The 48,187-nt window shown below is 49.4% G+C and carries 39 protein-coding genes (1 of these 39 only partly in view); 22 read left to right on the forward strand and 17 right to left on the reverse strand.

Annotated features, from left to right (window positions below):
* From rffA to ACUVQO_RS00895, 9 genes are all read left to right on the forward strand, one after another.
* Positions 1–14 carry the 3' end of a dTDP-4-amino-4,6-dideoxygalactose transaminase gene (rffA, locus tag ACUVQO_RS00855; RefSeq protein ID WP_445924004.1) on the forward strand. 1,144 nt of this gene lie to the left of the window's left edge, so only the last 14 of its 1,158 coding nucleotides appear in the window; its start codon lies off the left edge, out of view; the stop codon is at positions 12–14.
* A gap of 136 nt (positions 15–150) precedes the next feature.
* On the forward strand, positions 151–504 hold the full coding sequence (locus ACUVQO_RS00860; protein ID WP_445924005.1) for a hypothetical protein: 354 nt from the start codon (positions 151–153) through the stop codon (positions 502–504).
* Positions 501–1,475, forward strand: coding sequence for a glycosyltransferase family 4 protein (locus ACUVQO_RS00865; protein ID WP_445924006.1), 975 nt, complete (start codon positions 501–503; stop codon positions 1,473–1,475). The genes ACUVQO_RS00860 and ACUVQO_RS00865 overlap by 4 nt, the downstream gene beginning before the upstream one ends.
* A 265-nt stretch (positions 1,476–1,740) precedes the next feature.
* Positions 1,741–3,537, forward strand: coding sequence for a translational GTPase TypA (gene typA, locus ACUVQO_RS00870; protein ID WP_445924007.1), 1,797 nt, complete (start codon positions 1,741–1,743; stop codon positions 3,535–3,537).
* Between the two features lie 50 nt (positions 3,538–3,587).
* Entirely contained in the window at positions 3,588–5,171 is a 1,584-nt protein-coding gene (gene metG / locus ACUVQO_RS00875; protein ID WP_445924008.1) for a methionine--tRNA ligase, read from the forward strand.
* 96 nt (positions 5,172–5,267) lie between these two features.
* A complete protein-coding gene (locus tag ACUVQO_RS00880; protein WP_445924009.1) occupies positions 5,268–5,882 on the forward strand; it encodes a LabA-like NYN domain-containing protein in 615 nt (204 codons plus the stop codon).
* A 179-nt stretch (positions 5,883–6,061) separates the two neighbouring features.
* Positions 6,062–7,165 carry an LPS export ABC transporter periplasmic protein LptC gene (gene lptC, locus ACUVQO_RS00885; RefSeq protein ID WP_445924010.1) on the forward strand — a complete coding sequence of 368 codons (1,104 nt, stop codon included), beginning with the start codon at positions 6,062–6,064 and terminating at the stop codon, positions 7,163–7,165.
* 307 nt (positions 7,166–7,472) lie between these two features.
* Positions 7,473–9,704, forward strand: coding sequence for an O-linked N-acetylglucosamine transferase, SPINDLY family protein (locus tag ACUVQO_RS00890; protein WP_445924011.1), 2,232 nt, complete (start codon positions 7,473–7,475; stop codon positions 9,702–9,704).
* A 112-nt stretch (positions 9,705–9,816) separates the two neighbouring features.
* Complete coding sequence (locus ACUVQO_RS00895; protein ID WP_445924012.1) at positions 9,817–11,628, forward strand: hypothetical protein; 1,812 nt, start codon at positions 9,817–9,819, stop codon at positions 11,626–11,628.
* On the opposite strand, the gene ACUVQO_RS00900 is transcribed toward ACUVQO_RS00895, so the two are convergent.
* The 4 genes from ACUVQO_RS00900 to ACUVQO_RS00915 form a co-directional block, all read right to left on the reverse strand.
* Positions 11,541–13,103 (reverse strand): FkbM family methyltransferase, encoded by a 1,563-nt coding sequence (locus tag ACUVQO_RS00900; protein ID WP_445924013.1) that lies wholly within the window; start codon positions 13,101–13,103, stop codon positions 11,541–11,543. The genes ACUVQO_RS00895 and ACUVQO_RS00900 overlap by 88 nt on opposite strands.
* A 195-nt stretch (positions 13,104–13,298) precedes the next feature.
* Positions 13,299–16,007, reverse strand: a complete 2,709-nt coding sequence (locus ACUVQO_RS00905; RefSeq protein WP_445924014.1) for a DUF3656 domain-containing U32 family peptidase — start codon at positions 16,005–16,007, stop codon at positions 13,299–13,301.
* A gap of 72 nt (positions 16,008–16,079) precedes the next feature.
* On the reverse strand, positions 16,080–16,874 hold the full coding sequence (locus tag ACUVQO_RS00910; RefSeq protein WP_445924015.1) for a YdcF family protein: 795 nt from the start codon (positions 16,872–16,874) through the stop codon (positions 16,080–16,082).
* Positions 16,875–17,165: 291 nt separating this feature from the next.
* Positions 17,166–17,780 carry a LexA family protein gene (locus tag ACUVQO_RS00915; RefSeq protein ID WP_445924016.1) on the reverse strand — a complete coding sequence of 205 codons (615 nt, stop codon included), beginning with the start codon at positions 17,778–17,780 and terminating at the stop codon, positions 17,166–17,168.
* A gap of 656 nt (positions 17,781–18,436) precedes the next feature.
* Between ACUVQO_RS00915 and ACUVQO_RS00920 the strand changes: the two genes are divergently transcribed.
* Both ACUVQO_RS00920 and ACUVQO_RS00925 read left to right on the forward strand, forming a co-directional pair.
* On the forward strand, positions 18,437–19,480 hold the full coding sequence (locus tag ACUVQO_RS00920) for a hypothetical protein (RefSeq protein ID WP_445924017.1): 1,044 nt from the start codon (positions 18,437–18,439) through the stop codon (positions 19,478–19,480).
* Positions 19,481–19,807: 327 nt separating this feature from the next.
* Entirely contained in the window at positions 19,808–20,647 is an 840-nt protein-coding gene (locus ACUVQO_RS00925; RefSeq protein ID WP_445924018.1) for a tetratricopeptide repeat protein, read from the forward strand.
* Between the two features lie 45 nt (positions 20,648–20,692).
* Here ACUVQO_RS00925 and ACUVQO_RS00930 read toward each other — a convergent pair whose 3' ends face one another.
* The gene (locus ACUVQO_RS00930; RefSeq protein ID WP_445924019.1) at positions 20,693–21,124 is read right to left on the reverse strand and encodes a slr1601 family putative cell division protein; all 432 of its coding nucleotides are present in this window, start codon (positions 21,122–21,124) and stop codon (positions 20,693–20,695) included.
* A gap of 154 nt (positions 21,125–21,278) precedes the next feature.
* Positions 21,279–21,374: a photosystem I reaction center subunit XII gene (gene psaM, locus ACUVQO_RS00935; protein WP_445924020.1), complete on the reverse strand. Its 96-nt coding sequence runs from the start codon at positions 21,372–21,374 to the stop codon at positions 21,279–21,281.
* Positions 21,375–21,670: 296 nt separating this feature from the next.
* Here psaM and ACUVQO_RS00940 point away from each other — a divergent pair, with 296 nt between their 5' ends.
* Complete coding sequence (locus ACUVQO_RS00940; RefSeq protein ID WP_445924021.1) at positions 21,671–22,447, forward strand: TerC family protein; 777 nt, start codon at positions 21,671–21,673, stop codon at positions 22,445–22,447.
* Positions 22,448–22,630: 183 nt separating this feature from the next.
* On the opposite strand, the gene ndk is transcribed toward ACUVQO_RS00940, so the two are convergent.
* Positions 22,631–23,080: a nucleoside-diphosphate kinase gene (gene ndk / locus ACUVQO_RS00945; RefSeq protein WP_445924022.1), complete on the reverse strand. Its 450-nt coding sequence runs from the start codon at positions 23,078–23,080 to the stop codon at positions 22,631–22,633.
* Between the two features lie 103 nt (positions 23,081–23,183).
* On the opposite strand from ndk, the gene ACUVQO_RS00950 reads away from it, so the two are divergent.
* A complete protein-coding gene (locus ACUVQO_RS00950) occupies positions 23,184–23,543 on the forward strand; it encodes a hypothetical protein (protein WP_445924023.1) in 360 nt (119 codons plus the stop codon).
* 46 nt (positions 23,544–23,589) lie between these two features.
* Here the strand turns inward: ACUVQO_RS00950 and ACUVQO_RS00955 are convergent, their stop codons facing one another.
* A complete protein-coding gene (locus tag ACUVQO_RS00955) occupies positions 23,590–25,107 on the reverse strand; it encodes an AAA family ATPase (RefSeq protein WP_445924024.1) in 1,518 nt (505 codons plus the stop codon).
* Between the two features lie 323 nt (positions 25,108–25,430).
* On the opposite strand from ACUVQO_RS00955, the gene mgtE reads away from it, so the two are divergent.
* The 3 genes from mgtE (at position 25,431) to ACUVQO_RS00970 (ending at position 30,002) form a co-directional block, all read left to right on the forward strand.
* Positions 25,431–26,789, forward strand: coding sequence for a magnesium transporter (gene mgtE, locus ACUVQO_RS00960; RefSeq protein ID WP_445924025.1), 1,359 nt, complete (start codon positions 25,431–25,433; stop codon positions 26,787–26,789).
* An 89-nt stretch (positions 26,790–26,878) separates the two neighbouring features.
* Positions 26,879–28,612, forward strand: a complete 1,734-nt coding sequence (locus ACUVQO_RS00965; protein ID WP_445924026.1) for an ABC transporter permease — start codon at positions 26,879–26,881, stop codon at positions 28,610–28,612.
* 13 nt (positions 28,613–28,625) lie between these two features.
* Positions 28,626–30,002, forward strand: a complete 1,377-nt coding sequence (locus tag ACUVQO_RS00970; protein ID WP_445924027.1) for an ABC transporter ATP-binding protein — start codon at positions 28,626–28,628, stop codon at positions 30,000–30,002.
* A 223-nt stretch (positions 30,003–30,225) separates the two neighbouring features.
* Here ACUVQO_RS00970 and ACUVQO_RS00975 read toward each other — a convergent pair whose 3' ends face one another.
* The 4 genes from ACUVQO_RS00975 to ACUVQO_RS00990 form a co-directional block, all read right to left on the reverse strand.
* Positions 30,226–31,167, reverse strand: coding sequence for a nitrate ABC transporter ATP-binding protein (locus ACUVQO_RS00975; RefSeq protein WP_445924028.1), 942 nt, complete (start codon positions 31,165–31,167; stop codon positions 30,226–30,228).
* An 11-nt stretch (positions 31,168–31,178) separates the two neighbouring features.
* Positions 31,179–33,191, reverse strand: coding sequence for a nitrate ABC transporter ATP-binding protein (locus tag ACUVQO_RS00980; protein ID WP_445924029.1), 2,013 nt, complete (start codon positions 33,189–33,191; stop codon positions 31,179–31,181).
* Between the two features lie 38 nt (positions 33,192–33,229).
* Positions 33,230–34,045, reverse strand: a complete 816-nt coding sequence (ntrB, locus tag ACUVQO_RS00985) for a nitrate ABC transporter permease (protein WP_445924030.1) — start codon at positions 34,043–34,045, stop codon at positions 33,230–33,232.
* A 187-nt stretch (positions 34,046–34,232) separates the two neighbouring features.
* Complete coding sequence (locus ACUVQO_RS00990; RefSeq protein ID WP_445924031.1) at positions 34,233–35,597, reverse strand: CmpA/NrtA family ABC transporter substrate-binding protein; 1,365 nt, start codon at positions 35,595–35,597, stop codon at positions 34,233–34,235.
* Between the two features lie 695 nt (positions 35,598–36,292).
* Here ACUVQO_RS00990 and ACUVQO_RS00995 point away from each other — a divergent pair.
* On the forward strand, positions 36,293–37,384 hold the full coding sequence (locus tag ACUVQO_RS00995) for a leucine-rich repeat domain-containing protein (protein WP_445924032.1): 1,092 nt from the start codon (positions 36,293–36,295) through the stop codon (positions 37,382–37,384).
* A 33-nt stretch (positions 37,385–37,417) separates the two neighbouring features.
* Here the strand turns inward: ACUVQO_RS00995 and glyS are convergent, their stop codons facing one another.
* Both glyS and ACUVQO_RS01005 read right to left on the reverse strand, forming a co-directional pair.
* Positions 37,418–39,568 carry a glycine--tRNA ligase subunit beta gene (gene glyS / locus ACUVQO_RS01000; RefSeq protein ID WP_445924033.1) on the reverse strand — a complete coding sequence of 717 codons (2,151 nt, stop codon included), beginning with the start codon at positions 39,566–39,568 and terminating at the stop codon, positions 37,418–37,420.
* Positions 39,569–39,726: 158 nt separating this feature from the next.
* Entirely contained in the window at positions 39,727–40,743 is a 1,017-nt protein-coding gene (locus ACUVQO_RS01005) for a sulfate/molybdate ABC transporter ATP-binding protein (protein WP_445924034.1), read from the reverse strand.
* 294 nt (positions 40,744–41,037) lie between these two features.
* Between ACUVQO_RS01005 and rpmF the strand changes: the two genes are divergently transcribed.
* From rpmF to ACUVQO_RS01025, 4 genes are all read left to right on the forward strand, one after another.
* Positions 41,038–41,214, forward strand: a complete 177-nt coding sequence (gene rpmF, locus ACUVQO_RS01010) for a 50S ribosomal protein L32 (protein WP_445924035.1) — start codon at positions 41,038–41,040, stop codon at positions 41,212–41,214.
* 91 nt (positions 41,215–41,305) lie between these two features.
* On the forward strand, positions 41,306–41,797 hold the full coding sequence (locus tag ACUVQO_RS01015; protein ID WP_445924036.1) for a Mini-ribonuclease 3: 492 nt from the start codon (positions 41,306–41,308) through the stop codon (positions 41,795–41,797).
* Positions 41,798–41,832: 35 nt separating this feature from the next.
* Positions 41,833–42,996, forward strand: coding sequence for a 23S rRNA (guanosine(2251)-2'-O)-methyltransferase RlmB (rlmB, locus tag ACUVQO_RS01020; RefSeq protein WP_445924037.1), 1,164 nt, complete (start codon positions 41,833–41,835; stop codon positions 42,994–42,996).
* A 94-nt stretch (positions 42,997–43,090) separates the two neighbouring features.
* Positions 43,091–43,354, forward strand: a complete 264-nt coding sequence (locus ACUVQO_RS01025; protein ID WP_445924038.1) for a DUF1816 domain-containing protein — start codon at positions 43,091–43,093, stop codon at positions 43,352–43,354.
* 41 nt (positions 43,355–43,395) lie between these two features.
* On the opposite strand, the gene ACUVQO_RS01030 is transcribed toward ACUVQO_RS01025, so the two are convergent.
* Positions 43,396–45,264, reverse strand: coding sequence for an FAD-dependent oxidoreductase (locus ACUVQO_RS01030; RefSeq protein WP_445924039.1), 1,869 nt, complete (start codon positions 45,262–45,264; stop codon positions 43,396–43,398).
* Between the two features lie 70 nt (positions 45,265–45,334).
* Between ACUVQO_RS01030 and ACUVQO_RS01035 the strand changes: the two genes are divergently transcribed.
* Positions 45,335–45,739: a Nif11-like leader peptide family natural product precursor gene (locus ACUVQO_RS01035; protein WP_445924040.1), complete on the forward strand. Its 405-nt coding sequence runs from the start codon at positions 45,335–45,337 to the stop codon at positions 45,737–45,739.
* A gap of 49 nt (positions 45,740–45,788) precedes the next feature.
* On the opposite strand, the gene ACUVQO_RS01040 is transcribed toward ACUVQO_RS01035, so the two are convergent.
* Together ACUVQO_RS01040 and ACUVQO_RS01045 are read right to left on the reverse strand one after the other, a co-directional pair.
* On the reverse strand, positions 45,789–47,183 hold the full coding sequence (locus ACUVQO_RS01040; RefSeq protein WP_445924041.1) for a cyclic 2,3-diphosphoglycerate synthase: 1,395 nt from the start codon (positions 47,181–47,183) through the stop codon (positions 45,789–45,791).
* Positions 47,184–47,256: 73 nt separating this feature from the next.
* The coding region (locus ACUVQO_RS01045; protein WP_445924042.1) for an ABC transporter permease at positions 47,257–48,187 on the reverse strand (931 nt) is incomplete at its 5' end.

Raw genomic sequence — 48,187 nt, forward strand, 5'->3', positions numbered from 1 at the left:
TAGCAACGTTATAGCTTAAGTTCCGGCTACGATAGATTACATGGAATCCAGGCTTCCTTAGGTTCTGGACTTACTGAGTTCAAGGGCTACCGGTTGAGCAATTTTCAATAATGCTCCAGAAGTACCAAATAGCATGATTTAGAGAACACCATGACTTCCGTAAGGCCAACTCTCGATCGCACTCAGGAATGGGCCACTGCTAAGCCTTCTGTGCAATCCTTCTACTCCATACCTACGCCCAAGACGACCATTGGCTATTTAATTCCTGAGTTTCCAGCGCAAACGCACATTTTTCTATGGAGAGAATACCAGGCTCTTGCTGATCTGGGGATTAACTCAAAGTTGCTTTCAACCAGGAAACCTCCTAAAAATGTGATGTCTCATAGCTGGTCAGAAGAAGCGCAAAATATTACATCCTATCTGTTTCCCTTGAGTTTGCGCGATCTGCTGGATGCATCCCTGGAAATTGGAGGGCTGGGCCAGCGAAGTGGTTACAGTCCTTGAAGATTGTCCTGGAAGCGCCAGGAATGTCTTTCCAGCAAAAGCTGTACCTACTGACGCTAATTCCCTTTGCAGGCAAATTGGTGCGATTAGCAAAAATCCAGGGCTGGTCTCACGTCCACGTTCCTTGCTGTGGCAACGTCGCGAATGTTGCTATGTTTGCCTCAGTGCTGGGAGATATGACCTACAGTCTGTCCCGACTGGGGCCAACGTTAGAAACTTGTGGACCGAACCAGGAACAAAAGTGGAAGTATGCAGCCTTTGGTCTGTTTCAATCTGAACAGCTTTATCAGGAGGCTCAAGCCAAACTTGCTGAGTTCTTACCCGAAGCCATTGACGTGGTCTCCGTTGGCGTAAATCTGGATACCATCAAACGCCAGCATCCCTACGTGCCCTGGAATGGTCAAGAGACTTGCAGGATTTATACCTGTGGCAGACTTAACCCAGTCAAGGGGCATATCTATGTAATTGAAGCCATTAAAATTCTGCGGCAACAGGGCATTGATGCTCGACTGCAAATTGCTGGCGAAGATGAGGAAGGTGGGCGTGGCTATCGCAAAGTCATTGAACGCTGTATTCAGGAGAATGCTCTTACAGAATACGTAGAACTGCTAGGGGCTGTTTCCGAAGAGCGCAATCGGCAGGCTTACGAGGAAGCGCACGTTTACGCCATGGGTAGTTTGAACGAAACGGCGGGGGCAGTGGCAACGATGGAAGCCATGGCTATGGAAATGCCTGTAGTGATGACCGATTTGGGAGCCACCTGCGAACTGATTGAGCATGAAGTAGACGGCATTCTGGTTCCACCTGAAAATTCACAAGAGCTTGCGATCGCCATCACCCGCATTCTTCAAGACCAGGAATTAGCGCTGAGACTAGGGAAAGTGGCTCGGAAAAAAATTGCGGCTAAATTTAGTCATCGCCGTAGCGCAGAGAAGATTCATGATTTTCTGAACAAAATAGTTAGCCGTTGATGGGCTTCAGCCGTTCAGTAAAATCATGCAATTTGGTGAGATACCCGAAAGAGTGCCTTGGATGAGGTGAGAGATGTGGAGAGAGGATCAACCTACTCTCCACTTTTTTTTAGCTTGACTTGTCTAACCAAAGGCTCTCTGTTTGGGAACGGCTACGTTAGAATTATTAAGGCTTCTTTACTAGAATTTGCATTGGGTCAGCCAACGAAAATTCCGAGCAAGCCACTGTTGTCATCACTGTCCTACCCTTTCTGGAACGCTTCTTATGACCCTGCCAATTCGCAATGTTGCGATTATTGCCCACGTTGACCACGGTAAAACCACCCTTGTAGATGCCCTGTTGAAGCAGGCGGGCACCTTCCGTGAGGGAGAAGACGTTCCAGACTGTGTGATGGATTCCAACGATCTGGAACGGGAACGAGGGATTACCATTCTGGCCAAAAATACCGCCGTCCGTTACAAAGATACCCTGATTAATATTGTGGATACTCCCGGTCACGCCGATTTTGGCGGCGAAGTGGAACGGGTGTTAGGTATGGTGGATGGATGCCTGCTCATCGTCGATGCGAACGAAGGCCCGATGCCGCAAACCCGCTTCGTTTTGAAGAAAGCGCTGGAAAAGGGTCTGCGTCCGATCGTTCTGGTCAACAAGATTGACCGACCTCAGGCGGATCCCCACGGCGCGATCGATAAAGTGCTGGATCTGTTCCTAGAACTGGGCGCGGATGACGACCAGTGTGAATTCCCTTATCTCTTTGCTTCTGGGCTGGCGGGATTTGCGATCGACCATCTGGAAGATGAACCCGTCGATATGCAACCCCTGTTTGAAGCCTTCCTGCGGCACGTTCCTCCGCCAGTTGGCGATCCCACTGCTCCCCTGCAGCTCCAGGTAACAACTCTGGATTACTCAGAATATTTGGGCCGGATTGTGATTGGACGCATTCACAATGGGGTGATTCGGATGGGACAGCAGGCGGCTTTGGTGACTGAATCGGGAGCGATCGTCAAAGCCAAAATCAGCAAACTCATGGGATTTGAGGGACTGAAGCGGATTGATATTGAAGAAGCCTCTGCAGGCCATATTGTGGCGGTGGCTGGATTTGCCGATGCCAATATTGGGGATACCATTACCTGCCCCAATGAACCTCGGGCCTTACCGCTGATTAAGGTTGATGAACCCACCTTACAGATGACCTTCTCAGTCAACGACTCCCCCTTTGCCGGACAGGAAGGCCAATTTGTCACATCCCGACAGGTGCGCGATCGCCTGATGCGAGAACTGGAAACCAACGTCGCCTTACGAGTGGAAGAAACTGATTCTCCCGATAAGTTGCTGGTTTCAGGCCGGGGTGAACTGCATCTGGGAATTCTGATTGAAACCATGCGGCGGGAAGGCTATGAGTTTCAGGTTTCCCAGCCCCAGGTGATTTATCGGGAAGTCAACGGACAACCCTGTGAGCCTTACGAAACCCTGGTGCTGGATGTTCCAGAAGATGCCGCAGGGGGCTGTATTGAGCGATTGGGCCAGCGCAAAGCGGAAATGCAAGATATGCAGGTCGGCGGCAATGGTCGTACCCAACTGGAGTTCATTGTGCCAGCGCGGGGCTTGATTGGCTTCCGGGGTGAGTTTATGCGGCTGACCCGGGGCGACGGCATCATGAATCACAGCTTTTTGGATTACCGTCCGATCGTCGGTGATATTGAAGCCCGCCGCAACGGTGTGCTGATTTCCTTTGAGGAAGGTACGGCCACCTTCTACGCCATGAAGAATGCCGAAGATCGAGGTATCTTCTTCATCACTCCTGGCACCAAGGTCTATAAAGGCATGATTGTTGGTGAACACAACCGGCCTCAAGACCTGGAAATTAACGTCTGTAAGACCAAGCAGTTAACCAACCACCGGGCTTCCAGTGGGGAGGAACTGGTACAATTGCAAGCACCGATGGAAATGAGCCTGGAACGGGCGCTGGAGTACATCGGCCCGGATGAACTGCTGGAAATTACCCCGCAATCCATTCGGTTACGCAAGAATGCCAAGGCTAAAAAGCTGGCTAAACGCTAAAGCCTTTCTACCCTGCTTTGGTCAAAGAGGGGTTTATTTCCAATTAATCCATGAATTCTCAATCGATCGATAACAATCAATTTGCCATTACCACCCCCCTCTTCTATGTGAATGCTCTTCCGCATGTTGGGAGCGCTTATCCCACGATCGCGGCAGATGTTCTGGCTCGCTTTCAGCGGTTACGGGGTAAATCCGTTTTGTTTGTTACGGGTACAGACGAGCATGGACAGAAAATTCAGCGGGCTGCAGAAGCGGCAGGCTGCCCTCCCCAGGAGCATTGCGATCGCGTTGTTGCAGAATTCAAATCCCTCTGGCAACTTCTAGATATCCAGTGCGATCGCTTTATCCGTACTACGGATCCTCGGCACGAGGCGATCGTCAAAGAGTTTTTTCAGCGGGTCTGGGATCAAGGCGATATCTACCTAGGACAGCAAACCGGCTGGTATTGTGTGGCCTGCGAAGAATTTAAAGAAGAACGAGACCTGCTAGAGCAACATCGCTGCCCCATTCACCCCAATACCGAGGCTGAATGGCGGGATGAGCGAAATTATTTCTTCCGCCTATCTAACTACCAGAGCAAGTTAGAGCAACTCTATGCCGATCGGCCTGAGTTTATCCAGCCAGAAACCCGCCGCAATGAAGTTATTAGTTTTGTCAATCAAGGGTTGCAAGACTTTTCCATTTCGCGGGTGAATGTGGATTGGGGCATTCCCGTTCCCTCCGATCCCAGCCATACCCTGTATGTCTGGTTTGATGCCCTGTTGGGGTATGTTACGGCTTTACTGGAACCGGGCGAAGCCCCCACGCTGAAAAATGCACTGGCTCGCTGGTGGCCAATCAACTTGCACCTAATTGGCAAGGATATTTTGCGATTTCATGCCGTTTACTGGCCGGCGATGCTGATGTCTGCTGGCTTGCCCCTGCCCGGTCAGGTCTTCGGTCATGGTCATTTAACAAAAGATGGGCAAAAGATGGGCAAATCCACTGGAAATACGCTAGATCCCTTTGAGTTAGTGAAACAGCATGGCTCAGATGCGGTGCGATATTATTTCTTGAAGGAAATTGAGTTTGGCCGGGATGGCGACTTTAACCAAACCCGCTTTGTCAATACTCTAAATGCGGATCTGGCGAATGACCTGGGTAACTTGCTGAACCGGACGTTGAAAATGGTACACAAGTATTGTGATGGCCAAATGCCTGCTCCACCGAAGGCTTGGTTTGACAATCCTCTAGTAACCCTGGGACATGATCTGGGCGATCGCGTGACTCAATCTTATGAGCGTCTGGCTTTTAGCGAAGCCTGTGAAGCTATCCTGACTCTCGTTCGCTCAGGAAACAAATACATTGACGAGCAGGCTCCCTGGTCATTGTATAAACAGGGCCAACAAGAGGCTGTTGGTCATATTCTCTACACCGTTTTGGAGGCAGTCAGGTTAGCGGCTTATTTACTGGCTCCCATCATTCCAACAGTGAGTACCTCGATTTATCGTCAATTGGGCTTTTCGATCGACTTTAATCAGCAACCTGAAATTCATCAGCTTGCTCCCTTTAATGCCCATGCCCGCTGGGGATTCCTTCCTGAAGGGCAAACTCTAGGAGATCCTCAGCCTGTCTTTCAGCGCCTTGAACTTTAAGAAACTGTTTGCGCTCAAACATTCTGAGTTATTTGAGTTCTCAATACCACTAGCTATAAACAAATCGTACATTTAATAAACTGAGGTCATCTCGCTATGTTAAACAGCAATCACAATTATGAAACGAATGAATCGGTTTTTACACCGCAACAAGTACTGGAAAATCGGGGCCGGGTTGCTATTTTTATTGATGGCTCTAATCTTTTCTATGCAGCTTTACAACTGGGAATTGAAATTGATTACACAAAGCTCCTTTGTCGCCTAACAGCAGGATCCCGCCTGCTGCGATCGTTTTTCTATACCGGAGTCGATCGCACGAATGAGAAACAACAAGGATTTCTGCTGTGGATGCGTCACAACGGATATCGGGTAATCTCTAAGGATCTGGTGCAACTGCCCGATGGCTCTAAAAAAGCTAATCTGGATGTGGAGATCGCGGTGGATATGATGTCCCTCGTCGGATCCTACGACACAGCAGTATTGGTTAGCGGGGATGGTGACCTGGCCTATGCCGTGAATGCCGTAAGCTATCGGGGAGTTAGGGTTGAGGTGGTGAGCCTGCGATCGATGACCAGTGACAGCCTAATCAATGTTGCAGACCGCTACATTGACCTGGATAGCATTAAGGAAGATATCCAGAAAATTTCTCGGAGTTACACCTATCGGCCTCTGTCCAGCATTGGCTTGATCGATGATACACAAGAAGACTGAATTCTACCGATAAAAGTCCTTTCTTCTGCTTCTGATATGCCACTCTGACCCATGAACTTTCGGCTAGGTTTTGTGGTCTAATATCCAAATTCCAGTCAGTTAAACCGTTAGTGATTCATTTGAGCCGTTCGTTGCGATCTAAATCATGGCCTTGGGTCAACCTGCTGACACTGGGACTATTGCTCACAACTTTAGCCATAGTCACAGGAGGCTGTGGCGGCCTTAACCGCGCTCAAAAGAAGCTGGCGGAGGATACTCAAAGTCTTGAGAAAGAAAATTTTGATACAGATCTGACCTTTAACGCCGTCACTCTGGAAGAGTTTGATAAACAAGGCCGCTTGTGGTGGAAGGTGAAAGCCGAGCAAGCCAGCTATAGTCGAGATAAAAAAAGGGCAAAGATTCAGAAGCCTAATGGCGAATTTTACCAGGATGGCAAAGCGATTCTTAAGGTATCTGCCGACGGTGGAGAGATATTTCAGGATGGTCAGCGGATTTTCTTGAGAGGGAATATCAAGGCTGTGGATACCCGTGATGGGCTAACCATGCAGGGAAATGAACTGGAATGGCAGCCCAGGGAAGAGGTAGTGCTGATTCGCAACACTGTATCCGGTACTCGCAAGAATGTGAAAGCATCGGCTCAGGCAGGCAAGTATTTGACCCGAAAACGGCGGCTAGAACTGGAAGGCCAGGTGGTGGCAGAGGCCCAAGATCCAGCAGCTAAGTTTGTGGCTGAGCGACTCGTATGGTTGGTGGAAAAACAAAAACTGTTAAGCGATCGCCCGCTGCAAGTAGAGCGGTATGAAAACAAAGTCGTTAGCGATCGAGCCACAGCCACCAGGGGGGAGATGGATATCAAAACTCAAGTAGTGACGCTGCAACAGACCGCTCAAGTCTCTATTACCAATCCTCCGCTGCAGGTTTCTGGGAATCAAGTTCTCTGGCGAATCAAGGAAAAAATTATTTCCTCTACTCAACCGATTACGATCGTCAATTCCAGAGAAGGCTTCACGCTGGTAGGAAATCAGGGCGATCTGAACTTGAATACTAAAATTCTGAATCTGGTGGGTAACGTTAACGGTTCTGGTGGCCCCCGGCAATCCTTTGTGAAAGCCGATCGCCTGGTCTGGAATCTCGATACTCAAGCATTTGAAGCCGATGGCAACGTCACCTATCGTCAGGCTACCCCCCCTCTCAATGTCAGTGGGCCAAAAGCTACAGGTGGCATCAAAGACCAACAGGTGATCGTTAGCGGGGGGCGAGTAGTAACGGTGTTCATTCCTTAATTCCGCATGAACACAGCAACTATAGGCGGTTAAAACCGCGACTACCCTCACCCAGTCTGCCGACGCAGACTTAAAAAATCAAGATTTTCAGTAACCTGCATCGGCAGTTTTTCTCCGGATAGCCGCGCATTTAGTCGCTAGGGTGACTGATTTGAATAGGCGCACCAAGCTTTGCCCATCCTAAGTAGAGGACTTGATGAAAACCCGGAGATCTCGGTCAGACTGTAAATTTTCAACTCAAATGGTGCAAACTATAGCGGTGCGTTCCATTAACGCTCATCTCCCTACCTGTAAGTGTGGTTAGCCTATGAGTTCTGAATCCCCGGTTAGCACGATTGTTAATTGGCATGAGCAAGCACTGGACTGCTGGCAACAGGGCCAGTACGGGAAAGCTGCGGAGTTATACGGTCAGGCTATTGACGCAGAACCAGAGGTTAAAGCTCACTACTGGCATCTGGGATTGATGCTGCTATTGCAGGGAGCAGAAGCAGAAGCTCAAACAACCTGGCTAATGGCCCTGGCAGAGGGAGAATCGGAGGCGATCGACCAGTGGGCGGCAGAACTGATGCAAGTGTTGGAAACAGAAGCCGATCGCCAGCAAGCTCTCAGTAACCAGCAATTGGCCTGGGTGATTCGTCAGCATTTACGGGAAATTTTTCCCGAAAACCTGACAAATCTGCTCTATCTCATCCAGCTTTCTGCGGCCTTAGAGCAATTAACCGGAGATGAAATCCGAGCATGGAATGTGATTCCAGTTTTAGAAGCCTTTCAGGGGGTTGTACCCGTCACGCTCTTATCAAAAACGCTGGAAGTTGTTCTGAATCGTCTACCGCCGGACAGAATCACCGTTGAGTTTGCAGCCGCCTGTTTCCAGCACCTCTCCGCTACCGATGCGCTGTTACAACTTCTGATTGCGGCGGGAATGAAAATTGCTTATAGCCTATGCTATCCATTGTTGGCAGCTCATTTGTTTGAGGAGTACCGGAAACTGGATCCGGATAATCTAGAAGTGTTATGGAATCTGTCCGTTTTCTATCAGAAAGCTCAGGAATATGATCTGGCGATCGCAGCGGCCCAGTCCCACCTGGCGTTAGCGGAACAAACCATAGAAAAAACTTTCTCCAATATACTGTTGCTGCGGGCCTTGGTATCAGCAGGTGGACGATGGGAAGAATCAGTCGCGGCGATCGCAGATCATCGTCAATTACTGGCAACTTTATGTGCAGAACAGCCTGTCGATCTGCGTTCCGGTTACGCGGTGCGGCTGTTTAATTCACCGTTTTACTTGCCCTACTTCTCGGATGACCTGCGGCAAAATCGCACGATCCAGAATCAGGTGATGCAGTTTTGCCAGAGGAATGTGGAGCAATATGCCAGCCAGCGCATTGCCCGCTATCGCCAGTCTAGGGCAACTTCTGCAAAGGTCACAACCTCCGATCGACGGCTGAAGGTAGGTTATGTCTCTCACTGTATGCTGCAACATTCTGTCGGCTGGCTGGCTCGCTGGCTGTTGCAGCATCATGATCGCGATCAGGTGGAGCTGCATGGCTATTTCATCATTAATCGGCCAGGAGATTATCTGAACGACTGGTATCTCAGCCAGATGGAGCATACCTGTCGTATGGGAATCGACTGTCTAGATAATCCTCATGATCTGGCCGATCGCATCTACGCAGACGATCTGGATATTTTGATTGATCTGGATAGCCTGACTCTGGATGTGACCTGCGAAATTATGGCCCTGAAACCTGCTCCCGTACAGGCCACCTGGCTAGGCTGGGATGCCGCAGGGATTTCTACTATCGATTACTTCATTGCTGACCCTTATGTGCTTCCCGATTGGGCACAGGAGTATTACCCGGAGACCATCTGGCGATTGCCGAATACCTACATCGCCGTAGATGGGTTTGAAGTTGAGGTGCCAACACTGCGACGAGATGATCTGGGAGTTCCGGCTGATGCGATCGTGTATCTCAGTTCTCAAAGTGGCCGTAAACGACATCGCGATACCGTCAGACTGCAAATGCAAATCCTGAAGCAAGTTCCCAATAGTTACTTTTTTATCAAAGGGTTTGCCGATGAAAAATCAATTCAGGAGTTCTTTACTCATATAGCAGAGGAAGAAGGGGTAAATCCCGATCGTCTGCGTTTTCTTCCCAATACAGCTAGAGAAGCAGAACATCGGGCTAACTTAGCGATCGCGGATGTGGTGCTAGATACCTATCCCTATAATGGCGCTACGACAACCCTGGAAACATTGTGGATGGGCATTCCTTTGGTAACGCGGGTAGGTGAACAGTTCGCCGCCCGCAATAGCTATACGATGCTGATGAATGTCGGAGTAAAAGCAGGAATTGCCTGGACAGATGCGGAATATGTGGAATGGGGCGTGCGGCTGGGAACAGATGCCACCCTCCGGCAACAGATTCACTGGCAACTGCTCCAATCTCGTCGAACGGCTCCTCTCTGGAATGCTAAGCAGTTTACCCGTGAGATGGAACAGGCTTACAAAGAAATGTGTCAACGTTCTAAAAAGTAGGTTGTGCAAATAAAAATAGGACTGTCCTTTGTCCTCTGTCATTCGTCTTTTGTGAACAGCATAGGTTTACGCTTTGCCAACCTATTTTGCCAATAATTAGGTCTACCGGCTAATGTTGAAGTCTAGAGTAATTCCATTCTTTCAAGCTCATCCCAGTTGGGTTGTATTGCTGGGAATTCTAGCGTTCTGGTTTTTCATGTTTGTTACCAGTGGAACCTTATTTTCCGGGTTTCACTTTATGGATGATCATGACATTGTCGCGATTCATTACCATCTGACAACTAAGCAAATGACTGTTCCGCAAGTGATCCAGCAATGGTTGGTTGAGGATCATGCAACTGGGCGGTTTAGAACCTTCTACTTTATTCATCGCATTCTGCAGACAAAGCTGCTAGGAATTCACTTCTTTCTATGGTCAATTTACACAGGCTTACTGGCTGTTTTCACCACCTTTTTTCTATTTATTTTTGGTCGCCTGCTCAAATTTTCAATTCTAGAAGCTTTAATATTTGCATTTCTGATTACTTTTGGTGCTCAGTCAGCCGTTTGGTGGTATCTTGGCCCCGCTGAAACGATCGCAACCTTCATGCTATCGCTGGGTCTGCTGTTGATTGCTCTTGGTATTACCGCCCCAAAATACAACAGACTCTATGGAGCCGCAGGAATTCTTTGTGCCACCCTTATGTCTTTGTCCAAAGAAAATTTTATTCTGCTACTGCCTGCGATCGCATTTTTACAGATTTGGTTGGCTAAAACGGCTGTCGGTTCCTGGCGAAAAGCAGTCTTAAGACATAGCTTGTCTACCTCTGTCTTCCTACTGGTCTGTCTGGCAGAGTTATTATTTATCAAATACTTTGTTGGCACAACTCCAGAAATCGGGTATGCAGGCTTTGAGGGATTCAACTTGAAGGCAATTTGGAGGGCAACAGTCAGCCTCAGTACTCATGGCAACTGGTGGATTATTCTGATTGGTTTGTTCCTGATGGTCTTGAGTCAGATTACAGGTGTTAATCAATTACGAAATCCTGCTCTGGTCAAAAAAGCACTGTCTCAGGTTTTGAAAAAAGTCATCGCTCCGATCACTCTGTTCCTGCTGATTACCGTACCTCAAGTGGTACTATATGCAAAATCTGGCATCTCTCAGCGCTATCTCTTACCAGGCATTTTTGCTTACTCTTTTTTAATTGTTTGGATTTATCGAGATTTAAACCAAAATGCCAGAAATCTGAGTAAGTTTATTGTGCTGCTGATTGCGATCGGCCTCTCCCTGAGTCTCCATTCGACCTGGAATTCAGCTCATATTTTTGCTTTAGAAGGCAAGTCAACGAATCGACTGTTATCTACCATTGTTGCTAAAACTACCCCTGCAGATAAGATCTTGCTGGTAACAAACCCCATGATCTACTTTGAGTGGAATTATTCCATTAAAAAATATCTTAATTATGCCGCTGATCGCCCTAATATGTATGTGTCAACTTATGAAATCCAGGATGTTAATCAAATAGCGGCAAAACTCAAAAAGTTTTATAACTATCAGACCTTAGAGACTATTTCAGATAAAAAAGATATTGCTTGTATTGTTGTCTTTCCCCTTCTGAATAAGATCTTCTTAAATCGATCAGTCGAATGGTTCGATCGCCAGAACTATCAAGAACTTGTATTTGGCAACTTTAATCGCAACTTAAATCCCAATTCTCAAATCAACCTTTATTGCAAAAACCCAATTAAACCAAGTCCAGCTAGAGAACGATTGTTGTCTGATCAAAGAAACTCCGGTTCTGGACTTGGAGAAGGTTCGATATTAAATTCACGATCCCAAGCTCTGACGCAGGGTGATTACTCTGGAGGTAGGGCAATGATATTGAGAGATCCATGCAAATCCGTTGGGGAATTAAGGGGAATTAACTGTTTTACAAAAGGCTGATAGCGATAAAGCCGGTAGCCTCTAGCCATCAGGAAGTCGGCGACGGGAGTATTGTTTCCCTGGCTGCCAGCAATATTTTCATACAGAATGGTGGGAGAAAAGCGTTGCAACAGGCGATCGCTACCCTGCAACACTTGTAACTCATGACCTTCAGCATCGATTTTCAGGAAGTCAACCTGGTGCAGTTTCTCCTGTTCAATCAAAGTATCCAGGGAAAAACAGGGAACTTCCTCATACGTCCCAGATGCCAACTCGTCCTCAGTTGTGATGACCTGATTCAGTTCGCTGGCATCATGTAGGGCTAATCGGATTGTGCCATCGCGATCGCTGGCAGCACTCCGACACACCGTCACCCAGTTCAGATCGTTGACTCGACAGGTTTCCTGTAAGCATTGCACGCAGTTGGAAAACGGTTCCACAGCTATAACTCGACCAGTTTTTCCCACGCGCCGTGCGGCAGTAATGGTGTAAATACCGACATTGGCTCCTACATCAATCACTGTCATTCCGGGCTGGATCTGATCTCGCCAAAACTCCATCTCTTGCTCAAACCAGTCTCCGTGGGTCAGCAAAACACTGGTCACAATACTTTGAAAGCTAGGTTCAACCGCCAGCAACATATCCGTTTCCACAGTTGCGTAAGTAAAGGGACTAGCAGCATCCAGGTTTACCCACTGCCATGCAGGAATCTGTGGATGTTGATGGGCAACTGTTTGAGCATTTTTTAGCCAGAAAAGGGATGTCTCTGACTGCCGCAAATCCTTATAGGCCAGATAGAGGGATTGCAAAATTGAGGAACACGCTGGTTGCTGCTGATTGGCTTGATGCAGGTAGAGCAACCCTTCCCACTGTCCATTCAGCAAGCTGGAAATTCCCAGGGAATGTTGAATTGGTGCAGAGTGGGGAAACAGAGTAGCCGCTAGCTGCAGAAAGCGTAGTCCTGCTGAACTGTAGAATATCAATTGGGATTGCCTGAGAGTCTCTCCTAGCAGCAATAGGGCCTGACGATCGCCACTCTGAGTGTGCAAGATTTCATGTAATTGCCAGGAGACTTTCTGTCCTTGCCACGCTTTGGGTAGATAAATCAAACCAGCAGGCGTTGTATCGGATGAACTGTAGACGGGTTGCAGTAAGGCCACAAAAATGGGAAAGCCCACTTTCAACGCTTCCTCTCGTTCTCCCAGCAGGCTCTTAATCAGCAGCCAGTGAGCCATACAGAGAGGATGATCGCTGCCCTGTTCTAAGGTCGCGATCGCCATATTCAGATATAGTTCTCGCACAGTGGGATCATCACTGTTTTCAGCTTCAATCAGCGATACTACGGCGGAATTATTCCGATCTATGGCAGTTTGAGGCTCATCCCACTGAGTTTGTTCCAGAATTTGAGTAATTTGCGAATTTGTGTCTATCTCCGATTGCAGACCAAGGCTGCGAAGATAAGCCCAGTAGGTTGTGAGGTAGAATGAATCATCCATAGCAGCTGATGGCAGAAGTACTGAATCTTAGCAGTGTGCCCACAAAATCACCCATGCTTTCCCTATTAAGCCCTGTTCCATTAGAATGCAGGACAGCATATTGCACTAATTTCAAGGCATCCTCACTGGTGAAATTCATCTTGATTGATAGCTTTTCACCTTGATTGATAGCTTAAAGTGATCCCTCAACTCACACTACCGTTCGAGTGGCCCGCGTGTCACTCCAAGCTGGCTGTGCAGATGCAACTCTCGCCAAAGTTGGGTTCCAGTAATCTGTCCCTGCAGCAGTTGTTGATAGCGTTGAATGATTTGAATCACCTGCTCCGGAGTTTCACTGACAAATTCAAGTCGGAAGTTACGTTGTCCTAGCTCCAATAATCGCTGCACATACTCTGCACCCGTTTGGGCAACCCCATTGAATACGGTATTACGACAACCTGCATCCGCATGAAGAATATGCTGGGTACCGACACGATCGCGCAAAGTTACCTCATGCTTTTCACAGGGACGACCACAGTTGGTGTAATCCGTTCCCTCTGACAGAAAGGCACAAAACACACAATGTTCCATGTGAAACATCGGCATGTGTTGGTGAATTGTAACTTCAAACCACTGCTCAGGACACTGTTTCAGCAGATCTTCTAACTGTTGAATGTTCAGGTCATAGGAAGCGGTTAACCGTTCTAAACCAAGTTGCTTGAAGTAGTTTGCCGTCAGGGGATTGGCAACATTCAAGGAAAAATCGCCAATACATCGCTCCCCAGCAAAGAACTGCAAATGATCATAATTTCGGACTAAATACCCATCTGCTTGGCTATCCAGAACCTGTTGCAAGATCCACTGCTCATTCGGCTTGGTGATTCTGGGAGGGGCGACGAAGAGGAGCGGGGATTGGCGGTCGAGGATCGGGGATCGGGAATTAGGGATTGGGCATGGGGTGTGAGTTTCCTTATGATGGGTGCGAACGATTTGGACGGCAGTTTTGTAGGCGCGGGGGTCTTCAAATTCGCAGTAGAAGGTGGTGACGTTGGTTTGTAGGGCGGCTTGCAGTTGCTGCAGGTTGCGGACGAGGACGATCAATTGTGGGGGTTGCAGAGATTGGGTCTGGATCGTTGCAGATCTTTCTCTGGTAGGCAGCAAGTCGGTGTAGGTGGCGTGCGATCGTAACTGCCAGCGTTTCGGCTGAGAACGGAGCACTTCTAATTGACTCACCAGATCGCGGCGTAAACGGTTCAATTCACTGACCGGCAGCAGGACAGCATCAGAGACATGATTTGTCAGATGATCCAAGCGGAAAGGTGTGTTTCCCAGACGACTGAATTGTTCCGTTAGCCGCTCTGTCGTTAATGGTTGATTGTGTGCGGCGACCAGCGGCAGCTTGGATTCCACCTGAACCACATGACCCAGTTCATCCCGTGCGATCGCAATCAGGGGTTCTCCCACCGTTCCATGAATTGCAATCTGAATCGGACGCTGAAACTTGGGAGTCTTTCCGGTAAAGGTTTGCCGTAACTGCCGATCCAATTCCGGATCGTTGGTTTTCCAGATGCGATCGCCAACCTGAATGCGCCGCAGATTCAAACTTCCTCGCCCAAAGGTGAGGATCGCTGTGTTCCCCTGCCATTCAACGGAATAGACTCGCCCACCTTCTTCCTCGGCTTCAGGATGACCGCTATCGAAAACCACCCCATCACCGGGTTTAATCGGGAAATTTTGAATTTTGAATTTTGAATTTTGAATTGACAGTGTTTCCGGTTCGGGCAGGCGGATGGTAATTTCAGCACGTTTGATGCGAATTACTTCGCCCAGATAAAATCCTCGCTTTTTGCCAAACCGGGCATGAACCAGTTCCTGATTGTTAATGCCACGAAACCAACCACTATGCAGACCACGGGAGAAGGCCATTTCGAGTTGGTATTGACTCGTGGCAATTTTGGAGTTTGGAGTTTGGAGTTTGGATTCTGCTTTGGCCTTTGTCCTTTGGCCTTCGTCCTGTTCTGATGACCAATGATGCACGACCAGTGACAGATGCTTTTCTGCCTCCATCACCTGATCTACTGCCTGCCGATACACACGAGTCACGTTGGCAACGTATTCTGGGCTTTTCAGCCGACCCTCGATCTTTAAACTAGCCACTCTGGTTTTGATTAAGTCAGGCAAAACTTCCAGACCAGAGAGATCTTGAGGGCTGAGGAGATATTTGCGATCGCCCAGATTCACAGGTTTTCCATCCGCAAACAGGTCGTAGGGCATCCGGCAGGCTTGAGCGCATTCTCCCCGGTTGGCCGAGCGTCCCCCCAGAGCTTCACTGGTCAGGCATTGACCAGAATACGCCACACACAGCGCACCATGAACAAAGACCTCCAGAGGTAAAGAGATTTCCTGCAACTCAAGCTGTTGTTGAATTTTGGTAATTTCTTTGAGCGAGCATTCTCGCGCTAGAACGACCAGTTGACAGCCTAGAGACCTGGCAAACTGAACGCCAGCCACACTGGTGACTGTCATCTGGGTGGAAGCATGGATGGGAAAATCGGGCGAGAGATGGCGAATCAGACGACAAATTCCTACATCCTGGACAATCACGGCATCCACTCCAGCCGTAATCATGGTACGGAGATATTGCTCAGCTTCGACCAGTTCTTGAGGGAAGATCAGGGTGTTCAGGGTAATGTATCCTTTTACCCCCCGTCGATGCAAAAAGGCCATCAAGTCAGGTAGATCAGCTTCTGTAAAATTTTCTGCCCGCATTCGAGCGTTGAACCGCTCCAGGCCAAAATAGATGGCATCGGCTCCATTTTCGACAGCCGCTCTGGCACACTCCCAATTTCCCGCAGGAGCCAGTAGTTCTGGTCGGTGCAGGGAAGCAGAAACAGCCTCAGCAGCAAGGGGCGAATCAAGGGTCATAGCACAGGTGGGCTGGGAATCAGATGGCCAGTCTCCCACCTGCTATCTTATCGGTTCGCCTGAAGATTGGGATTACAGCCAGCCTCGTAACCAGTAAATGCAAATACCCACGTATTCCTTCAAAGCGCGGGTTGTGTTTCGCAAGCGTTCGGCATCTGGCAGCGAGTTCAAAGTAATGTCCTGGGCTGTGTTTTGCAATTCTCTAGTTTCCCGATCGCTGCTTAAAAAGTCCGTGGTAGCCGGAAATGCCTGAATCCCCAACTTCTGGAAAATTCGCAATGAGCGGGGCATATGCAGGGCCGACGTAACCAGCAGAATCGAGCGAATGCCCTGGTCGTCCATAATTTTTTTGCTGTTGACGGCATTTTCCCGCGTATTGCGAGAAGTCGATTCCTGGATGAGTACCGTTTCGGGAACCCCCATGGTTTTAATCAGTTCTGCCATGTCTGCCGATTCAGGAAGATCGTTGTTTCCTGCCCAGTTCACTCGCCCACCACTGAGAATGATCCGGGGTGCTTTTCCTTCTCGAAACAGTTTTGCCGCATAGAGTACTCGATCGCCCTCTTCTGCCACTTCTACCCAGGGACGAGGGGGCACTGCAGGTCGGGTTGCTCCTCCTAGCACCACGATCGCATCTGCTTTAGGAATATTTACTTGTGGTACATACTGATATTCCAGGGAGCGTACCAGCCAGTCACTAGCCCAGGCACTGCTACTTACCAGTAACAACACCAAAGCCAGAATAACGGGAACTGCAGCCAGCCGGGGTTTCCACCACAACAAAATAAAAGCTAATAGCAGCAGCAAACAACTCAATCCCAGGGGGTACAGAAAGATGGGGAGAAGTTTGGAGAGAAACAGAAACATGGAAATCCTTGATCGTTTTCGCCCCTATCTTGTCATAGCGATCGAGGATTGGCTTAAGTTGAGATCCAAACTGAGAACTTAAAACTGAGAACTAAGGAGATTTCTTGGGGAGCGTGTCACTTTTATCCTCGTGACTTTGCTCTGCGGAGTCACGCTAATCTAGAGGCTCTGCCTCTAGCCAGGAAGCAGAGCTTCCACAACTGCATTCCAAGGCAGAGCCTTGGAACAAGAGGTGTAAAGGGCATGTTTTTTCTTGGAAATCTCCTAAGAACTTGCCTCATGCCTTGTTTGTCAGGCTGTTAACCAATTCTTCCCATGCAGCGTACACAGCCAAGTAGCCTGAACTTTCACTTCTTGTTCTCGCAGATCAAAAGGCATTGAGGGATAGTCAGGATTGGAGGGCTTCAAGATTACTTTGTGACCATCGCGATAAAAGTGCTTGAGCGTCATGCCAATGCCTGCAACGTAAACAGCGGCAATTTCACCATCGGGAGGCATATATCCATCGGGGACGGTTCGCATAATCACAAACGCACCATCGGGAATATGGGCATTCTTCATACTGTCCCCTGATACCCTCAGAGCAAAATCACCCGGCCTCAGCCAGGGAGCTTCAAAGGGAAGATGCTCTACCGTATCGGTAAAGGGATCACTTAAATAGCCTGCGGCAATCTCACCTCGGATGGGAACTCCTCTATATCCCGATTTAACAATTTCAATATTGCGTCGTTTGCCAGGAATACGACGAATATACCCGTGCTTTTCCAGATAGTTGAGACTGTTTTGTACAGCCCCCCGAGACTTTCCAGTTGCCTCCATCATTTCATCGTAAGATGGAGAATTACTGCGAGCTTTTTTGTAATTCTCAATATATCGGTAGAGGTCATCGTGGGGTTGAGGAGGCATGGGAAATTGCAGAAATAACTCGACCTTTTTATTGTAGTTCAGTTGTTCTATTTGACACCTTTGCGATCGTGATTTATTCAAAAAATATTGATGATCAATCCATATCTGTAAAACTCTTTATCATGGAAAATTTGCCAGCCAAAAGCCAAACCTGTCCAAGCCCAGAACCGTAGTTTTTATGATCGAAAAACCACCGTTCTCTAGCTGAACCTGGTTTATATCTAGACTGGTTCATAAGAAAGACTGAATGGGGCAGTCCTCAGGTTAAATTTTACTTGATATACAAAAATGGGAAATAATTTTTTCAACCATGACCACTTGTTTAATTTGTTGCCCTTTCGTCTTCTTTTAGTCCCCAACATTAGTTCCCATTTAAGAACAACATTCAATCACCCTGGCGACTGAAGTCGCGGCTATCCGGAGAAAACCTGCCGACGCAGGTTACTGAAAATCTTGATTTTATTGAGTCTGCGTCGGCAGCCTGGATGAGTAATGAGCACACCCAATACAGCAATCACAACGCTACCATGTCGAGGGATGGGATAGCCTAAAGCGCGGAGAGCCTCATCAACAAATCCCAATGATTAGCATTCTTTTTCTGTTGCATGGACAATCGGCGTGCAATAATAATTCGGCTATTTGTCTGAAGGAAACTCATGGTTCAAGCTAATGCGTCCAATGTTGTCCCTGTGCGTCGGCTGGCTCCACATTCCGATGGGCTGGTAGAGCTTCACTTTCAACTGCCTGACCCAGAAGACGATCGCATTCCAGAAATCGAGTTTCAGCAGCAAATTGAGCAAGCATGGCAGGTTTGCGATCGCTTCGATCTACAAACGGACATCTGGCGAGGACGAATTCTGCGAACAGTGCGCGATCGCGAAAAACGCAGTGGGGATGGTCGGGGAACTGGATTTCTCAACTGGTTAACTGAGCGGGAGATCAGCAAAAGTCAAGCCTATTCTTTAATTGAATTAGCTAATAGTGCCGACACGCTGGTGGAAGGGGGATATCTGGAACCAGAAGATGTTAACCAGTTTAGCAAGCGGGCTTTTGTGGAAACGGCCCAGTCTGCCCCAGAGGTACAACAGTTGGTAAGCGATGCGGCTCGTAAAGGCGATCGCATCACCCGACGGGAAGTTCGACAACTCTCGGAAGAATGGATCGCCATGACTTCTGATTTACTCCCAGAACCCGTGCGCCAAAAAGCAGCGGATCATAGTTTACCAACTCGCTATCTGGCTCCTCTGGTGAAGGAAATGCAAAAACTCCCAGAATCCCACCAGACAACCTTGCGGGAAGCGATAGCGGAAAGTCCTGATGTGGATACAGTCAAACAGGTGACTGCAGAGGCCCGTTATCTGGCGAAATATCTGGAAGCAGCGTCTAGGGTGCAGGCATTATCCAATGGTTGTCTCAATCTGGAACTGGCTTTAGAAGAAGCTTTGCGAATTGGATGCCTCAGTTCAACAGCTGATCTGGTCAACCATGCGGCCCAACTGGAGCAGTTAACGATCAAACTATTCCTTACCTGGAAACGGTTAAATAGTTTATCTGAACGAGTTTATCTGGACAGTGGTGAAAGTACCCCGCATTTAAGAACTCTGTTGAGTTGTTTAGGAAATCTATCCAGTGATGTCATTGAAACCCCCCTGGATGACATGAGCGATCGCAGAGTACGCTTACAAATTTTTGATGAATAGCTCTGGTAGCAATTACTGGATATTTGACAGATTTTCAGGAATTCTTTCGGCAGGGTGTGTAGATCGATCTTGGTACAGGTTTAATCGGTCTATTTTGTAACCCCAAGGTGTGTTGAGTCACGCTTAACACACTGAAGCAGAAGATGTTCCTTAAAACTGCACCGCCAGCCAGTCTTAAATGCCCCCTGGGATGATCCATTGCACTAGTTTGGGAATCTAATAGTTAGACACGTCACTGAGTGACACAGGAAATAATCCTTTTCTAATCACGACTCCGTTTCTAATCACGACTCCGTACAGTTAACTCATACTCACTGTGAGAATGGCATGAATCTTCGTAAGTTTTCAGACCACTCGAACAATTCCAAACTCGTTCGTCGCAAGACGCTACCTTTTGCGACCCCGTGTTCCAATCAGGATCACCCGGTTCGGATTCCCCAGGGTGAAAAGTTGCCCGGTACTGGAAAACCTTCTCCAACTTCAGATAAAACTCTAGATCAGACTCCCATTTATTTGGGTTCATCTGATCGAGAGGCATTGCTGCGACAACAAGCGATTGACAAAGCTCACCAGGGGCATCTAGAAGAAGCCATCGACTTGTTTACATTCCTGATTCATTATAACCCCGATAGTGCCAGTAATTACAACAATCGCGGACTATTGCAGTTCCAACAAGGGCGCTCTGACCTAGCTCTGGAAGATTACAATACAGCGATTCAGCTCAACCCCAGATTGGGCAAAGTCTACAATAACCGGGGCAATTGCTGGGCCAGTTTGGGAGATTTAGAGGCCGCGATCGCTGACTACGAAACCGCCATTAACTTAGATCCAACCGATATTCGCGCTCGTTTGAATCAGGGGATTACCTTCCGAGAATTGGATCTGTACGATCGTGCCCTGGAGGCCTTTGATTTAGCACTTCAAGTCAGTCAGCTATTGAATTCAACTGATGTGGTGGGAGTCCCTGCTGCTCTGGAAGGCCATATTTATGCTGAGCGGGGTCGTCTCAACCATCTGACTGGAGATTGGAACTGTGCTGTAGCAGATTACCGCCGTGCTTTAGAACGGTTACTCTTAACTGGCTCGTCAAAAAACCCAGCTTATCGACTGCGCTTTCAAGTACAAAGCTGGCTGGATTCGCTACTTAACCCTTGTCATGCTGAATAGTGTAACTAAAAAGTTGCTTGCGCCACGCATCTCGTATCATTTTCCCTACTGACCAGGATCGGCAGCAGTTTCAGGGAGTTGTGTTGGTACAGGTTTACTGTCTGGTTCTTTCCAGATAATTTGTCTTCGCAAGGGATCAATGCGATCGGTTAGCTCTTGCATACTTTCCCTGGCCTGACTGGGATCAAAGTAGTAAGTGAATTTAGATTGAACCCGCTGCACCCGATCGCCTGTGGTCTTCACCGCTGCATGTAGCTCTTGTAGCTTCACCTCTTGAGCCGATCGATAGGGGAGTAGATGCGCCAGAGTTACCACTGCCGCCACCGATAGCACCACATTGACAGCCAGTTTGGCCGTTGTCTCATAGACGATCGCTTGATAAGGCTTGGAACGTTTATGAGCCTTGGCTCTGGGAGCCATGCGGCGGCCTCGACCGGGCTGGATGGAAGTCTGTTTAGATGGCTTAAGTGCGTACATAGGGGTGAAGAGTAGCTACTTTAAACGATGAAAGCCTGTTTTGCTGGCTTAGTCTATCCCTGGCGAAACCTGATACCTGGAGGGGAAAGGTTACCGCGCCATTGTAGAACCAAAGTAGCAAAACAGGCTAATCATTATACGAGCCTAAGAAATTTTATTTGTAAAGCTCTGATGCTAGACGAAAGGCGAGGATGCCGGGAATCAAAGCAACAACCAGTGCCCAGAATACTTGGGAATCTGATAAAGCCATAGTTTCAAGACTCCTTCTAAAGGTGGTGAATAGACATCTATCGTTCCTTAATGTCCGCTAAATTGGCCCTTTGGGGAATAACTTGTTACAAGATGCAACATGACAACAATATTTTGCGATTCGTAGAGAGAGGTCAGGAGACACCTGGGGAAATGTCATAATCATTATCTATACCCGTCGCTCAGATTAATAAACCTCGTCCAAGTCCAGAATCATGTTTCTCTACCGGGAAAACTCCAGTTTTCTAGCTGGACTTGGTTGAATCGCTGTTTAACCATTTAGCGTTGAAATACTAGATGCTGGATCAATTGCTGGAATATTCTCCTAATTTTGGGGTCGATACTCTGCTGCTGCTGCCCGTGCTGATTGCCCTGGAAGCTGTGTTATCAGCTGATAATGCGATCGCCCTGGCCGCCCTCTCCCAGGGATTACATGATTTAAACCTGCAGCAGCGGGCACTCAATATTGGGATTGTGCTGGCCTATGTGTTGCGGATGATCTTAATTTTGTCAGCTACCTGGGTTGTTCGGTTCTGGCAATTTGAACTGGCAGGCGCACTTTACCTGCTGTGGCTGGTGTTTCAATACTTTACCTCTGAGTCAGAAAAAAATGACGGGGAGCACCCCCATCACGCTCCCCGGTTTACTTCCGTGTGGCAGGCCATTCCCATGATTGCCGTCACTGATCTGGCCTTTTCTCTGGATAGTGTGACAACCGCGATCGCCGTCTCCCAGGAAACCTGGATTATTCTCCTGGGAGCAACTATTGGTATTATTACGCTGCGGTTTATGGCAGGGTTATTTGTTCGCTGGCTGGAGGAGTTTACCCACCTGGAAGACGCTGGCTTTATTACTGTCGCATTTGTGGGAATCCGGCTCTTGTTACGGGTGATTAATGATTCCCTTGTCCCCCCGGAATGGGTGATGGTTTCTGCGATCGCACTAATCTTCATCTGGGGCTTCTCGAAAAGAAATCAACCTGACGAATCATCCGTATCTATACCAACTGAAGCCACTCCCCCAACAACAGAAACTATCCTGGATGTAGAAGAAGTGGTAGAAACGAAGAAATAGGTCGATCGTCTAACTTTTAACCAGAGGTCGGGTTTTGCCCAGTTCCTTTGATACAACAGGAAACTAGCCCCAAGATTCTGACTTTTTAATGCAACACTTAAGACCAAGAAGTCGGAGTTTTTAGATGAACTCTCCTACAATACCGAGAGCATCGGGCAAAACTCCGACTTCTATGACTACAGATTATTCGTAGATCCAGGATGTGAGGCTGGGTTCCCAGCTCATCAGTTCGGCATCCTTAAACCACAGCTTAATTTCCTGTTCAGCCGTTTCAGGAGCATCCGAGCCATGAATAATGTTGCGGCCTACATCTACCCCAAAATCACCTCGCAGGGTACCGGGTTCTGCATTTAAAGGATTGGTGGCTCCGATAATCTTACGAGCAGAGGCAATTACCCCTTTGCCTTCCCATACCATTGCCACTACCGGGCCTGAGGTAATAAACTCCACCAACCCCGGAAAGAAAGGCTTTTCCTTATGCACTCTGTAGTGAGTTTCTGCCAGTTCTCGGCTCACGCTCATCAGCTTTAAGCCAACCAGGGTAAAACCTTTTGCTTCAAAACGGCGGATGATTTCACCGACTAGCTTGCGTTGTACTCCATCCGGCTTGATGGCCAAAAATGTGCGTTCCAAGGTTGACTCCTAATTTCTTCAACATCTCCACAGACCAGATTAGCTCATCGCGACCTCCCAAATTGTTTAGGATTGAGAAACTGAACGATCGCGGAGTGGGCCAATGGGTGAGTCAGAACCCCTTGAAAATCAACAAATCAAGCGGCTGCAACTGTTTCTGTATCTGGTGCCAGTGGTGGGCTTCTTTCCGGCACTGTGGACGTTGTATTACCAACGGGGCACCAGGCAGCAAGAAGACCTCAGTCGAGTTGTCGTCACCCTGACCCTGGGCTGGCTATTTTTCTACATTCTGCTAGGAGTTGGTGCAGAAACTGCTGATTCCCTTTCCCTGCCACTCCTATTGACCAGCAGTTTGATTACCTCCGGCTATTTTCTGACCAATCTCTGGCTGATGGTGCGTTTGTGGCAACGCAAATCTGTTCGCCTGCCCGTTATCAGTCGCATTGGCGATCGATTGCCGTGAAGGAGTGAGAGCGGTAAAGGGGGGAAGCAGTTTTCCACCCCCTTACCTACTCTAGGCCCCGCATCTTCAACGCCTGAATGAGGTGCTTCATTGTCACCTTTGGCCTGGGAGATCTGGCTCTGGCAATAATCGCGGCATCCCGGGCGATCGCTCGAATCTCACCTCCCGTCAGAACGATCTGCGCTAGCTTGTCCCACCGAACACTTTTTCCCAGCGGCACCAGGGGCGGAAAGGCTTGCTGCCAGAGTTTGAGGCGAGCGGATTCATCGGGAATGGGAAAGTCGAGGATTTGGGTGAATTGGTTTCTCCATTTGGGTTTCACCGCTGTTCGTTGGGTTATGATCAGCAGGGTTAAGCTGTACTGTTGCTGGCGGTTGTGTAAAAACTGTTGCAGCACCTCAGCAGGGAAGAGGGCAGAACGGCCAAACCAAATTTGAGCCGATTCGATGAGGAGCACTTTAGGAGCTTGAGCGGCAATTTCCTGAAGCACGCGATCGCCATCTACTGCCTTAATCAAGGCCAGATCAATCCAGGTCAGGGGAGTTTGCAGGATCTGAGCAATCGCATGGGCGGCCATTGTCTTGCCTGTACCCTTCGCGCCAGAAAATAACACTACGGAGCCAGGGGATAAAGCCGTCGGCTGAAAGCCCCAGTTGTTATCGACCTCGTTGCCGTACTGGATCCGATCGCATAAATGCCGCAGCGCTCGTAATAAAGAGTCGGGGAGTACCAGAGTTGACCAGCGATCGATCGTGTCGGGAACAACCAGGGATTGCAGGAGGGCAGCAGGTTGAACCTCGTTTGCCCGAACCAATGTTTGCTCGGGTCGCCAGCTTAATAGGTCTGTACTTTGCTGGAGGATCTGATCACTACCAGGATTCAGCACAGGCTGCAATAAAGATTCCAGTTGGTCGGCTTGCACCTGATTTGCCAGCAAATATTCCACGATCGGATTCGCCAGCTTGATAGGCAACGACAGGAACGGTTCACTGGACAAGGAGGGCAGGACGACTACCCCGTAACGAATTAAGGGAGATGTGGCCGATAGGGAAAGTCGGGCCGATCTCCATTCTGCATCATTGCGACAAAGCAGACGCAGAATCAGGTCAAAGGTGGGCAGCCCTCCTGCTTGCTCAGTATCTTGCAGGTAGTTGTAAATGCGTCCGTAGCGACGGCTGATTTCTGGAGCTAGGGCCATCAATACCAAATTTTTCTCAAAGGTTGTCAGTTGTAATCGCTGACACAGAGCAGGCAATCCCAACGTAATGCCTTTCTGAGCCGTAGCCTGGATCCGGCTTTCCATCTGCTGCTGGTAACTGAGCTTGGCGGTACTGCGACGGCGGGCCGTATCAGCAGGAGAATCTCCCGCCACATCGCCCTCTATGGAAATCAAGCCTTTCCACCAGTGACTGGTGGCTTGATCGGCGCGCGATCGGGCCACCCGCTCCACCTCTTTTACTTCTTTGCGCTGCCGCGCGACTGCCGTTCCCAGTAACCGGTCTAACCAATTCAATTCAGTTCGGAGATACGTCCAGTTGTCGGTAAAGGGTTCAAGGGGATCCATAGGGGTTGGGATTAGGGATCAGGGATTGGGAATTGGGATTAGCGGCAGAATTGGGATTTAGAGGACATAAGCGTGTAAGCTTCTCAACTGAGACACTGTCAGCCTATTGCAATTCTAATCCTGAAGACATGAATCATCTCTTTCGCGAGATCCTTGTAATTCCGGTTATCTGGGGGTTAGGATAATGTCAGCGCCGTTCGCCAAGAACGACGATGTTGAATTCTGAAATTTCCATGGACACCAGTCCATTCCCAGACAGTAGAATCCTCCCCTAACCTGGTGAGCTTCAATCTCTCAGCGCGGGGGAGATTGAGGAGAAAATCATGCTAACCCAGGAAGGACGCGCTTCTCTGTCGGAAATTTCCGACTGGAATCGGCTGAAGATTGAGCTAAATCAAATGCCTGCTGTCGATGTGGGCGACTTTATTGTAGATTTGCCGCCAGAACGGCGGGCGATCGCATTCCGATTACTGAAGAAAGATCAGGCGACGGATGTTTTTGAATACTTACCTCCCGACGTGCGGGAAGAGTTAATTGGTTCCTTGCACGATGCTCACATCAGCCATATTGTCGAGGCGATGCGACCAGACGATCGGGCCGAGTTGTTTGATGAACTGCCGGCTGGGGTAGTGCGACGATTAATTCAAGATCTAAGTCCTGCAGAACGGCAGGCTACGGCAACTATTCTGGGCTACGCCGAAGGCACCACGGGTCGCTTGATGACCACGGAGTATGTGCGGCTACGGCAGGGGCTGACGGTGGCGGAAGCGCTCAGCAAAATTCGCTTAAATGACCAAGATAAGGAAACCGTCTACTACGCCTATGTCACGGACAATAACCGCAAACTGGTGCAGGTCGTTTCCCTACGCCAACTGCTGTTTTCCCTGCCCGATGCTCTGATTGGGGATATTGCCAGCGATCGGGTGATCAAAGTCTATACAGAAACACCCCAGGAAGAAGCAGCCCAATTAATGAAGCGCTATGACCTGTTGGCCTTGCCTGTGGTCGATCGAGAAGAACGCCTGGTCGGCATCATCACCATTGATGACATGGTGGATGTCTTGGAGGAAGAAGCCACCGAAGACATTCAGAAAATGGCGGGGGTCACCAATGGTGATGAATCATCTCTCTCTCATCCCCTGCAAAAGATCCGCAATCGCCTACCCTGGTTGGTCGGGATCATGGCTCTGTATATCGGAGCTTCCAGTGCAATCGCCCCCTTTCAAAACACGATCGCGATGGTGCCCGTGCTGGCCGTGATTATGCCTCTGTTTTCAAATACGGGAGGAACAGTGGGCATCCAGGCGTTGACCGTCACTGTGCGATCGCTGGGGGTTGGGGAAGTATCTCCCCAGGACACGTTCAAGATCCTGGCTAAGGAACTGTTAGCAGGATTAGGCATTGCCCTGGCTCTGGGACTAACGATGGTCATCCTGGCCCTGATCTGGACAAAGCCGGAGGAACGTTGGGTGGCCGTGGTGGCTGGTCTGGTTATGGCTACAAACAGTCTGGTTGCCGTTACTCTGGGTGCTCTATTACCGATGGCGATGAAGCGGCTCAAACTGGATCCTGCCCTGGTGAGTGGTCCCCTGGTGACAACCGCCCTGGACACGATTGGATTTATTCTCTTTTTATCTTTAATTACCCTCAGCCTGAATATCTTGAAATTGCCTGTTTCCTGATTGCATTTACCAAACCTTAACCCTCAGCCCGTAGGGTGCAAACAGGGTTCTTAGGGACACTCCAGAAGACAACGGTAAAGCAAATCGTTATGCTGCAAAAAACCTTTCCTTCCCCAGAAGCACTAAAGCGGTTTCCCTTTGGCCTGGCAGACATTGCTGTGATTCTCAGCACTTTAGTACTGCTGGCCTTAATTGCCCGCGTTGGGGTTGGCGCTCTCGTTAGCTTCCAACCTCCCCATGACCTACCCAGTATTAGCCTAGATCCCGGAAATCTGCCCTACTACGCAGGGCGATCGACCCTGCGGATGTTCATCGCCCTATTTTTCTCCACCCTGTTTACGCTGATTTATGGTTATATTGCCGCCAATAGTCGCCGCGCTGAACAGGTACTGATTCCCCTGCTGGATATTCTGCAGTCTGTCCCTGTATTGGGGTTCCTATCGATTACCGTTACAGGCTTTATCGCATTGTTTCCAGGGAGTTTACTGGGCCTGGAAGCCGCCTCCATTTTCGCCATCTTTACCAGTCAAGTCTGGAACATGACCTTTTCCTTCTACCAATCCCTGCGCACGGTGCCGCGGGAACTGGATGAAGCCGTGACGCTGTATGGCCTGTCGCGATGGGAACGGTTTACCAAGCTGGAAGTGCCCTCAGCCATGATTGGGCTGGTCTGGAATGCCATGATGAGCTTTGGTGGCGGCTGGTTCTTTGTGGCTGCTAGTGAAACGATCAGTGTGTTGAACAGGAAGTACACGTTGCCAGGAATTGGTTCTTATGTAGCAGCAGCCGTGGAAGCAGAGAATTTGCCTGCTCTGGGATGGGCACTGCTGACAATGGCCATTGTGATCATCGTTGTAGACCAACTCTTCTGGCGACCGCTGATTGCCTGGACGGATAAATTCCGGTTGGAGCAAAGCGCCTCAGCCCTGGTCCCCGAATCCTGGGTCTATGATTTGCTGACAACCGCTCGGATACCCAGATTGCTGGGAAGTGCGCTTACCCCGCTTGGAGAAGCTACCAACCGGCTGCTGGCCTGGTTATCTCCTCAACAACGCACATTTGCAATCGAGCCAACACCTATCACTGGCCGCGATCGCCTGTACAATCTCTTTCTCCTGTTGGTCATTGGTGCCCTGGTAGTCACCGGGATAAATTTCATTCTGACCACTGTGGGTTTAGCAGAAGTGGGGAAGACCTTTATTCTGGGATTGCTGACGCTAGGTCGGGTGGTGATCCTACTGATCTTTGCCACGATTGTATGGACTCCCATTGGTGTGGCGATCGGCTTTAATCCCAAACTGGCTCGTCTGTTGCAACCCGTGGTTCAGTTTCTGGCTGCTTTTCCCGCTAATTTTATTTTTCCGTTTGCCACCCTGTTCTTCATTCGGTTCAGCATCCCGATCAATTGGGGCAGCATTTTACTCATGGCATTAGGTGCTCAGTGGTACACTCTGTTCAACTCGATTGCCGGAGCCATGAGTATTCCCACAGATTTACGAGAAATGGCCAGGGATGTAGGATTGCAGGGATGGCAACTATGGCGCAAGTTGATCATTCCAGGGATCTTCTCCGCCTGGGTAACGGGTGGAATTACAGCCAGCGGTGGAGCCTGGAATGCCAGCATTGTGTCAGAAATTGTCACCTGGGGAACCACCACTCTGACGGCCAGTGGTTTAGGCGCATACATCACAGAAGCAACCGAAGCAGGAGACTGGCCCCGCATCACCCTGGGGATTGGCATGATGAGCTTGTTTGTCGTCGGGCTGAATCGAGTATTCTGGCGACGACTCTATCACCTGGCCGAAACAAAGTACCATCTCTAGGGAGTAGATAAGCATGGCTATCACAACTACGATTGCACAGGAACTGATTACCGTTGAGCAGGTGAACAAAAGCTTTCCACTACCAGAAGGGAAAGGAGAGTTTAACGTCCTCACCGATATTAATTTAACCGTTAAAGCCGGAGAAGTACTGGCCTTGCTGGGACGCAGTGGCAGCGGCAAAAGTACTCTGCTGCGAATCATGGCCGGATTACTGCCTCCCAGTAGTGGGCAAGTGATCACGAATGGCAAACGCCTGAAAGGGGCTAACAAAGATGTGGCGATGGTGTTCCAAAGCTTTGCCCTGTTGCCCTGGCTGACAGTACAGGAAAATGTGGAATTGGGTCTGGAAGCCCAGGGTATGAACCGGGAAGAACGCCGCCGTCGGGCACTGAAAGCGATCGACCTGGTGGGACTGGACGGCTTTGAAAGTGCTTACCCCAAGGAATTATCCGGCGGTATGAAGCAGCGGGTAGGATTTGCCAGAGCGTTTGTGCTGGAACCTAAGGTGTTATTTATGGATGAACCCTTCAGTGCCCTGGACGTGCTAACTTCGGAGAATCTGCGGGGCGAAATTGATGACCTCTGGAATGCTGGCACGTTTCCGTCTCAAAGTATTCTGATTGTTACTCACAATATTGAGGAAGCGGTGTTTCTAGCCGATCGCGTGATTATTTTGGGGTCAAATCCTGGTCGTATTCGGGGAGAGGTGATGATTGATTTACCACGATCGCACAACCGCACCAGCGATCGTTTCAAAGCTTTGGTGGATTATATCTACACCATCATGACCAATCCCGACGCAGAAGTGACTGGAGTCATTTCCGTACCTCTAGCTGTCGTGGAACCGCTAGTCCCTGCTCCTGTCCCAGTATCTCCCTATGCTCAGGCCCTTCCCCATGCGCGAGTGGGAGGCATCAGTGGTCTGCTGGAGTTAATCGTAGATCAGACCAAAGGGCAGACCGATGTGTACAAGCTGGCCGAACGCTTGCAAATGGAAGTGGATGATTTGTTGCCGATCGTCGATGCCGCAACTCTCTTGGGCTTTGCAGAAGTTGTGAATGGCGACTTTAAACTGACGGATGTAGGACGCGACTTTGCCACCACCACCATCCTTCGCAGTAAGGACTTATTCCGGCAACAGATCCTGAAGCATGTGCCGATGCTGGTCAGTATGGTACAAACTCTTCATGAAAAACAAAACGGTTCCATGCGAGCTGATTTCTTTATCGATCTGTTGGACGAGTATTTCCCACACATAGAAGCCGAACACCAGTTTGCCACGGCTGTAGATTGGGGTCGGTATGCCGAGTTATTTGAATATGATGCGGGAGAGGAGCGATTGTATCTGCCTGAACCTGTTGCCCAGGAGGCCAGCGAATCTGTTATTTGATGGACTTGTTGGGGCGGGTTTTGCCGTTAAATGAACATCAAAACAGAAAGATTATCTGCTAAACCCGCCCTTACAGATGCCTGCAAGCAGCACCATTCAATTTGGTGTTGGTTCGCAATCAGACGACATGAAAAAGGCGAGATATCGCTATCCCGCCATGTCTACTGAGGCTATGATTCAGAGGCCGATGCCAGGGTATTGCTAACCCACACCATGAGTATTGTTAGCCCACATCATCATGGGCAAAGCGATTATACAGGAAGTCGAGGGCGTAGTTCCGCAGATCGTAGTACTCTGGATCTTCCATAATCCGAGCCCGATCGCGGGGACGGGGAAAGGGAATATTCATCACTTCTCCGATCTTGGCGTGGGGGCCATTCGTCATCATCACCAGGCGATCGGCCAGGAACAGGGCTTCATCAATATCGTGAGTAATCATCAATACGGTACAGCGCTTATCATTCCAGATTTTCAGTAACTCTTCCTGCAACTCTTCCTTGGTGATCGCATCCAGCGCCCCAAAGGGTTCATCCAAAATCAGCAAATTTGGGCGAATGGAGAGGGCACGAGCGATCGACACCCGTTGCTTCATCCCCCCGGAAATCTGAGTGATTTTCTTTTCCGCGGCTTCGCTTAACCCCACCATTGCCAGGTGTTCCCGCACAATTTCCCGTTTTTCATTTTCGGGTTTGTTGGGAAATACCGCATCAACGGCCAGGTAAACGTTTTCAGTCACAGTCATCCAGGGCAATAGCGCATAATTCTGAAATACCACCATGCGATCGGGGCCAGGTTTGGTAATTGGTTTACCTTGCAGGCGAACTTCACCCGTTGAAGGAGTGTTGAAACCGGAAACCATGTTGAGCAAGGTAGTTTTGCCGCAACCGGAGTGACCAATCAAACAAATAAACTCACCTTCATTAATGTTTAGATTAATGCCATCCAGTACGGTAAAAGGGCCTTTCGGGGTTTGATAGACCTTTGTGACGTTATCAATTACCAGGAACCCATTCGGGTCTACGCTGGTGGGGCCGGGTTCGCTCATTGGGCGAGACAACCGGACATCAGGTTGAACTGCTTGCGTCATGCCAATCGTTCCGTTGGTTAAAGTTGCTGCTGGGGTATCGTTGCGTCCCGTATTTAGGGGGAGATAGGAATCTGCCATGCCTTTGCACCTCAAGCCACTTGGGGAGTTGGGCGAGAATCAACGATGACTTCTGCCACGCTGAAATCGCGTTTAATCTCCAAAGCATTCAGATAAGTCACTGGATCGGTATCCGCTTTGAATACAGTGCCGTCAAACAGTTGAATCGGGCCACGACTAAAGGTGGAGATATCCAGGAAACCTAATTCCCGTGCCGCAATACTAAACACATTCACCCGGCACACCCGCTCAATGATTTCCATCCAGTTACGGGGCAAGGGAGTATCTCCCCAACGAGCCAGTTGCGTCATCGTCCACAGGGTTTCAGTCCGGCTGGGACGGTTAACGCCTTCGCCAAAGAACTGATGATGGGCATAACCGCTGAGCGGATGCTCTGGATCCCGGCGGTAATCCACCGGATCGGTGAGATGAATGTAGCTGGGATTGGTGCTGACATAATCGGGGCCAGCCACAATCTGACGAATTTCCTCCGTGTTGTTGGGGTCAGCGCAGTAATGGCAGGCTTCCATCAATGCCTTCACCAATGCAATGTGAGTATTGGGATAGGCATTGGCCCAGTCTTCCCGCACACCCAGCACTTTTCCGGGATGGCCAACCCAAATATCCAGGTCGGTAGCAACCGTGAATCCAATGTCCTCGATCGCTGCCCGCACGTTCCAGGGTTCTCCCACACAGAAGCCGTTGATCGTGCCCGCTTTCAGGTCGGCTACCATTTGCGCCGGGGGAATCGTTTTCAGTTGCACATCGCGATCGGGATCAATTCCCCCTGCCGCCAGCCAATACCGCAGCAGAATATTGTGCATGGAAGAGGGATGAACCATACCCAGCGTATGCCGTTGGTTGGGAGTTTCTCGCAAATACCGCTTGAAATCTGCTGCGGTGCGAATTCCCTGGTCATAAAACTTGCGGGCCAGGGTAATGGCGTTGCCGTTGCGAGTCATGGTGAGACTGGAGACAACGGGCAAAGGTTTGTCCTGATGGCCTCCAGTTGTTAACCAGACGGGCATCCCAGAGGGCATTTGGGCTGCATCCAGATACCCAGCCACCATCCCATCAACAATGCCGCGCCAACTGGTTTCCCGCACCAGAGTCACTTCATCCAGACCATGCTTCTGGAAGAAACCTTTCTCCTTCGCTATAGCCAGAGGCGCACAGGCGGTCAGGGGCACAAACCCGATATCCAGATTCACCTTCTCCAGACCATGCCGAGCGACAACGGCAACTTTGCGAGCTTTAATTTTCTTGACCTGCTTTTGCTGGTTCAGGAAGTAGATGATTTCACTTCGCAAGCTGTAGTAGCTAGGGTGTTTGACCACATCCATGCGTTTCCGGGGGCGGGGAATATCGACTTCCAAAATGCCACCGATGTTGGAACCAGGGCCGTTGGTCAGCATGACGATGCGATCGCTGAGTAATACCGCTTCATCCACATCGTGAGTTACCATTACAGCCGTGACCTGATTCTCTTCGCAGATTTGCATTAACTGCTCTTGCAAATTTCCGCGAGTCAGGGCATCCAAGGCCCCGAAGGGTTCATCCAGCAGTAACAGCTTAGGACGAATCGCCAGGGCACGAGCGATCGCGACCCGCTGCTTCTGTCCGCCAGATAGCATCCCCGGTGGTTTATCGGCGTGGGGTTGCAACCCAACCATTTCAATGTGATGTTGCACAATCTGACCACGCTCTGCTTTGGGCAATCCATCCATGACTTCATCAACCGCCAGGGCAATGTTTTCCCGCACACTCATCCAGGGCAGCAATGAGTAGTTCTGGAACACCACCATCTTGTCTGGGCCGGGACGCTTGATGTTTTGTCCATCCAGCAACACAACTCCATCCGTTGGCAAATCCAGACCGGCAATCATATTTAACAACGTGGATTTACCGCATCCTGAGTGGCCAATCAGGGAAATGAATTCTCCCTTCCTGATGTCTAAATTGATTCCCTTCAGGGCAACATACTCATTGCCATCTGTCAGGGGGAATACCTTATCGACCTGATCAATCGATACAAACGATGTCATAGTCCTTCATCCTTCTGTCTGTGCTGTACAGTTTTTGCCTATCGGGTTTCAGGGGGCAGGATCTTGTGCTGCAGATAAGCCATCAGGCGATCGAGCAACAGACCCACCGCACCGATGTAGACCACCGCCAGAATCACTTCACTCACGTAGTTGTTTTGATAAGCACTCCAGATGAAGAAGCCAATCCCCACCACACCAGACATGACGATTTCTGCGGCGATAATGGCTAACCAGGCGAGACCGATCGCAATCCGTAATCCGGTAAAGATATAAGGCAGCGCGGAAGGAATCAAAATCTTGAAGAAGTATTTCCGAGGAGAAATTTGCAGCACGCGGGCCACATTCTTATAGTCCTGGGGAATTTGTTGCACACCCACGGTCGTGTTAATCAGGATCGGCCACACTGCGGTAATGAAAATCACAAAGATGGCAGCGGTTTGCACGTTGGGCAACGCAATCAGGGTGATAGGTACCCACGCCAAAGGCGCAATCATCCGCAGAAACTGGAAGAGCGGATCCAACGCCTTATTCACTAATGGTTGGGTGCCGACTAAGATGCCCATGCCAATTCCCACGATCGCCGCTGCTGTGTAGCCCAGTGCGACTCGTTGCAAACTGGCCCAGGTTTGCCAGAACAGCCCCTTATCCAATCCACCCCGATCCATGAAAGGGTAGAGTAATAGTACGCGGGTATTTTCATCCGTGAATAGGGAACTAGGAGGAGGCAGTTTCGTTAAGCCCACCATTGAGGCAAACTGCCAGATCGCCAGAAATCCTAGAATGCCGATAATGGGGAGGATAATATCCTGGCCTCTCTTTTTCCAGAACGATCGCAGCGACTCCGAAAAATTCATCCCGTTGCTCCGGGTTCCTGCATTTGCAACCATTGAGATATCCTTTTAAAGTCAAGAAGTGCAAGAATTGTGATGTTCGGTATCGGGTTGCGTTCGCCCTCTGTCCCTAAGTCAGGGCCGTTCGCACTGTGCCGATGGGGGATGGGGACGCTGCAACGGCCTCATCCCATTTCAATTAGGGAAAAGATTAAGCCCTCTTAATCTTTAAGCTGGCGAGGTAAGCCTCTGGCTTCTCTGGATCAAACTTCACGCCATCAAAGAATTTTTCAACGCCCCGTGAGGTGGATTTGGGAATATCTGCAGCAGCAATTCCGGCTTCCTTGGCGGCTTCTCGCCACAGATCCTCGCGGTTTACCTTGTCCACTAACTTCTTCGCCGTGTCAATATCCTTAATCGCTCCATTGTGGAAGTCCCAACGGATGGTTTCGGTGAGGAACCACAGATCATGGCTCTTGTAGGGATAGGACACACTACCAATGCCATCTTTCCAATACAAAGGCCCCGCTTTGAAGTCATTAACGGCTGGCTTACCATCGCCCATAGTGTACTTTCCTTCATAGGGCGGGGTTAACACATTAACGGGAACATTGAAGTAGTTACGACCCGAAACAATGCTAACCAGCTCTTTCCGGTTTTCGGGTTGATCGCACCACTGCTGAGCTTCCATCACAGCCTTAAGAATTGCCTTCGTTGCTTTGGGGTTCTTGTCTACCCAGTCAGCCCGAATCGCCAGGTACTCCTCTGGATGGGATTGCCAGATTTGTTCCGTGAGAGCCGCCATAAACCCAATGTCATCAGCCACAATCCGGTAGGGCCAGGGGTCACCCGTACTGAACGCATCCATGGTGCCTGTTTTCATCCCTTGAACTGTTTCAGAGGGAGGAACCGCCAGAAGATCAATATCTTTATCTGGATCAACACCACTCGCTGCAAACCAATAGCGAATCCAGAAGTCCTGGTTCACATTAGGAAATGTATGGGCGGCCTTAAATTTCCGACCCTCTGTTTTTTCAAAGGTTTTGATGTACCCCGGATCGCTAATTTTTAGGCCCAATCCTTTACCAGCATTCTTACCAGATATAGCAATTCCATTACCGTTGGTAACTAACTGTGCCACAACATACATGGGCGTTTTACGACCATTGGTAATCAGCCCTTCAGTAATCAGGTGCGGCATTGGCATTTGCCATTGCCCTCCATCAATACCACCTGCAGCAGATCCATTCACAACATTGTCCCGTGCAGAGGCCCAGTTGGATTGCTTGGAAATTTCAACATCAGGCATACCGTATTTGGCAAAAAAACCCTTTTCTTTCGCAATGATCAGCGGGGCCGATTCTACGATTGGAATAAATCCTAATTTGATAGTAGTGACTTCGGGTGCATCGCCAGATCCTACGTTAACTGCAGGAGCTGCAGAGGGGCTTTGACTGGTCGTTGCTGTATCACTGGGAGGATTGCCCACACACCCTTTCAAGAAGATTGCACCAGCAGCGGATGCCCCAGCCGTGGCAATAAATCTGCGTCGAGTTAGCCTAGAAAATTCAGACATAAAATCTCCTGTACCCGTACAAGTGAATAAGGGAATTGCAAGACAAACATTAGGATTGAGTAGTTTCAATCCTTAAATCTAAGCCTTGTCCAAATCCATAAACGTAGTTTCTCTTGTAAGAAAACAACATTTGCTAGCTGACCTTGGTTTAAGCAATAAAAGCTGACTAATTTCTACCAAATAAAGGGTGACAAATAAGTCAATTTCTTAGGACTGGGGAAAACATTTAAGAGAATTCCTGCAACCGGATTGGTTGAGAACCGGAATTTCATTTTTGCTTAATAAGTAAGTTTACAGGGTTGTTCGAAAAAACAATTGGTTTATCCAGTTTTTTTGTTAGATGAATCTTCAATACAATCTATAAGTGAATATTAAGGTGTTTGGATGACTTCGAGGTTAGCCATCAAATTAACCCTATAATTTCGCAGTTGCCATTGATAAAGATTGCAGATAGCCATCAATCCAAACCAATTGCTTGAACTGAATTCAGCTTGCAAATTGATTAGTGTCTATATTAATCATTCAATTTTTATGGGATTGCGATCGCTCAACTTCATCCGCAAGAAGTCTAGAGATACATCAATCGTGTTCATAGACTTTGGCAATTTTCTCCTGATTCTTTGGATAAGATAGCGATGAAACCTGTAAAGACTTCAGGGGGCAGCATGGCTGAAGCAGCAAGATTAATCAGAACAATGAAGGGCCTGGTGTTAGGGGCGATCGCAGTCTTGACGATGCCACTTTGTTCACTTTCAGCCCTGGCTGCATCTCCTCCATCTGCTGAAAGCAAGACTTTTGCCGCCTGGTGTTCTGCTCAGACTTCCCTGGAGCCAGCCACAAAACACACTGTCAATGTACTCCTACGCATTTCTGGGACAGGCGATTGCCAGCAGGCAGAAAAAACTTTGGCTGAACAAACCGCCTTAATTCTGGCAGGGAGCCAGATTTCCGACCTGCGACCTTTGGCAGGCTTCAACAATTTGCAAGTGCTGGTGCTCAGCAACAATCAAATTTCTGATCTGAGTCCCTTAGCAAACCTGACCAATCTCACCTGGCTGGCTCTAGACACCAATATGATTTCTGATTTGCAGCCGCTGGCTCCCCTCGTCAATCTGCAAACGCTGATCCTGGACACCAACCGCATTTCTGATCTAAGTCCGCTGGCATCGTTGACAGGTTTAGTCAGTTTGCTGCTCTATAACAATCAGATTTTTGACCTCAGCCCCCTGACCGCCCTCAAAAACTTGCAAGCTCTTTCTCTGTATAACAACCAGATCGCTGATATCAGGCCCCTGGCGGGTTTAACGGAGTTAACGGTGCTCTCTCTCTATGACAATCAGATTAAGGATGTAACTCCACTGGCTGCATTAACACAGTTGAAAACCTTACTCTTGTTTGAAAATCAAATTTCTGACATTCAACCCCTGAGTTCTCTAACTCGGTTAGAATCACTAGCTCTGTTTGAAAACCAAATTTCTGATCTCTCACCGTTGCAAACTCTGACAAATCTCAACGAACTCACTATTGGGAATAACCCGATCGCTGATGTTCAGCCCCTCAGTTCTCTCATCAACTTAAAGAAACTGGCCTTGTTTAATACCAAGGTCACGGATGTCAGTCCCCTGGGAGCGATCGCAACGCTAACCCACCTGGATCTGTACAATACCCCAGTTACGGATACAAAGCCTCTGCAGTCCCTGAAGCAATTGGTCGAACTTGACCTACGCAAAACAGCCATTAAAGACTGCACCTGTCCGGTTTCAGGGGTGCAGACTTGCCGCCTGTAATCCGATTTTGGATTTTGGATGTTAGATTTTGGATTAGCTTTTGACGATCGCTCCAAAATCAGCTAACAGTCGAGCATGGTTTCGCAAAACCCCCAGCAAGTTCAAGCGATTTTGCTTAATGTCGGGATTCGGATCCATCACCCGTACACTGTCTGGCCCATCAAAGAAGTTGGCGACAGTGGGGGCAATCTCAGCCAGAGCATCGACGAGCTTTTGATAATCTTGCTCTCCCTGCATCTGCTTGTGTAACTGTCCTAATGCCTTAAAAAACGCCTTTTCTGAGGGTTTTTCAAAGTATTTAGGTTGGATAACCTGAGCCGGATCCAGTTGAGTAGTTGCTAAAGTTCCCTGAGCTGCCAATCGTGAGGCTCGATTCACGGTTTCATAAATGGTAGCGAGTGTACCGTTGTTGCGAATGGATTGAAGGAACAGGGCACGATCGCGCACATCCAGCAGATCGACCAGCGCTCGTTGAGCGTACTCCGGATCGTTGTCTCCCAGCACTGCGTTTACCAGGTCATAATCGATTTCTCGGTCTTCTTGCAATAAGGTACGAATGCGTTGCAGGAAGAAGTCTTGCAACTGTTGCCGTAAGTCTTCAACCGACAGTTTCATGACGGAGGCAAACGATCGCTCGAAGTTAGCAATTACCTGATCTAGTAATTGAGCCAGATTGAGAGGCAGATCTGCAGCCCAGGCAATATTGACGATCGCATTGGCAGCCCGACGCAGAGCAAAGGGATCAGAGGAACCACTGGGAATCATCCCCAGACCAAAAATACTGACCAGGGTATCTAGGCGATCGGCCATCCCCACCACCTGTCCGGTGAGAGAAGCAGGTAGGCGATCGTTGGCTCCCCTCGGCTGGTAATGCTCAAAAATGGCATTGGCAACCGCCTCCGGTTCGCCACCCGCCAGCGCGTATTTCTGGCCCATAACGCCTTGCAACTCTGGAAACTCACCCACCATTTGGGTTACCAGATCGGCTTTGCATAAGAAGGCAGCGCGTTGAATGTGAGCGCGATCGCTGCCTCTAATGTTCAATTGATCGGCAATCAAATCGGCGACCAGGCCAATCCGGTCTACCTTGGCTCTCACGGAACTCAAATCCGCCTGGAAGGTAACGGCCTCTAATCTCGGTAAATAGCTTTCTAACGGAGCAGCGCGATCGGCATCAAAAAAGAACTTACCATCGGATAAGCGTGCCCGGATGACGCGCTCATTTCCTTCGGCAATGATCTGGACCTTCGCCGGATCACCGTTGGAGATCGTAATAAAGTAGGGCAGTAACTCATCGGAATTCGCCTGTTTCAGCACCGGAAAATAGCGCTGATGGCTTTCCATTTCTGTGATGATCACTTCCGACGGCAATTCCAAAAATTCTGGGTCAAACTTGCCAATCACCGGAGAAGGCGATTCCACCAGATTTGTAACTTCTTGCAATAAAGCTGGATTGATCACTGCCACACCGCCTACTTCAGCGGCACTGGCTTCAATTTGTTGCTGAATCAGACTTTGTCGCTTGGCTCTATCTACCTGCACAAAGGCCGCATTCAGCACACTGACATACTCCTCCGCATGGGGAATAATCACTGGTTCCGGGTGCAGTACACGATGGCCCTGAGAAATACGATCGCTCTTACAGCCTTGAGAGCCGTTCACCAGTTCAATCGGCAAAACTTCGCTATCCAGCAGGGCAACCAGCCAGCGAATCGGACGGGGAAACCGCAAGTCACCATCAGCCCAGCGCATGAACCGTTTCCCTTCCAGGCCCGTAATCCATTCAGGAGCCAGGGTTTGAAGAATATCGGCAGTCGGTTGGCCAACGATCATCTTACGAATAAAAACAAAATCGCCTTTCTCCGTGGGGCGAATTTCCAGATCGGATACGGCCACTCCCTGCTTTTGAGCAAACCCTGCTGCGGCTTTCGTCGGTTTCCCATCTTTAAACGCAGCCTGGGCGGGTGGCCCCTTCACCTCTTCTTCCTGGTCGGGCTGACGCTCTGGCAACCCCCAGATCAGGGCAGCAAGCCGCCGGGGAGTGCCAAAAAATTCCACATCTTCTGGGGGCAGGAAATGGTCGGCAAGACTTTTGGGAATGCGCGATCGCCACTGCTCTAGCGCTTCATCCACAAAATCTGCTGGAAGTTCTTCGGTGCCAACTTCTAATAAAAATGTCGCCATTACTTACCCTTAAGGCCAGATTCGACTCAACTTACCTAGTGTACCTGCTCAGGATAAAGTGGCGAGTTTCTCTCATAGGAAAACAACCGTTCTCTAGCTGAACTTGGTTTACCACTAAGCTTGGCAGAAGTCGGAAATCCAAGCCGCGATCGCTGATCTCAAATTGAATAGTGCAGGGGAAAGGCTCTGGCATCTTTAGGTTTGACAAAGACTCGTTGATTGGGCTGCAAGCTCAGTTCATCAAACCGTTCCCGACTGAGATGAGCCGTGACAACCTGACCATCATCCAGGGTTAACTCGGCCTGAATTTCCCACCCTAAGTGGATAATCCGACTTACCCGTGCTGGAACCGTTGCTTCTGTCGATTTGGTTTCAATCAAAATATCCTGAGGCCGCAGGAAAACTTCGGGGTGGGGGGAATCGAACCCGTTGGCCTGGAAAATATTGGAGCTACTGGGCAACACGTTTACTGGCCCAATGAAGCTCATGACAAAGGCGCTGGCGGGATGATCGTAAATCTGGGCAGGCGTACCAATTTGTTCGATCTTGCCTTTGTTCATAATCACAATTTCATCGGCCACTTCCATCGCTTCTTCCTGATCGTGAGTTACAAATACAGTGGTGACATGTACCTCATCATGGAGACGGCGCAACCAAGCTCTCAACCCTTTACGAACCTGAGCATCCAATGCGCCAAAAGGTTCGTCCAACAATAAGACTTTTGGCTCTACGGCCAGTGCTCTGGCTAGGGCTACTCGTTGTCGTTGTCCGCCAGATAGCTGAGACGGGTAGCGATCGCCCAACCCCTGCAACTGCACTAACTCCAGTAATTCGTCTACCCGGGCCTTAATCTTTTTGGCAGGAGTTTTCCGTAGCTCCAGGGCAAAGGCAATATTTTTCCGTACCGTGAGATGCTTGAACAAAGCGTAGTGCTGGAACACAAAGCCAATATTCCGATCCTGCACACTCTGGTAAGTGGCATCTTCACCTGTCAACCAGATGCGCCCAGAATCTGGCGCTTCCAGACCAGAGATTAAGCGTAACAGGGTAGACTTGCCGGAACCTGAAGGCCCTAACAAAGCCACCAGTGACCCACTTTCAATTTTCAAATTAATATGGCTAACGGCCTGAAAACTACCAAACTGCTTCGATACATCCTCAACAACAATACCCACAGCGCCTAACCTCAATACAAGCAGAAGGTAACAGGAAGCAATAAATCCTACTTTTCTGATAGGTTTTTTGTAGTTTATACCATAATGACGAGTCGAATCCTTTAAAGTCAGGCTCTTCTGAAAACCTTTACAAGACTGAGAGTTCCCCCTGCCGAATCAAGAGCAATTCCCAAAAGGTGAGGTACCATTTTCTGACTCAACCGCTTTAACTCAATAAAATTGAACCAAGCAGCCCTACGTAAAGAGTTCATGCGCTACAATAGAAAGACTGTGAAAAATTGAACCTTTCAGGCTATGGCTGTTCCTAAGAAGAAAACCTCTAAATCGAAGCGAGATATGCGCCGGGCAACCTGGAAGCGGAAGGCGCAGGCTCAAGCTCAGAAAGCCCTGTCGATCGGCAAATCCATTCTGACCGGACGGGCGGAAGGCTTTATCTATCCTCAAGATGCAGAGGATGAAGACGAGGAATAATTTCTGTAAGCAGAGGGACTCGCTGAATTGGCGTTCTGGCTCACAAACAAGACCTGGCAGCGATGTCCCAAATTTCTTTATAGTCAGGTGAATGGCATTCCCCTATGATCAAGACCCTGCTGATTTAGATAATTTAGATGGGGATTCCAACAGCCTTCTAAAAGAGGGTTGCTTATCTAATTTTTTATTATGGAAATCGGTTTCACCTGAACAGCTTCAGCAGGTATCTCCAGCCGCATTGGCTTATTTAGGAGATGCCGTGTTTGAGCTTTATATCCGTTCATTTTATTTAACCCCACCGAAACGCATTCAAACTTACCATCATCAGGTTGTGGCTCAAGTCAGGGCAGAATCACAGGCCCAGCATCTGCGATCGCTGCTTCCCTACCTGACCCCTGCTGAGTTAGCTGTGACTAAGCGGGGACGGAATGCCGCTAACGGGAAGCCTAAACGTATTGATCTGGAGACCTATCAGCAAGCCACTAGCTTAGAAACATTGATCGGATATCTCTATCTTTCCGACCCCCAACGATTAGCTTATTTGTTGAGCCTGATAGAGAGCGAGCTTAACCCTTCACCTTGAATTCCACACCCTTCATTTCCATCTCGGTAATTCTTATGAAAGATCAAAAGCGGCCCTCCGATCCCCAGCGTCGATCGCGGTCTGAACGCCGTTCCGATGCATCCCGGCCACACACTTCTGCCTGGTCCGAAAAAAAACGTCCGGCATCAGGACGGTCAGGCAACAAATCTACTCGTCCCACGAGCCGCAGTAAACGGGACGACTTTGGCTACGAGGGGGAAGAACGGCCCTATCGCAGCAAAGACAGCAAACACCATCCGAGAAGAGATAAGAGACGAGATGATCGGCCTTACCGGGACAACGATCGTCGTCCACCAAGCTTTGATGCCAGCGATCGCGAGCGATCTGCAGCCCCTGAATCTACTGCCATCACTGCGCCAACTGTTGAAGAAACAGAACTGATTTACGGTCGTCATGCTGTGCTGGCAGCTCTGGAAAATCAGCAAAGCCTGAATCGGGTCTGGATTACTGCCCGATTGCGCTACGATGCCCGCTTCCATACCTTGCTGCAACAAGCGAAAGCCAACGGCACAGTCATTGATGAGGTTGATCCCCGTCGCTTAGATCAAATTACGGAAGGGGCAACTCATCAAGGGGTGGCAGCACAAATCGCACCCTATGAATATGTCGAGCTAACGGAGTTAATTCAGCAGGCCAAGGCCAAGGCTGAACAACCAGTGATTGTGGTAGCAGATAGCATTACCGATCCCCATAATCTGGGAGCGATTATCCGTACTGCAGAGGCGGTTGGTGCTCAGGGATTGATCATTCCGCAACGGCGGGCGGCTGGGATCACGGCTACAGTGGTCAAAGTGGCCGCAGGTGCATTAGCCACATTCCCGGTGGCCAGAGTGGTGAACTTAAATCGTGCCCTGGAAGCACTGAAGGCAGAAGGATTCTGGCTTTATGGGCTGGCGGCAGAGGCCGGACAGCCGATTCAGAGCGTGGAATTTACGGGCGCGATCGCCTTGGTAATTGGAGCCGAAGGAGAAGGATTGAGCCTGATGGTAGAGCGAGCCTGCGATGGTTTAGTGTCGATTCATCTTGCTGGTCGCACTCCCAGCCTGAATGCATCGGTAGCAGCAGGGATGGCACTTTATGAAGTGTATCGGCAACGGCAGTTTAAACCCCTCCAATTAGATAGATTTCAGTCAACCTGGTTGAAAAAAGGTGAGGTTGCAGAGTATAACAAATCATAAAGTAAGAAATTGCTGAAGTGGATTAAAGACACATCGCCCTCACCAAGCTGCAAATAAATTTTTTGAGAAAGTAATGCAGGAACTTTTCACTCGTTTGATAAACCTTGTTGGGCTTGCCTGGTGGGTTGAAGTTAAAACAGAGTCACCCCGCTGTATTTATTACTTTGGCCCTTTTCTCACGGCTGATGAGGCAGAAGCTGCGAAACCCGGTTATGTGGAAGATTTGCAGCAGGAAGACGCTCAAGGAATTGAAGCGGTGACGAAACGCTGCAAACCAGCACAGTTGACAATTTATGATGACGACCTGGGGGAGCTTCCGAGTAAAGTCACTCCCTCCTTCAGCAGTCCTCTGACTTAGCTGAAACAGGTAGAGGCTTTACGAATTTCTGAAAGCTAAATTTAGCCAGGTTGAATGGCATTCGCCAATATCCATTCTCCTGACCAATTGAGCATTCCAGTGATGGCTATGGTTTGGCCATTCTGCAAGTTTTCCAGAGCTTGATTGATCTCCGATCGCAGAGTCACAATCGCCAACTGCTGTCCTTGCACAGGATTGGGATGGTAGACAGTTAAACAATAGTCCTGGATATTCCGCCGGGTAAAGGTTCCTATAAACACCTGCTGGCAGGATGCAGGTTGTCCTGGAGATAACGCTCTGGCCGTGTCTATGCTTGCTTTTAGCGAAACAGGTTGGCAGGGACAGTAACCGCTGGCAGGATAATTTTCTGGATGATCTAAGTAATAGGTTTGCCAGTAAAGCCAGTCAGGATGGTCGGGTTCCAGGTTGAATAGGGGAATTACAGCAGCGGGAGCAATGGGATCCTGTAACAGGGCTTCCTGGAGCGATCGCACATTTAACTCTCGCGGTTGACATCCTTGTTCCACACAAAGGGCGGCGGCCATACCTGCAGCCTGACCGATTCCCAGCACAACGGGTTGCAGGCGAGTCGCGCCATTAGCGATATGGGACACAGAAATATTTTTTTCACACGCTAACAGGCCGTCGATCGCGGATGGGATCAGTGCTCGATAAGGAATGGTAAACGGCGTTCCTGTCCAGCGTCCTCCCCAGCGAATCGATTTGGGTTGCAAGGGGATATCGCCACTGGGATAGTGATGATCGTTGGCATAGTTGCCGATTGCGATCGCATCACAGAGGTTATTCACCTGCAAACAACCTGTGGCTGAAACGGAAATTGGTAAAGGGGCAACCTGGCCTTTGGCGATCGGCAACAGATCTTGTTCTCGAATAGTGACCAGTCCTTGCAATCGGCGGCTTTCCCGGTAATAGGGATGTAGAGCGTAGGCACCACCGCCGAGGGAATTTTGGATTTTAGATTTTGGATTTTGGATTTCAGGAAGAGTGGGGAAGATATCGGTAGCAAGGCCGTAGCGCTGCCCCAGGTGGGTTTGAATGTAGCGGGCAAAGCTTTGGGTGTGCCAGCGGGCTGCTTGCAGGAATTGCGATCGCTCCTCTGGACTGCCGATTAAACGCTGAACGCCTTCGCCATAATCATTGCCGCGAATCGGCCAATTGATCATGAAGCGGTTTTCCGGCAAGCGTCCGTAGTTGAGAAATTTTTCGCCTCCGTAGTTATCCCAGGCTCCGGTAAAGCGATCGCTCTGTTCGTTAGGTGGGGCTGGGATCAGGCGAGCAGCGTTAGCTTCCCCAAAATCCTGCAGGATCACGACCCAGGTGGGAGCCTGAACAGGATAGGTCTGGGTCAGAAAGTTGGGGGCAATCGGGGCGCTGGGTTCACCAAATTCGGCTTGCAATTCCCAGCCCCAGCGATGTGGAATGTCTCCCAGGGCTAACAGATCGCCCAGTTCGGTGCCATCCAGGACAATCTGGGCGTGTACGGTGAAATTCGGAAAGCGGACACCAATGACGCGATCGCCCTGCTTCAGAACTTCTAAAGGCACCTGTCCACTGAGCCATTGCAAATTGGGTAACTCATCCACCCAGTCCTGAAAAATCTGGGCACCAATGCGGGGATCGTAGGTGAAGAAACTGACCCAACCATGATCTAAACCTTCCGGTTGGCGCTGACGTAGTTGCTGCAAATAAGCGCCCCAGATTCCTGTTTGCCATGCTTCCAACTCATTGCCATCTGGAGCGACGACTCCAGCACTGGTGAGCATTCCTCCTAACCAGGGAAACTCGCTAACCAGAAGAGTTTTGGCTCCTCGACGCGCCGCCTGCAGGGCCGCCGCCGTGCCTCCGGTTCCGCCTCCCACAACCAGCACTTCTACAGTCAGATTTTCCATACTCGCCTGCCTTCAGTCGTCCAGCCTTAGATAATACGGTACGGTGGACATGAACAGAGAGGGAGGAATTATGTCATCACGATCGCTGCAAGAATTGAATGCCAGAATTGCTGCATCTACTGAACTCCAGGAACGGCTCAACACGATTCAGTCTCCTGGTGAATTGATGGCCTTGGCACATGAACAGGGGCTAGAACTGACTCCAGAAGACTTCCGAGAAATTGCTCAAACCGCCTTTCAACACTGGATCATGTTGCTGGATGGAACAACTCGCGCTTTTTTTGAACAAGCTCAATCTCTGCCAGACCTGAACCAAAAACTGAAACAGTGCCAGTCTCCCGAAACCGCGATCGCCTTAGCCAGGGAATACGGGTTTGAGTTGACGATCGCCGATTTGCAACAAGCGGCGATCTCTGCCCAGACAATTCCAGGATTTAGCTTTGAAAAACTCTGGTTCAAAAATTTGGGACTATGATTACACACCCCTTATTGCAAGGGGAAACAAAAAATCTGTCTATCCTGAGCTAAACCTTTGAGAACTCTGGCTGCATAGATAGAAACTGCTCAAGTTGAGTACTGAGGCTAGGTTCACCGATTTCGGCAAATTCATAGCGAGCACGCAGAATGGGTTTATTTACCCGAATCAGTGCTCCCAGATTAATGGGAGTGGCGGCAACCACAAGGTCAGCATCCGCCTGATTAATGGTTTGCTGTAAGCCTGCCAGTTGAGCAGCAGAATAGCCCATTGTCGGAAGGATAGCTCCAATGTGGGGATACTGGGTATAGACAGTGGTAATTTCAGGAACCGCATAGGCACGAGGATCGATAACTTCAGCAGGTTGAGCCTGAGTCGCGGCCACATAACCTGCTCCATAGGGCATGCCGCCGTGGGTCGTGGTCGGGCCATCTTCCACCACCAGCACCCGTTTTCCTCGTACCCGATCGCTTCCCTCTAACTGAATCGGAGAAGCCGCCCGAACGATCGTCGCTCTGGGATTGATACTGCGGACAGTTTCAGCCACCTGCTGGACTACTGCCGTTGCTGCAGCATCCACTTTGGCAATCATAACCACATCCGCCATTCGCAACACGGTTTCGCCCGGATGATGAGTGGTTTCATGACCAGGACGCAGAGGATCCACCAGAACAATATGCAAATCGGGCACCAGGAAGGGAAAATCATTGTTGCCCCCATCCCAGAGAATGATGTCTGCTTCTGAGGCAGCTTGTGCGACGATCTGGCTATAGTCCACCCCGGCATACACCACATTGCCGATCGCCAGATGGGGTTCGTATTCCTCCCGTTCTTCGATCGTGCAGTGAGCGGCATCCAGGTCGGCAAGGGAGGCAAACCGTTGTACCGCCTGTTGGGCCAGATCCCCGTAGGGCATGGGATGACGCAGAACAGCCACTCTCAATCCTCGTTGCCGCAACTGTTGGGAAAGCCAGCGGGCGGTTTGAGATTTGCCGCACCCTGTGCGTACCGCAGATACCGCGATCACGGGAATAGGAGCTTTCAGCATGGTGCGAGTTGGCCCCAGCAGGATGAAGTCGGCCCCCTGAGCCAGAGCACGGGAGGCAACGTGCATTACCTGAGCATGGGGAACATCACTGTAGGCAAACACCACCTGGTCGATCGCAAACTTCTGACACAAATCTTCCAATTGAGCTTCTGGCAGGATGGGAATGCCATCTGGGTAGAGCGAGCCGGCCAGGGAAGTCGGATAGCAGCGATCGCTGATGCCTGTAATCTGAGTAGCCGTAAACGCCACCACTTCATACTCAGGATGATCCCGGTAAACCTGATTAAAGTTATGAAAATCCCGACCTGCTGCACCCAGAATAAGCACTCGAATGGGCGATCGCTTCTCTGATTGGAAATTTTTCTGAAAATTTTGTTGTACCTGACTCGTCATCATACTAACTCCAATTTAAATAAACTAAATTCAACTTAGACAAACTCCAATTCAAAATCTAAAATCTAAAATCCAATTACTCTGCTATTTTTAATACAGCAATTAGATCTAAACCTCTCAATTGATGATTAATAAACAGACCCGATAGCAGAGCTGCAATCATAATCATACTACAGGCAAATAGGTAACTGGCTTTGGTAACAATCAACGGAAAGCGGTAAAGTTCGGTGTTATAGGCGAGGGTGAGCAGAGCCGCCAGACCATAGCCTAAAGCACACCCAATGGAAATAGCAGCGACTGTTAAGACTGCCTGTTCTCCCAACAAAACCACTGCAATTTGCCGCTGAGAAAAGCCAATGATTCGCAGGGTTGCTAATTCTCGACTGCGCTCTGAAAGGGAAATCCGGGCAGCGTTGTAAATTACGCCAAAGGCAATGATGCAGGCAAAGATGACCTCCGTCACGTTCATGATCTTTTGACTGCGGGCGATCGTCTCTTGCATGTGTTGCATCATGGCCTGCCGGAGAGAGACGCTGGCTACCACAGGAGTGCGTTTCAGCAGGGAATACAGGTTGTCTAACTGCCGTTCATCTACCGCCAGAAAAGCACCGGATATAGGTTCTCCTTCCTGCATCAGTCGATTCAGGGCGTGAATATCCATATAAGCAGAAATACTCAGCAATTCATCAATCGTTCCCGCTACAAGTACGGTGCGAATTGGACGATCGCCTTCCAGAACTTCCACCATTAAGCGATTGCCCACTTTCACATGCAACAGTTCCGCCAATTTCGTCGTCAACAGCATCCCATCCGGGGGGAGAGGAACAGGATGGAGATTGAGATCGACCAACTGCCGCAATTCTCCCTGCGATTCTAATCGCAAAATGGCAATTTGACGCGATCGATGTTCGTACCGTAAGCGGGCAGGCAGAGAGCGAAAAGGTTCAGCATACAGCACTCCCGGTAAACTAGAAACGTCATATCGGGCACGAGCAGAACGGGGTTGA

This window comes from Leptodesmis sp., from assembly GCF_052746595.1.

What these genes read in the sequence shown, in the direction of transcription:
- ACUVQO_RS00990 (WP_445924031.1), bottom strand. Translation starts at nt 35,597, where the DNA reads ATGTCTGAATTTTCTAGGCTAACTCGACGCAGATTTATTGCCACGGCT.
- ACUVQO_RS00970 (WP_445924027.1), top strand. Translation starts at nt 28,626, where the DNA reads ATGGCTATCACAACTACGATTGCACAGGAACTGATTACCGTTGAGCAG.
- ACUVQO_RS00905 (WP_445924014.1), bottom strand. Translation starts at nt 16,007, where the DNA reads ATGACCCTTGATTCGCCCCTTGCTGCTGAGGCTGTTTCTGCTTCCCTG.
- ACUVQO_RS00895 (WP_445924012.1), top strand. Translation starts at nt 9,817, where the DNA reads ATGTTGAAGTCTAGAGTAATTCCATTCTTTCAAGCTCATCCCAGTTGG.
- ACUVQO_RS01030 (WP_445924039.1), bottom strand. Translation starts at nt 45,264, where the DNA reads ATGGAAAATCTGACTGTAGAAGTGCTGGTTGTGGGAGGCGGAACCGGA.
- ntrB (WP_445924030.1), bottom strand. Translation starts at nt 34,045, where the DNA reads ATGAATTTTTCGGAGTCGCTGCGATCGTTCTGGAAAAAGAGAGGCCAG.
- mgtE (WP_445924025.1), top strand. Translation starts at nt 25,431, where the DNA reads ATGCTAACCCAGGAAGGACGCGCTTCTCTGTCGGAAATTTCCGACTGG.
- ACUVQO_RS01035 (WP_445924040.1), top strand. Translation starts at nt 45,335, where the DNA reads ATGTCATCACGATCGCTGCAAGAATTGAATGCCAGAATTGCTGCATCT.
- ACUVQO_RS00955 (WP_445924024.1), bottom strand. Translation starts at nt 25,107, where the DNA reads ATGGATCCCCTTGAACCCTTTACCGACAACTGGACGTATCTCCGAACT.
- ACUVQO_RS00950 (WP_445924023.1), top strand. Translation starts at nt 23,184, where the DNA reads ATGGGTGAGTCAGAACCCCTTGAAAATCAACAAATCAAGCGGCTGCAA.
- rpmF (WP_445924035.1), top strand. Translation starts at nt 41,038, where the DNA reads ATGGCTGTTCCTAAGAAGAAAACCTCTAAATCGAAGCGAGATATGCGC.
- glyS (WP_445924033.1), bottom strand. Translation starts at nt 39,568, where the DNA reads ATGGCGACATTTTTATTAGAAGTTGGCACCGAAGAACTTCCAGCAGAT.
- metG (WP_445924008.1), top strand. Translation starts at nt 3,588, where the DNA reads ATGAATTCTCAATCGATCGATAACAATCAATTTGCCATTACCACCCCC.
- rlmB (WP_445924037.1), top strand. Translation starts at nt 41,833, where the DNA reads ATGAAAGATCAAAAGCGGCCCTCCGATCCCCAGCGTCGATCGCGGTCT.
- typA (WP_445924007.1), top strand. Translation starts at nt 1,741, where the DNA reads ATGACCCTGCCAATTCGCAATGTTGCGATTATTGCCCACGTTGACCAC.
- ACUVQO_RS00920 (WP_445924017.1), top strand. Translation starts at nt 18,437, where the DNA reads ATGGTTCAAGCTAATGCGTCCAATGTTGTCCCTGTGCGTCGGCTGGCT.
- ACUVQO_RS00965 (WP_445924026.1), top strand. Translation starts at nt 26,879, where the DNA reads ATGCTGCAAAAAACCTTTCCTTCCCCAGAAGCACTAAAGCGGTTTCCC.
- ACUVQO_RS01015 (WP_445924036.1), top strand. Translation starts at nt 41,306, where the DNA reads ATGGCATTCCCCTATGATCAAGACCCTGCTGATTTAGATAATTTAGAT.
- ACUVQO_RS00860 (WP_445924005.1), top strand. Translation starts at nt 151, where the DNA reads ATGACTTCCGTAAGGCCAACTCTCGATCGCACTCAGGAATGGGCCACT.
- ACUVQO_RS00890 (WP_445924011.1), top strand. Translation starts at nt 7,473, where the DNA reads ATGAGTTCTGAATCCCCGGTTAGCACGATTGTTAATTGGCATGAGCAA.
- ACUVQO_RS00975 (WP_445924028.1), bottom strand. Translation starts at nt 31,167, where the DNA reads ATGGCAGATTCCTATCTCCCCCTAAATACGGGACGCAACGATACCCCA.
- psaM (WP_445924020.1), bottom strand. Translation starts at nt 21,374, where the DNA reads ATGGCTTTATCAGATTCCCAAGTATTCTGGGCACTGGTTGTTGCTTTG.
- ACUVQO_RS00980 (WP_445924029.1), bottom strand. Translation starts at nt 33,191, where the DNA reads ATGACATCGTTTGTATCGATTGATCAGGTCGATAAGGTATTCCCCCTG.
- ACUVQO_RS00925 (WP_445924018.1), top strand. Translation starts at nt 19,808, where the DNA reads ATGAATCTTCGTAAGTTTTCAGACCACTCGAACAATTCCAAACTCGTT.
- ACUVQO_RS00915 (WP_445924016.1), bottom strand. Translation starts at nt 17,780, where the DNA reads ATGCCTCCTCAACCCCACGATGACCTCTACCGATATATTGAGAATTAC.
- ACUVQO_RS00995 (WP_445924032.1), top strand. Translation starts at nt 36,293, where the DNA reads ATGAAGGGCCTGGTGTTAGGGGCGATCGCAGTCTTGACGATGCCACTT.
- ACUVQO_RS00880 (WP_445924009.1), top strand. Translation starts at nt 5,268, where the DNA reads ATGTTAAACAGCAATCACAATTATGAAACGAATGAATCGGTTTTTACA.
- ACUVQO_RS01040 (WP_445924041.1), bottom strand. Translation starts at nt 47,183, where the DNA reads ATGATGACGAGTCAGGTACAACAAAATTTTCAGAAAAATTTCCAATCA.
- ACUVQO_RS00940 (WP_445924021.1), top strand. Translation starts at nt 21,671, where the DNA reads ATGCTGGATCAATTGCTGGAATATTCTCCTAATTTTGGGGTCGATACT.
- ACUVQO_RS00900 (WP_445924013.1), bottom strand. Translation starts at nt 13,103, where the DNA reads ATGGATGATTCATTCTACCTCACAACCTACTGGGCTTATCTTCGCAGC.
- ACUVQO_RS00910 (WP_445924015.1), bottom strand. Translation starts at nt 16,874, where the DNA reads ATGTTTCTGTTTCTCTCCAAACTTCTCCCCATCTTTCTGTACCCCCTG.
- ACUVQO_RS00930 (WP_445924019.1), bottom strand. Translation starts at nt 21,124, where the DNA reads ATGTACGCACTTAAGCCATCTAAACAGACTTCCATCCAGCCCGGTCGA.